Consider the following 57,671-nt stretch of genomic DNA (forward strand, 5'->3'; position numbering starts at 1 on the left):
CCATTTTTCTTCGTCTGAAAATAGCCAAACCTAAGAGCATTGTTCGCTAAGTCTAATGGCTCAACCATGTTGACCGCTTGGTCAAAACCTGAGGCTGGAAGGTTGCCAAATTGATTAAGACGATTTGGCCCTAATCAATATTTCCATATTTCTAGAAATAACTTGACGTCGCCTAATGATTCGATGATTCTAGAAATATAGTTATTTTTTTGAGGAGTAATTACGATGTCTGTCGAGTTAGTCACCATGCTGGAGGAGGCACTCAACATGTTTGCCTTCCTCGCAGTCGAGCTGACAGTGTTGTTTCTAGCAATCAGCTACCTTGTGGGGGTGTTGCAGGAGTACATTTCTCCTGACAGGGTTCAAGCGGCACTGAGTTCACGAAGAGGTAAGGGGTACCTTATTGCGGCACTCCTCGGCGTGATCACTCCATTTTGCTCCTGCTCTACGATCCCATTCATTAAAGGCTTGTTAAGGGCTCAAGCCGGATTTGGTCCAGTAGTGGTATTTCTATTCTCCAGCCCACTGCTAAACCCTATAGTTATTGGCCTGCTGGTCGTCACTTTCGGGCTAAATGTAGCCATCCTCTATTTCACGCTTGCAATGGCAGTCTCAGTCTTGGCTGGGTTTCTTTTGGAGAAGCTTGGCTTTGAACGGTTTGTTCGTGATGAAGCTTACCTGGAGTCCAGAGGTTGTAACTCGGGCTCCAAGAACAGTGAGGCCCAGCCTGCGATGGGTAGTGGCTTGCCTGAACGGGAAACTACTTCAAGTTTTGCTGCCCAAGGGGCTCCTCTACTTGCATCAGTAACAGGGCCTGGAATTGAAAAAACGGCGGTAGCTGGCAGTTGCTCGGTAAATCAGTCAGGAAAAAACACTTGCGCAAACAAAACTCAGCCAGAGGCTGCGAAGCCTAGCCGTTGGTTCACTATCTGGCTGTCTACCTGGAAGGACTTTAAGAAAACGCTACCTTACCTGCTGATTGGTATCACGCTCGGGTCCTTTATTTATGGGTTTGTGCCTACCGATCTGATCGTGGCCTACGCCGGTGAAAACAAATGGTATGCGATTCCTATCGCCGCTGTGATTGGTATTCCTCTCTATATTCGCGCCTCGGCCGTCATTCCACTGAGTGCTGGACTGGTACAAAAAGGTATGGCACTGGGCTCAGTGATGGCGCTGATTATTGGTAGTGCCGGTGCCAGCCTGACCGAAGTGATACTGCTGAAGTCGATCTTCAAAACCCAAATGATAGCTGCGTTTTTGACTGTTGTTTTAGGTATGGCGGTAACAGCCGGCTATTTATACAGCTTCCTCTTTTGAGCAATGGTAACTAGAGATTCTTTTAGGAGTAATGACCAATGAAAAACGTCCATGATGTGATTGTCATCGGTGCCGGTCCTATCCGTATTGCCGCCGCGGCTCAATTTTTATCCCGAGGACTACAACCACTAGTACTTGAAAAAGGTACATCTGCAGGTAGTGCTATGTTGGAGTGGGGACATGTACGGGTATTTACCCCCTGGTCTTATATGATCGATGAAGTACTTAAAAAGGTCAATGACAGCACATTTGGATTACAGGCCGGGATCTTCACCCGTGATTTGTATCGAGCCCCAAAAGCTTGGGACACCCTGGAGGTGGGCGGCGTAGTGATTGGCGATGTGCCTAGTTGGCGAGTAGATAATATGCCCTACGGAGGCGTGAAAGATTCAGGTCTGGGCCGAGAGGGGGTGCGTTGGGCGATTCAGGATATGACGGAGGAGCGGTTGATGGTGGTGAGAACTCTAAGATAAGAAGTTAACCTTCAATGAGTATCTGATAAGCACTGATCGTGATAATATTCATCGATAAAAATCGGTTGTCGTGCATTATTTAATAGGTACACTTTATATGTTTTATATCCTTCCTAATCTTATTTTAAATCATCCAGCTGGCTGATGTATTAATTACCATATAACAAACGCAGTTAAAGCCTTGGGCTTAATTGCTCGTTGAAGTTGTTTTAGGTATTTTTCATGGATGACCAGAAAAACAAAAAAGCCAAGATCACACCAGTATCACTGCTATTTTTCATCGCCTATCAAGCTATATTTTGCACCCTTCTATATCAATGGGCTCTCACACCGGTAGTTGATAAGCTTAGGATGTTCAATTGGCTTCCAATGGATGCCCATCTAATTGAAGTGGATCTAGAAATCTATTGGGATGATGAAAGTACTTTCTATCAAGTTGTTGCCAGCTTTGAATTTAATATAGACGGTAAAACCTATTGGGGTAATAGGGTTGATATACACTCAGAACCAGATGATTCTGGAGGAAAGCGTTATCATGAAAATATGCATAGCACTCTTCAGAAATTTAAGAGGCAGGGGCGCACGTTTAATGGATGGTTTAACCCAGATAATCCCTATGATTCAATCCTAGATAAGAAGCTACGTTGGTCAAAAATTATTATTCCCGGCTTGTTATGCTGTCTATTTATTTTAAGTGGTTTAATCGTTTATCGAGCATATATTTTTCGGGAACAAGAAAAGGACCCGGAGCTGGTTAAAAAAACACCATGGATCGCAAAAAGCAAATGGAAACCGGAGGGAGTATCATCTGAAACCAAAGGGGTACTGAAAGGGCAGTTGTGGAGTGGGTTCGTGGCGGCTTTGCTCGGTGCAGTTTTTGCTTATGCAGGATTAACGATCTTGTTAAATGGAGAGTATGCGGGGCTATTTTTCTTAAGCCTAGGTATTATCGCTTGTTTATTGGCCATTGAACCAATTAAGAGCTGGTGGAAATTTAAGGCGCTTGGAAGTGTGTCTGTCGTCATTAATCCATTTCCAGGTAGAGTCGGTGGAAAAGTATCTGGCTATATTCAGTTTCCCCAGTCTCTGTTAGTTAGAGAGCATACTATTCGCATAATACTAAAGCAGTTCACAAGATTGACTGAGCGTGGCGGGGATATTAGGAGTCGAAGGGAGTTTGTAAATTGGGAGGCCGTAACTAATGGAATGCATCAGGCTACTAATTCTGGGATAAGGGTCTACTTCTCTTTCGAAGTTCCAAACAAATTGCCTGAATCAAATACGGATATTTATTGTGGGGATGGGGAGTATTGGTATTTAAATGTTCGTGGTGGTTTTCAAGGTGACCACTTTGAGAGAGAGTATGAGCTGCCAGTATTTAATGTGGATTCTTCTGACCATAATGATGCGGGTCAAGAGTGTGAGGATAAAAGTACAGAAAGCCAAGTTGACAAAACTCCTGGGAATATAAATTTTAAGGCAGATTTTGTTCAAGGAAGTAAAGAATCTCCTACTGATGTTCCTGTGGGTAAGCCGTTGAGGAATTTTTCCGAAGAGCTATCCAGCATAGTACATATGGAAATGCAAGGGGGCACGGTAGTAATTAGGCAAAAGTCATTTTTTTATAAGTTGAGTATGTGGATGATAGGGTTCGCATTTTTCATGCTTTTTCTTGGATGTGTGCTAGTTATATCGGAAATAAAATTTTCTTTTTTAGTGTTTGGGATAAGTATTTTTTTATTTATTTTGTCGGTCCCGTCGGTGTTATCAGTTAAAGAGGTTCAAATTACCCAGAACCATTTAATACGCAAGAACCTTTGGTTTGGCATGGCGAGAGAATATGATCAAATTAATCGTGAATCTATTAGAGAGGTAGTGTTGAAAAAAGTTGGATACCTCACTAGCTCTAAAAAACAAACCCGTGAATGCTTCAATATATTTGCTAGAGGTAAGTGCGGAACAGATGTTTTAGTTGCAAGCTTTATCCCGGGTCGTGGAGCTGCTGAGCAATTGCGGAAGAGGATAAGTCTTTTGATTGGACGCAGAGTGCGCCAGGCACAGAAGAGATCACCTGGCCGTGTGTTGCGGGGGGGCGGGCAGTAGTGGCTCTTATAATGAGCAAGCTTGGAAAATTCAGTTTTTCATTCAATCCTTATTTGTTTGGTATAGCGGGTATATTCTTTGTTTTTTCATTTGCTGCATTCCTATATGAGGTAGTTGGTCCTGTCCGAGATGCGATAAAGATGCGAGATTGGTTGCCAATGACTGCAGAGGTTCTTGAGGTTGAACTGGCAGAAAGCTGGGGAGATGGGGGGTCGGTCAGTTATCAAACTTTTGCTGCATACGAATTTGTTGTGGATGGTAAGGCTTATTGGAATGACCGGGTAAGTGTCAATTCTGGTTTTGATAATCTTGGACAATATCAAATAAATATTTTCCATCGATTGAATAATGCCAGGGAAAGAGGGTTGCGGATAAGTGGGTGGTATAATCCTGATAATCCTGCTGAAGCAGTGATTGACCGGGGATTGAGGTGGATACAAGTAGTACCTTTAACCCTCTTTTGCTTGCCTGTGATGTTTTTCGCATTCATTGTTATGTGTGCATCTGTAGTAAGAAAAAGAGATGATGAACCTAGCTCAGAAACTGCCTCCTATCTGTTTAAAAAAGAGTGGAAGGTAAATGGAATTTTATCGGAAGAGCATCGCGGGCAGCTATCTGGATGGCTATTTATCATGCTTCTGTGTTCTGTTGTTATTCCTTGTCTATATATTGCGGTTGATAAGTTAACTAGAGGGGTGCATGATCTTGATGTGGTAATATATTTACTTTTTGCTGTTTCTCTATTGTATGTACTTTACCGGCCTCTTAAGAGCAATATTCAACAAGTTCGATATGGAAAGGTTCCTTTGGTGGTGACTCCATTTCCAGGTATATTAGGTCGTATTTTTTCTGGATATTTGCAGTTCCCTAAAATAATTAATGTTAGTCAACAGGCTTTTCATTTTTCACTTCAGCAGGTGCGAACATACAGAAACAACCAGGGAGAAGGTTCTGGGTTGCAACATGTCGTAAATTGGGAGACTCAAGGGCAGGGTCATTTAGAGGTAGTCAATGGCTATTCAAGGGTCTATTTCGCCATTCAAGTCGAGGGTAATTTACCTGAATCGAAGATTGAGGGAGATGAGGGGGATTGGTGGCGACTGAATGTCGAGGGCAGGATGCAGGGAATTACCTTTACTCGTACCTACGAAGTTCCAATCTTTTGCGAGGGCTATGAATTTCAAGAAGCTGATACTTTAAATGATGAAATTATAGCTAAAGTGCCGGTAGGGCGATTAAGAACAGACTATTCTGAAGAGCTAAAAAAACTTGTGTCGATAGAGGAACTAGGTACCGCTATTCAGTTTCGACAGAAGATACTTATTAGCATACCAACCGTAATGCAACTAGTTGGAGGCGTGATTGCTAGCGCTATTGGCATTGCATTATTCTTCACGAAAGCTCCATTTTTTTTCGCTGTTGTCTTTGCAATAGCGGGATTACTCCCCCTTGGCTCTGCGTTGAGTCGTGCTGTCAGATGTTACCAAACCTATATAGGGGCAGATAAGGTTACTTGTCGCTACTCTTGGATGTGGGTGAAGCATGGGCAGAAAGTTCTGGATAAGTCCAATGTACATGGTGTTTACATGACAAAATATGCGGGCTATGAGGGTTTAGATGATCGAAAAAAAGAATACTTTGATTTTTATTTGGTAGGGAATGACGGTTATAAAGTAAAAATCATTTCAGACTTATTGGGGAGGGAGGCGGCTAAGCTATTTCTCGAAAAGTTGGAGGTTTTATGTAAGCTAAAATCAATCAGCGCTCTTGAGTTAAAATCTCTTCAAGAAAGGCAAAAAAATGTTGCCTGAATTTTATTTGCGGAGAATGGTGGGGCTGCCATTTATTTTGTGTAATTATGTTGGTGTTAAATCATTTCTGATGTTAGCTTGGTAAATTTTATCCTGAGTGCCACTGCTACTAGTTGTTTATCTGAGTTGCTGAAACATCCAGTTGCTACAAAATTCTGTAACCCGATCCCATTCAGGTTCCGGCATTAAGTAGTGGCCGTAACCTTCGGCAGTATAAAAAGTGGTTTTTGTACTTTGTTGCTTTGCAATAAAACGTGCTGTGGAGGGGGGGGTGCAAAATCGTCGGTGCCGGAAATCATCAAAACAGGGCAGTCAATCTTTTTATAATCAATTTTTGTGGTCCTGTTGTCGTCAAAGATCCAGAAGAAAAGTTCGAAAAGTACTCGTCCAGATTCAGGACCTAAACGATTGAATACTTGGTGTTGATCTTCCTTATTGAGCTTGTTGAGCCCAAATTTTGCCATTGCCTCAAAGTCTGGTAAAAGTACGTCTTCCCAGAAATTACCGGCTGCCATAAACATTTTGCCGAGTTCGCGTTCTTGCTTCGTTGTAGGCAGTATCCCCCAGTTGACGCTTCCGTTCAGCAGCACTATTGCGTCCGTCAAGCCCATGGAGGCTATTTTTTGTGCGATGACACCTCCCAGAGAATGGCCAATTAAGATAGGTTTGCAGCTTAAGCCGTTAACGAATGATGCAATGTCCACAACATAGTCGGCGATGCTGATTCCCTTTAGGCGCTTTTGCGATTGTTGAGTTTCAAGATTTTCGTGGTAGCGATAGCTTGGGCTATAACAGCGGAAACCTTTTTCTTCAAAGTACTGATGGAAGTTCTCCATTGTCCAGGGGCCGGCGTTAGTGCCATGAATAAAGACGATAGTAGGCTCCATTATTGTCAACCTGCTTAGCCAAAGTCTCTTATCTGCTTGGGTTCTTCCGTATTTGCATTGATCATTTTTGCTATTGGTAGACTTACCTGAACCATATGACGACTTCCATAAAAACTTGCCCCAACCACATAGCAATAAGTAAGCGGAGAGGTATATCAATCCAGTATAGCCTGAGACGGTTTATTGAGAGTTATTGTTGCGGATTAAATGTTTCTATCTTCACTGACAAATGGACTATGAAAATTGGCATAGCTATTAAAATCCAAAGTTCAATATGCCTCTGTAATCTGCCTGATAACCCTGACAAGGGTGCACAGCGTGTTGTAACTGTCCTTGATTGTCGATCTGATAAATGGTTGCCCCACATTGATTACAGAAAGCATGCTTTTTTATAGGGCCGTATTTAAAGGTATAAGTGTTTAGCTGTCTTGATGGGTCTTCGATAAGGACCGGGTTTGAAGCCTCAACAAAGTTAACTGATCTATTTGACTGTGGTACGGCTGAACTGTTGAAAAGTTTGTAGTGAATAGCTCCGCAGTGGCAAGTTAAGTGATTCATTGGTTAATCTCCAGAGTGGATTAGTATGGGGTTAAAGTTTACTATTTGGCCGATCTCAATAAAGATCATCAGCGGAAAGTCATAATTAGCTTTAAGGAAATAGTCGGTGCGGCGGGAATATGATAAGTACCACTTGATCAGTGTCTTTTGTGCGGTAGTGGATCATGGCTCCTTGAGTAAAGCCGGTAGCCATTTGGGCTTATCGACGCCAACTGTGAGCAAGACACTGGCACAGCTGGAGCAGGTGCTGGGCCAGGTACTCTTGACCCGAACTACCAGGGCTGTGTCGATAACAGATGCCGGGAGGCTTGTTTATCAGCAGGGGCAACAGATACTCAATGCCTTTACTGAACTGGAGGACCGGGTTGCTGAGCTTGGGACTCTCGATCGCGGTAAATTGCGAATTACCTTCCCTGAGACATTGGGGGAGAATGTATTTAGCCAGATTTGTAATGACTTTCAAAAGGCTTATCCTGATTACAGTCTTGAGTTGATATTTACCCCACATCTTCTGGATATGATTGAAGATGATATTGATATCGCCGTACGTGTATGGGCGACAATGCCGGATAGCCAGTTTTATGGCTTACCACTGTTCAATATTTCCCCAATTTTTGTGGCATCACCAGAGTATCTTGATAAGAATGGTTATCCGGCGTCTATTGAGGCACTGAGTCAGCAAAATATTTTACTGGCCAGGCTCAATGGATTGAAAGATGGATGGATTTTTGATGGTAAGTACTACCATTTTAAAGGAAATCTCATTTCTAACAAAACTTCTCATACTCGTGCCGCAGCAATAAACGGTAATGGCATTGCTATATTGCCATCCTACTTCTGCAGGCAAGCCATACAAAGTGGAGAGCTGATTGAGCTTTTTCCAGAAATCAAAAGAGAGGACAATATGGTAGGTGCTCTTTATAAAGTAAAACGTAAAAACTCCAAGAAAATTGATGTGTTTTTAAGTTATTTGGAAGCAAGATTACGGGAATCGGATTTTATGTGTTGACATTTGGTGGAGTGGTTCTAAATATCCGCTAAGATGAATAGGGTTTATTGCTGTTTGGTGCGCAAAATCAAATATATATTTCGGCAATAAATAAAGATGCCAGTAAATTGCCCAATAATAATAACCGGATCGGCTCGGTGAATACCATAGATCACCATCATCGCTCCACCCACTAAGCTGATATACCAAAAGGCTTCTGGCACAATGGATTTATGGGCGCGCTCACTAGCAATCCATTGCACTACAAATCGTAAGAAAAATATAATCTGTGCGCCTAGGCCAAATACTAGCCAGCCTTTTTCAATGGTCTGAACCTGGCCCCACCATTCAGCCAGAGTTGCGCTCAACTGGAGAAGCCCCCTGGTTCCCTGTTGTTTTTGTTAGAGTCTTTTTGAGGCGAGCTATCTTTCTTAACCGTCTCGGTTGTGGTTGGAATGATGAGCCTTTTGCTTAACCAATAAACACCAAAAAGATTAAAGATCCCGAAGAGTGCTCGATAAGTGTTGGTATACTTTGAGCACCCTGAGAATCTCTCGCGATCAACAATCTCTATTTCAGTTCTTTCGAAGCCATACAGGGTTACGAGGACCGGTATAAAACGGTGCATACCTCTAAAATGTGGTATGGCTAAGAAAACCTCCCGGTTGATAAGCTTTAGACCACAGCCTGAGTCGGTGCAGTCGTCATGTAATACTGAGCGACGTATCCAGTTGGCGCAAAAGGAATAAGCTTTCTTCAACCAGCTGCTTTTGCGTTTAACACGCACACAATTGACTAGCATTAGCTTCTGTTGTTGGTTATGTTGTTGCTTACGTGGAGGTTGTGCCAGCTGTGCAAACATTTTGGGGATATATCTGGGGTCATTCTGGCCATCGCCATCAGAAAATACGATCCATTTTCCTCTGGCCGCTGTGGCTCCGGTAACGATACCTGCGGACTGGCCCAAACGATGGGGATGACAAAGCAATTCAAGAGTAGGGTACTGGGTCATCATGGCTGATACCTCTGCCACTGTATCATCTGTCGACCCATCGTCCACAATAATCACTTCACGGGGAGGTAAATCTTTTAAGGTTTGGTAGATCTCTTTGATCAGAAGGGCAATACACCCGCTTTCATTATGAACGGATATAACAATACTGAAATTATTGCTGGGTACTAGAGCATTGTTGCTCAGTTTATTTGCCTCCGCTATCCAATTGAAATAAGTGTTCGCCAGATGAGTTTAACTAAAGCCTAGTAGATCACCTTATAAGGTGATCGGTAATAAACAACCCGATAATAGTCAGGTCTGGTTTGAAGTATTACTTTTTGTAATAACCCACACCGCATACATGGTCGCCAACTTTAGTAATAAATGCCGTTTTTTGTACGGGCTTTGTTTCACCAGGACGCGGCCACATATAGGTTACCTTGCTGATTTGCCCCTCTTTTGCATTCTTAATCATCTCCTCTCCAAAAGCTTTTCCCATTATATCTCTTTCCGCTTTTAGGTTTCTTTCATCAAGATTCGGATGGAATACAGGATGTGCTGTAAGGCTGCCATCTGCCTTGACACAGAATGGGTAGAGATCTCGATCTTTGAACCCTCCCTCACCTTTATTAATTTTATCGATGGTCGCTGACTCATCCGTCTTTAGCGAGGTGACTACTTTTTCCAGAAGGGCCTTGGCTTCTTCAGCAGTCCCATAATTGTCAGCAAACACTGAATATGATGCGAGGGGTGCAAGTAGCATTACAGAGCGGATAAAATTTTTCATCATTGAACTGACTCAGTAGAGAGTGTTGCCCGTCATCCTTACATAATAGACACTGTCTGGGATAAGACTTAAAGGGATAAGCTCAATAGACTTTGCAGTGTAGCGAGTATAATTGACGATTGATAAAAAGGTACTGCTCGGGATCTTCTAGTCTGTTTACTCGGGACGGTGGGGCGCAAAAGTCTAGCTAAGCGCCCCGCAGAGGGTTTTTACCAAACTACCAATCTTTTTCTGAGATTGGCTGAGTGTAAATTATTCTTTGATAGCAAGGTGCGGTTGTGGTGAATGGAGATTACACAACTTACCCGCGGATACGTCGCACCCGGAATTTACGACCTTTCAGTTTACCGTTTTCAATTTTTTTCAGTGCTTCTGTTGCGACGTTTCGCTTTACCGCAACATAAGCCGTCAAGTCCAAGACATTGATCTTGCCAACATCTTTGCCATTGATCGGACGATCACCACCGGTCAGTGCACCGAGAATATCCCCCGGGCGGACTTTCTGTTTCTTGCCGCCATCAATCTGTAAGGTAGCCATAGGTGCCTGAAAGGGCGTTTCAGTTAAGATACTGGCAGGTGGTGGTGTATCTGGGTCGGACAGCGGGTCCTGAGTAAGATCCATACGCAGCAGTTTGTGACCCTCTTTCTCCGAAAACAGGGAGTAGGCGCAACCGCGTTCACCGGCGCGGCCGGTCCGTCCGATGCGATGGGTGTGTACTTCCGGATCTTTGGCGATATGAAAATTGATTACCGCATCCAGCTTGTCGATATCCAGACCCCGTGCCGCCACATCGGTGGCCACTAGAATAGAGGCGCTGCCATTGGCAAAGCGAATCAGCGTTTCGTTGCGCTGGCGCTGTTCCATATCCCCATGCAGGGCCAGCACATTGAATCCAGCTTGCTTCAGGTCATTGGCGACGTCATCGGTTTCACGCTTGGTGTTACAGAAAATCAGGGTATTGACCGGTCTGTCACTGAGTAGAATACGGCGGGTCATCTCCAGACGATCGTCGAAGCTCTCAGTTTTGTAAAAACGTTGTTCGATCACCTCCTCACTGTGTGAGGATTCAATACGTACCATCACCGGCTTTTGCATCACTCGTGCACTGAGTCGCTCGATTTGATCTGGGTAAGTCGCGCTGAACAGTAAGGACTGTCGACGAGCTGGCAACTGCGCCAGAATCGTATCAATAACGTCCTGAAAGCCCATATCGAGCATCCGGTCGGCTTCGTCAAAAACGAGTGTGTCGACATGCTCTAGGGACAGGGTTCCCTTGCGCAGATGTTCCTCGATACGCCCTGGTGTGCCAACAATAATGTGTGCCCCATGCGCCAGGGAGCCAATCTGTGGGCCAAAAGGCATGCCGCCACACAGGGTCAGAATCTTAATATTGTGAATTGCCCTGGCCAGCCGGCGCAGTTCCTGGGCAACCTGGTCGGCCAGTTCCCGTGTGGGACACAGAATCAGCGATTGAATCCGAAACCGATCAACATTGAGCCTGTGCAGTACTCCCAAACCAAAGGCCGCCGTTTTACCGGAGCCGGTTTTTGCCTGTGCGATGACATCTTTGCCGTCGAGTATGACCGGGAGTGTCTTTGCCTGAACCTCGGTCATCGATGTGTAGTTGAGTGACGCCAGGTTTTTTAACAGGGCGGGCTTTAGGGGGAGGTCGGAAAAGGGGGCAGTCAAGGTGAATCCTGGAGTCGTTAAATATCAAATACGCGTATTACGCAACTGCATTTTTGCAGTCTGGCTAATACAAATTTTGCAGGGCACTTTAACAGTTAATCCCGCTGAAACCTATGTACTAGTGGTCTCTACCAAGTGTGACGCTCTCGTCTTGGCCATCACCAATCCGAGCCTGCGTCCAATATGATCGATAGAAAGAAGAGGGGGCACGGGACCAAGTTGATCCAATGCCCTCGCTTTATTAGTTTTCCTTATCTTTTCTGGCCTTCCACTGATAAAACACTCCGGGCATCACCAGCAATACAAACAACAATGTGGTGATGGTGCCGCCGACCATGGGTGCGGCAATGCGTTTCATGACATCTGCACCGGTGCCGTCTGAAACCATCACTGGGATCAATGAAATTAAGAGCGTAAGGCTGGTCATCATCATTGGCCGTATGCGGCCTGCTGCAGCCTGTGCGACTGCGGCGGTATTGCCTTGCTGCGACTTATTATCGCCAGCTGCCGATAAATAGTGCAGCATCAAAAGACCCATCTCGGCGGCAAGGCCGGCCATAGCGATCATGCCCACCCATACGGCGACACTCAGTTTGTAGTCGAGCAGGTATAACAACCAGAAGGCCCCGACGAGTGCCATCGGCATGGCCGTAAGTACAAACAGGGTGTCAGATAACCGGCCGCGGTGCAGGTAGAGCAGGAAACAAACTGCTAGTAAGGTCAAGGGCACCAGCCATTGCAGGCGGGACTTGGCCCGCTCCAGATATTGATACTGGCCAGCCCAGGCGATGCGTTGGCCGGGCACCAAGTTGACCTGTTCGGCGACCACCTGTTTCGCTCGATTTACATAGTCTGCAACACCGGCATTGCCTTTCAGGTCGACAAATACCAAACCCACCAACTGCCCGTCTTCATTGCGAATCATGGGCGGGCCGGTGCGGAAGTCCATATCTGCCAACTGGTTGAGAGGCACCTGGGAACCATCGGAAGCGGGAACCAGAATCTGCTCCAGCTGTTCCGGGGTATCCCGGTAGTCGCGGGCATAGCGCACCAGTACGTCGTAACGTTCGCGCCCCTCGACTGTCTGGGTAGCAGCCAAGCCACCGGCAGCCGCGGCAATCACATCTTCGATATCCTGCACATTTAAACCGTGGCGGGAGGCCCGTGCGCGATCGATATCAAAGTCCAAAAAGTAGCCACCGGTGAGGCGCTCGGCAAAGACGCTGCGGGTTTCATCGGCGGTGCGCTGATCGCTGCGCAGAGCTTCCTCGATGGCCAAAGCGGTCTGTTCGATTTCCTCCAGGTTGTCGCCAAACACCTTGATACCTAACTGGCTGCGAATACCAGTGGCGAGCATTTCGGTACGGGTTTGGATGGGCATCCACCAGATATTCGGCATACCGGGATACTGTAGTTTTTCATCCATCTCCGCTAGCAGGTCGTCCCAGGTCATGCCGGGCCGCCATGCATACTTGGGTTTCAAGGTAATCACGGTTTCTACCATGGAGAGTGGTGCAGGGTCAGTTGCACTGTTGGAGCGCCCGATTTTACCGAACACATGCTCAACTTCGGGGAAGGCTTTTAGCTCTTCATCCATCTGTTGTAGCACCTTGCCCGCTTCGGTCACCGACATGCCGGGTAGGGCGGTGGGCATATAGAGGATACTGCCTTCATTGAGCGGCGGCATAAATTCGCCGCCGAGCTTGCTGATGGGGTAGGCCACGGAAACCAGGGCGATTACCGCGAGGGCCGCCACCATTTTGCGCTGGCGCACACAAAAGTGGATCACCGGCTGCAGTATAAAAACCAGGGCACGGGTGACCGGGTTTTCCTTGGTGCGGATTTTGCCGCGCATCAACAATACGGCGAGAGCGGGGATCAGGGTGATCGCCAGTAGTGCGGCAAAGGCCATACTGTAGGTTTTGGTATAGGCAAGGGGTTTGAACAAACGGCCCTCGGTGGCTTCCAGTGCGAACACCGGCAGGAAGGAAACCGTAATAATAATCAGGGAGAAGAAGATGCTCGGCCCCACTTCCTGCATTGCCCGAACAACCAACCTTCTTCGCTCAGCAGTGGACAATGCCTTATCGCCACTGGCTGCCAGCTTTTTATGGATGTTATCCACCATCACCACGGCGGCATCCACCATGGCGCCAATGGCGACAGCAATCCCCCCCAACGACATAATATTGGCGGTCAGCCCTTGCAGGGAAAGTGGAATAAAAGCCAATAACACAGCAATGGGCAGGGTGATTACCGCGATCAAAGCCGACCGTGCGTGCAATAGGAAAATGGCGATCACAGCGGCGACCACTAACATCTCTTCAATCAGAGTGTTTTTAAGGTTGTCGATCGCGCTGTTAATCAGTTTTGAGCGATCATAAGTCACTACCAGCTCGACGCCTTCCGGTAAACCGGCGCGAACCTGTTCGATACGCTCTTTAACCCTTTCAATCACCTTTAGGGCATTTTCACCGTAGCGCATTACCACAATACCGCCGACAGTTTGCCCCTCACCATCCAGCTCGGCAATGCCGCGCTGCATGGCCGGTCCCAAGGTGATATCGGCAACCTGATCCAGGGTTACGGGAATTTTTGCCGCGTTTACTCCAATGACTACTTCTTCGAGGTCAGAAACACTGCGGATATAACCGCGGCCGCGCACCATATGCTCGTGGCCGGCAATCTCCAGCACCCGCCCGCCGGTGTCGTTGTTACTGCGGCGAATGGCCTCGACCACTTTGCCTAAAGGAACCTTAAACATCTGCAAGCGGTGGGGGTCGATCTGGACTTGATATTCCTTCTCATAGCCACCGATGGAGGCCACTTCGGCCACACCTTCCACAGAGGTGAGCCAATAGCGCAATTTAAAATCCTGTAGCGCGCGCAGTTCTTGTAGATCGTGCTTACCGCTGCGATCTACCAGCGCATACTGAAATACCCAGCCGACTCCGGTGGCATCTGGCCCCAGGGTGGGCTGAACATCCTCAGGGAGTTGGTCTGCCACTTGGTTGAGGTATTCGAGCACCCGTGAACGGGCCCAGTAAATATCGGTGCCGTCTTCAAATATGGCATAGACAAAACTGAGCCCAAAGAAGCTCTGGCCACGCACATATTTGACCTTGGGCAGCCCCAACATGGCGGTGGAAAGCGGGTAGGTGATTTGGTCTTCCACCAGGTCCGGGCTGCGGCCGGGCCAGTCTGTCATGACGATCACCTGGGCATCGGAGAGATCCGGGATAGCATCCAGGGGAACATTGATAAGGGCCCGGTATCCCGCCAGGGCGGCAATGGCCACCAGGATCAGAGTGATCCCCGGCTTGCCAGCACAGGCCCCGATAATACGGGCGATCAGCCCTTTGGGTTCGGTATTTACCACTGCTGTACCCCCGATTTCAGGCGGCTCTCTGCCGCGATCAGGAACACACCCGAGGTGACGATTTTGTCGCCCTCCTGCAATCCAGAGCGAATCACAATGCGATCGCTATCCCCGTAACCGGTCCACACCTGCACAGGCTCCAGGCGGCCCTGGCCCAGATCGCGGAATACGATGCGTTTCTTTCCGGAAATCAGCACAGAATCCCTGGGAACCACCAAAAGATTACCCAGTTCGGCACTCAACATAATGTCTGCAAACAACCCTGGGCGAAGCTCGCCATCGGTATTGGGCAGGGTTACGCGCAGCCGCGCGCTGCGGTTGCTGTGATTGAGGAACGGGTCGATCTGGGTGAGGGTGGCTGGGATTTCCTCGTGGTAGACGTTGGTTAAACGCACCTTGGCCGGCATACCTTTTTCTAGCAGTGGCAGCTGGTCCTCATAGGCGTGGGCCTCGATCCAGACCTGGCTGAGATCGGCAATACGCAGTAGGTTGTCCCCCTTCTGAAAGGCCGAACCGGCGACAATATTCTTCTCAATAATCACGCCACTGGCCGGAGCGAAAATCGGCACATAGTCTTGTGCCTTCTGCTGCTCTACCAGCCAATCGATCTGCTCTTCTGAGAGTCCCCAGAGCAGGAGGCGCCGGCGTGCGGCTTTTTCCAGGGAGTCGCCGCGGCGGCGAGCTTTCAGGTATTCGTCCTGAATGGCCAGAAGCTCCGGGCTGTAAACGGAAAATAATACTTCTCCGCGTTTGACTTCCTTGCCCTCAAAGTCGGCATCCAGGTCACCGATCCAGCCATCAAAGCGCAGGCTGATATCGCGCAAGCGGGTCTCGTCGTAAGTCACCTGGCCGTGCAGGTGAATGGGCAGGGCGAATGGCTGTCTTTCAACTGTGCCAGTTTTAATACCAATGGCCTGGCGGCGGCCGCTTTCAACCACAATACTGCCGCTTTGCAGTTCATCGTGGCTGACCGGCTGCAAGTCCATACCGCAGATAGGGCAGGTACCGGGCTTTGCAGCGCGTACTGACGGGTGCATGGCACAGGTGTAGTAAGCGGTATCCGAGGCTTCGGGTGCTGATTTTAAGCGCAGCCCTTTGCGGTTGGTGCTCATATCAAAGGCCAGGTCCACATGGCGATCGTGGCCGTTAGCCACATCTACCACCATGGGCCATGAACCCACCATGGCGAGTTCGATCTCACCCTGGAAAACCCCGGGACTGGTCTCGATAATATCCGCCTGGGCGCGCATAGCCGGCATGGCACCCATCGCAGGCATTTCCGCTATTGCGCGAACTTCGGCACCTTTGACCGGCTGGTTTTCTCTGTCCCTAACTTCGATGCGAATCTGGTTCTTACCAGCGCGTGGCTGCTGTGGATCTACGGTTACTGCGATCTGGAAGGGGCCGGCAGGAATAAACTCAATATGGTCGGTGGCAGCCAAGCCAGCTGTTTTCTTCCAATAGAAAGCAGCGCCCGCTGCCGCCAGCAAAATTACGAAAGAAACCAGGCTCAGCGTTTTCGCGCGGCTCATTTCGCACCTCCAGAGATAGAGGGGATGAGGTTTTGGGTGCCGAGCTTGGTGCTACGTGGGGTGCCAAGTTGACTATCAAAGGCACTGCCCATTTTTTTGCTGCTACGGGCAGCAACGGCTTGTAGGGAAATCAAAGGGTTCACTCCTAGAACAATCTTTCTGAAGCCCAACAGCAGCAATGACAAAAATCGAAAAACGGATATATGGTGCTGCTGGAAATTTCGTAAATCAGAGAGAGGGAGTGATCAAATACGCAGGCGCAGAGTGGCCAACCAGGTTCGATTGCCGGGGAAGGTAAAGGCTAGGGGAAAGGGTGTAACCGCGTTGGGCACCGGTGGGGCCAATATTTGCGGCCACTGGTAAGTGGGTGGTGGTGCCAGCTGAGGAAGTTCCAGGCCAAGGAAAGCGGTGGTTAAGGTGGCCGCCTGATCATCCAAGGAGATCTTGAGGGAAACCTGGGTATCGTATTCACAGCAGTCGACCTCATCGGGCTCTGAGCTGGTAACCATATGGTCACAACAGCACTCCGCTGCTGGCTCAGGGCTCTCCATCATTTCGCAGGCAAGCACGGTTTGCACCTGGAACATCAGCAGGAGCAGGGCCGCCATAGCAATCAGTTTGGCGCGAAATGTGGAGGAGTAGTGCTTCATTACTGATAAATCATACACCAGAGATTGGCTACCCGACAAAGATTGCCTTCACCGCGTGACTGGCTGGTGTTCTCAAGTTTCTCCAGGCAATGAAAATATAAACGAGGCTCAGCAATTTCCCATGAGCCCTATGGTGGGAATTCCGACATCCATTTTCTCTTCGAGGCAGGCTTCCAAGCGATAATTAAGCTGTGCCCCTCTTAATAATGGGCCAAGTCACATATAGCTATCGAAAGCGACATAAGGTTCCCCAATGCCATTCCTTCCAAATGCCGCCTTATTGTTGATTTCTTTAATGAGCATCATCTTTACTACTTCGGCTTTCGCTAGCTCTACTCAAGATGCCTTACAGATGTTGCATGCTACGGCGAATGATCTCAATAAGAAAATTGATAGCGACTGGATACTGAGTAGGGAACGGAATTTGACAGCATGGCTGCGAATGAAAGCAGTTCGCCAAGCGAGTTATGACGGTGAAGACTTGTCTTTCCTCCAAAAGCACGGCCTTGAAAAAAAGAGTCCGACTTGGTATGAGGTGAATTTAAAAGAACATCCTGAGTGGATGACCGCATACCGGTTGCTAATGCCGTTATCCTCTTGGCGAGGACTGCCTAAACACCAAGCTAAACTTTATGAACTTGGCATGACTGTGGCTGAAGTTAATAAACTCACTGGCTATATCCTGGCTAATGATATTCAGGAAATAACGATCCAGGCAGAGTTGGATTTTTTACGGGAGGAGGAATCCACTTACGTAAGTAGATTTCTTCAAGGAGGTGAAGACTTTTCCTTAATCTATTTAGAATTTGTGGATAAGTTTTACGCGCTCTCACATGTATTGGAAACCGATTGGGCGATAGGCCTATTTAGCCTGTTCGATCGTGATGGTCAAGATATTTTATTGACTTACAGTTTGTCGAAAGTTAACTCCCGGATAGGTCTGGGGAAGAGTAGTTTTAGCCTGGATGAGAAGGTTGACATATTCATGGGGTATTTTCTCTCTGGAGGATTTCATGCATCAACGAAAGAGTCATTGCAGAGACACAAAGAGAGAAGGCGAGCCGATAGAACTCAAATTAATCTGGAATTTAAACCCCCGACCGATAAAGCCGTCAATGAGTGTCGTTGCGCCCCAAAGCAATGTTCGTATACCAATCCTTGAATATACTCATTAATAGCGATAACGCCTTATGACGCTTGTGTGGTCAATTCATGATTTTGAGTGGTAGTAGCAATGGCTGTAACAAGGACCTGTATTTGTTTTGTCGTACTTCTCATTTCATTGCCCCTTGCGGCAGAAGAAAACATCCCCGCCACGGAATCCTACGGTCCTCTCACAAAAATGACCAACTTATGGCTCCGAGGTGAAATTAGTAAAAGGCAGATTCGAGAACTGGCGTTGAGGGGGCGATATGTGAATAGCTCAGACAATGATATTGCTCACGTATCCTTTTTCTTGGATGAGATGCAGGTTGTTGCTCGTGGATCATCGGTGTCCGGGCGCTCTGCCCAAATCAATATCCAGGTCAATGAGTCCAAGTTTGACCTGGATTATGACCTTGTCTCCATGCACCTCTTAATTAACGGGCATGGCAGTGGGCTATCGAATGAGCAAAAGTTTCTTCTGATTGTGATGAGTTATCGATTGGCAGCTGAGGGTTGGAGCAAATCTTTGGGAATAGACCAAATGGAGAAGAGCCTGATCTATAACACTCTAAATTACCTCTCCGAAATGCCGACAGACTATAAGATGTGGGTGATGGCTAAGGAGATTAAATATCCCTTACATTAATAATATAAACAGTCAAATTTAAGTCTGAGGTGATAATCTAATCGTTTATAAATAAGGCTCTAGTACAGTGGCAGTCAGTGCCTACTTTCTTCATTTATAGTAATGCCTGGCTGGCTCATTCTCTCCAAATTACAGCGGGAACTTTATTGGTTCGTGTAACCCTCTGTAGTTTTTGTACCCGTTTTACCAGAAATGAGTTGGGGTATTGATGGACCACTGAAGCTAAATTGTGAATGCCGTTTAATATTTGTTTACTTACCTGCTGCGGTTCTGCGGCGCCAGTGAAAGTAATGGTAAAGACACTGGCCTCCCTGATAGCTGTCTCTTTTTTGCTTCGTGTGAGAAGCAGCTGGACCTCCTCAACACCAGGGACCTGTTCTGCGAGTCTGATCACTTGACCGGTACTGATCAGTGCACTCAGTAAGCTGACGGAGTCATCTGCACGCCCTTCAATAATAAGTGCGTCGCTGCGGCCGCAGCGGCAATGGCTCTTTTCGATTTTATCGCCCAGGCGGTAACGAATTAGCGGTACCGTCCAACCATCGCCGATGCGGGTCAACAAGGCACCGTGATCATTGGGTTCGATCAATTGATCCGGGAGCAGATGGTAGGTATCCCGATCACACTCTGGCCCATTGACGGCAATACTGTTGGTTTCCACCGATCCGTAATCACACCAGAACCCGGCGTTGGGGAAGGCACTACGCACTGCTTTAAACTTGCTCTCGGTCCAGGGTTCTGCCATCCAGATAATGGTATTGATAGCCAGTTTGCCTTTGGCATCCATTAATCCCTGGGCAAAGTCAGCTAATCCTGTTGGCGCTCCTGCAAGGGCATTGATCCCAATTTCATCAAATGTCTCTATCCATGCACTCACTTCTTCCGGGGTAAATGGGCCTGCGGGCACAGAGATGGCTTTACTCTTTTCACAGAGGGTTTGGATAAAGTAGTGGGCACCCCATAAACGGCCCGGATTGAAAAGGTTGAGAAGTACACTACCAGGCCCCAGCGGTTTCCATTGTTGGAGTAGCCTTCCCATTGCCTGGTGAAAGGGCGTATAAGCGAGCTTTGGTTTTCCCGTGGTACCACCACTGGAATTTAAGATAGCGCCGTTTGTATTTGCTATGGCCTTAGTGATGCGCAAGATCTCCTCGGGCCCACTGATTGGGAGGTCTTCAATCCTAGTGGCGTTGGTGGGCACGCTTAGGCCGCCGTGTTCAGATAGTGATTTGGCATGGCAAAGCAACTGATCCCAATTTAGGTGTCCAATAGCCATAGAGATCCCCAGCTTTCCGCTTTCCTTTACGCGTTCTTAGCTATTCATATTAGAAGTAACTTGTGTGGTTAAATTGATGAGTAAAGCTGGATTAAAAATGGGCTAGAAGCCTAGATTTGAAATAAGCTGATAGATTAGCTCGATATTGGGTCGCATCAAGCGACTGAGACAGATTTGCTAAAGTCCCTCAACTAAACTGTTGCCCAGAAATGGGATGACAGGAACCACCTTGGCTTATTGGCGAAAGGGCTCGGTAGAGCACTCAATCCTCGCCTTAACACTGGCGTTGGCAGCCTGCTCACCACTGCCCGTAGAGTTAGCGCGAGACCAGGTTGTCCAGCAGGTGCAACTGCGGGGTCTGCCGGCGCAGATCGTCATCCCGGAGCTTGTGCCCACATTGGTGGCTGAACTCAGTGCCACACCCCTCAACGCCGATAGGGCCATGCAGATCGCATTGATCAATAACCCTGAACTGCGCGGCTATTATGCTCAACTCAATATTGCCGCCGCTGAGATATACCGGGCCGGACGCATCAGTAACCCGATATTTTCCGCTTCATTATTATCAGGCGAACAGACCCAGAATACCTACGGCCTAATGGCTTCCCTTTCCGACCTGATCACACTCCCCACACGTAAACGCCTAGCTGCGATGGAGTTTGCGACGGTCCAGCAAGAAGTCGGTGCGGAACTGTTACACCTTGCCGCTCGTGCGGAGGGAGCCTTTTACCGCTGTATCGCTGCTCAACAAGTCTCCGTTATGCGTGGGCAAATCGCTAAAGCTGCGGATCTCTCCTGGCAACTGGCCCGCCGTTACTTTGAAGCCGGGAATCTGACACCCCGGGATCTGGCATTAGCAGAGGCAGCGGCTGCAGAGGCACAGATTGTTGCGTTACAGGGTGAAGAAACGGCTTTTGCCGCACGTACCGAGTTGGCAACAATTCTAGGACTGTCAGTGGATGGTATCTGGGATGTGCATCCGCAGCTGTCTTTACCGGTACTCCATGAAGACAGCCTGCAAGAGCTTTTGCTTCTTGCACGAGAGAGCCGTCTCGACTTGGCGGCAGCCATAGCGCGCACAGAGAGGCTGGCAGAGGATCTTCACTACAATGATTGGCGGCGTTGGCTGGGAGAGCTGAATTTTGGTATTGGTCGCGAGCGAGAGGACGACGGTGCCAATCTAACCGGGCCGTTATTGGATTGGGAGATTCCGATTTTTACCCAACATGAAGATCGCTTGCTTGAGCTGGATGCTGAGTTACAGGCATCTATAGGTTTGGTGGCGCGCCTGCTGTTGGAAAGTGACAATGGCGTACGTCTTGCTTTCGCTAAAACGCAAAGTGCCAGGGCAAGAGTTGCTGTGTTTAGATCCCGTTTAATTCCGGCACGAATGGAAGCGGTTACACAGGCGCAACTGGAAGAAAATTACATGCTGATCGGCACTTTTGAGCTGCTACTCAGTAAGCAACGGGAGTATGACGCCTACCAGGGCTACCTTGAGGCGTTGGGAGACTATTGGGTAGCGCGCGCCTCACTGGCGGAAGCTGTGGGTCGGCGCCTGCCGAGCAGTAATCAAGTCTCTGCAGGGAAGGTAGATGTAGAGGCCTTTATAAGCCCAAGGTCGACCTGGAAGCATGGGGAGCACGGGAAAGATTCACAGGAGGCTCCTGCAGATGGGCACAAACATCACGGTATGGCGCCATGAGGGGAGTCACGGATGATTTCACGGCGTAGATTCTTGCAGGCTGGAAGCCTGGGGTCACTGGGTGCTGCGCTGGACGCGCGGGCAGTAGCAGGGAAGGAGGCCCAATCACCTAATGCATCGTCAGAGGGCGACAAAACTTCCAGCTATGTTCCGACTCGAACACTGAATGGCTGGACACTTCCCTATAGGTTAAAAGGGGACGTTAAGGAATTCCACTTGGTAGCAGAAGAGGTGGAACATGAGTTTGCCCCCGGCACCCGTGTCAAATGTTGGGGGTATAACGGGACCACCCCCGGTCCAACGATTGAGGCCGTGGAAGGGGATCGGGTGCGCATACTGGTGACTAACCGCCTCAAGGAGCATACCACGGTACATTGGCACGGCATTATCCTACCGAGTGGCATGGATGGAGTCGGGGGTGTATCCCAGCCACATATTCAGCCCGGCGAGACTTTCGCCTACGAATTTACCCTTAACCAACAAGGTACTCACATGTACCACCCTCATGCGGATGAGATGGTACAGATGGCGGAAGGTATGATGGGGATGTTTATTATTCATCCCCGAGAGCCAGAGATTGAACCAGTAGACCGTGATTACAGTTTCTTATTACATAACTGGGCGGTACATCCGGGCACCTATAGACCGGACCCATCGGTGATGGTGGACTTTGATCTCTGGACGATCAACAGCAAAGTATTTCCGGCAATTGATCCTTTGGTTGCCCGTACCGGTGAGCGGGTACGTGTGCGCATGGGGAATCTGTCTATGTGGAATCATCCCATGCATATGCATGGAGTGCAGTTCTACGTTACCGGTTCCGATGGAAGCCGTTGGCCCCGTTCCCAGTGGCGGCAGGAAGCTACGGAGATTGTCGCCGTGGGCCAGACCCGCGATATAGAGTTTATTGCCGTGCCCGGCGACTGGGCCTTCCACTGTCATATGGCCCACCACACCATGAATGCGATGGGGCACAATATTCCCAATCCGATGGGGGTGGATCAAAGCGGCGTAGCGACTGAAATTCAAGAGATGCTGCCGGGCTTCATGCCTATGGGGCGCTATGGTATGGCCGAGCACCAGGTCCATGTAGAGGAGGGGCACCTCCCAGGGCCGCGCAATACAATGCCGATGCTCGTGGGTAAAGGCCCCTACGGCAATATCGAGATGGGCGGCATGTTTACCCTGGTGAAAGTACGCGATGATTTGGCACCAGGAGATTATCGAGATCCCGGCTGGTACAAAGCGCCTCCAGGCACAGTGGCCTGGCTTGTCAGCAGCGATCCCAACTACGGTGAACCGCCACGGCATTCTTAGGGGCTATCGAAGTTAATTGAAATACAGTCAGGCTTTTTGGGCCGATACCACAGAAAAATAGCCAAGCGCTTTGTGGCATAGAGGGTTTTTAAAACCCGTTATAGTGAGGAGTTGGACTAGCTGTTGCTCTGAAAACAACTGCGAGCCATGATTCATAAAAAGGTGGAAGCTAAACAGGCTTGGGGTCAGCTGGCTCTCGTCTAAGAGCATGTCATGGATAAAGATATGGCCTCCTTTAGGTAACAAAGAGAAAGCTTTGCTTAGCAGGTTTTCACAGGTCGCTTCCTGCCAATCGTGCAGTACATTGCTAAAGCAAATACCATCAAAACCTGTGGGCCAATTGGCACTGAACAGGTCTCCCTTCACTACGGTTATCTGCTCTTTTTTGTTGAATTTTTCAACATACTCTTTCGCTGTCTCACAGACAGGCCCCAGATCAAAGAGCAGGGCATTGCGATCTGGATAGGCATCGCAAAAGGCCAGCGCTATGGTTCCAGAGCCGGCACCGGCATCCAGTAAGGTGTTAACGCTTTTGAAAGTACCGTTTGAAGCTGCCTTAACTGCGGAGGCGAAACCTTGCGAATGCATTAAACGGGTAAAGGCTGCAGCAGACTCATTATCCATTTCGTCATTCTGCCACATATCTGTTACCGAGCGACCTTTGCACTCAAGTTCATACTCACATTTCAGGCTGGTTAAAATCTTTTTGTCCAGGTGGTTGATATCGTAGATGGAAAAGGGGTCGAGAAGGACTTCACCCCAATAATAGGGACTGGTCTTATCAAGATAATTTTTTGCAAGTTTAGTGTTCTTTAATTGGTTATTTTCAATACTGATGTAACCCAAATGATTCAGTATCAAAAGGTAGTGATTAATGCCTTTGTGGCTGAGTTGTAATTTTCGGGCTAACTTTTCACTGGTATTGCAGCCTTCTTCAATTAACCCACAAATATTGAGCTGGGCCGCGACCATCAGGCAGGCGAAGGTGTAATTGCCCATTAGGCGGTCCCACAGGGGGGCGTCAGAAATAGTGGGGGGTTGTATCTGCATGGAACTCTTTCCCTTTGCCTAATAGCTCTAGTAGTGGATCACCCCGGACTGATAAAGCTCCTCTACCTCCTTGTCGGTGAGGCCAATACCAAACAGAATTTCACGAGTGTTTTCCCCATAAAGGGGCGCTTGCTGAAATTTCAACGGTGGAGTGTCGCCAATAGAGAAGGGGGTATTTAAGAATTTGATGGACTTGCGGCTCTTGCTACGTGTATAGGGAACGGAAACTATTTTGTTATTCTTGCGTACATAGGGGTTGTTTAAAGCTTGGGGGATATCGTAGACAGGTGCACAGGGAACCCTGCCCTCCATTTGCTCAGCCCATTGAGCACAGGTTTTCTTTTTGAAGATAGAATCAAGGGCTTTTGTTAACTCTTCCCTATGTCGCATTCTGTCCTCATTCGTAGAAAAACGATCATCTTTCTTGAGGGATTCATCGCCTAATTCCGAACAAAGTATTTCCCAGAATTTTTGAGTCAGGCAGGCAACATAAAACCATCCATCAGCAGTTTTCACTAATTGGGAGGGCGCCTGTGACGCGTGAGCGGAGCGAGGTTGCTTTTTGGGTACTATCCCCTCATTGAGGAACCATAAGCCTTGATAGCAGAGGCAGTTCAGGGCAATGTCAAAGAGATTAGTATCAAAATCTCCGCCTTTACCAGTGATTTCGGTACGTAACAGGCCTGAAACGGTGCATAGAGCTGAATAGACGCTGCCCAGCAAATCGACCACTGAGACTCCGACTTTAGTGGGAATGGATCCTGGATCTCCGGTAACTGACATCCATCCTGTCTCGGCCTGCATCAGGAAGTCATAGCCAGGCCAGCTCTTTCTATTGTTATCTCGGCCATATCCAGAGAGATGAGTGCAAACGATTCTAGGATTGACTGTTTTCAGTTCCGTATAAATAACACCCAGCGCTTCAGGTAATGAACCTCGAAAATTATCAATAACGGCATCCGCGTTTTTAACAAGCTCATGAAAGACTTTTTTACCTTCTGGAGTGCGTATATCCAGTGCCAGGCTTTTCTTATTGTGAAGAGTTGTTTCGGCGCTTTCATTATCTGCATGATTTTCATCAAAAAATAATGCGCCCATCCTTCTTAATGGATTACCGTTTTGTTTGGGATCTTCAATATTGATCACCTCTGCGCCTAACATGGCTAACAGTGTGCCATGAAAGGAACCTGCGCCCCAGGTTTCAAATGAAAGGATACGTTTATTTTGAAGAGGTAGCATTGTGAAGGGGTCGCTTAGTGATTTGTTATATCTAACAATAGTCTGGCTAAAATTTTCTATAAGTTTGTTTCGCTTAGGTAGCATATGATTTGTGAATGTTTAAATAGCCAATTTTAATTGGCACTACATTGATGAATGTGGGTGTTGAAAATACATTGGCGATAAGTGTAGAAAGAACGGGCCGTCAGTACACATGGTGAGCATGCCTCACGCCGGAAGATATAAATGACACAATCTATTTTACAACTTGCCGAAAAAATCCGTGCTGGTGAGTTGACGTCAACTACATTGATTGAAGAGTCTTTGGATAAAGCTCGCGCCGATGAGAACCTCAATGCTTTTATTAGCTTAGATAAAGAAAAAGCATTAGCTGCAGCACAGCATATCGATAGGTTGGTGGCTGAAGGAGCACCTTTAGGGCCACTCAGCGGCATTCCTTTGGCAATCAAAGACAATATCAATGTGAAAGGCATGCATACAACGGCTGGTACACCCGGTATAGACTTCATTGCCAGCCACTCAGCGCCTGTTGTCCGTTCTTTAATCGATGCGAATGCCATTATAGTGGGCAAGGCAAATATGCATGAGTTGGCATTTGGTGTGACTTCAAATAATGCGGCTTTTGGTGCAGTAAGGAACCCTATGGGTTTAACCTGCTTTCCAGGTGGTTCTTCGGGAGGCACTGCAGCTGCGATTGCTGCCGGTATAGTACCTGCTGGGCTAGGTACGGACACGGCAGGTTCCGTAAGATTGCCCGCAGCACTGACGGGTATTGTTGGCTTTCGCCCCACCACAAACGCTTTAAGTCAGGCTGGCATTGTCCCTTCGGTTCCAACATTCGACGTTGTAGGCCCCATGGCGCGAACTGTAGAAGATGTGACCTATCTATTTGCAATAATGAACAAAACCTCTTTGCCTAACCGAAAAGAGCTTAAGGGTTTACACTTTGGCGTTGCCTATCCCCACTCAGCTGACCTTTCTCCCCGAGTGAAGTCCGCTTTCCAATTAGCCCAGGAGCGATTGAAAAAAGCAGGCTTGACATTAACGAAGTTAGATTTGACAGAGTTAGTAGACTCTGCCTTCGACATAGGCTACCCAATCGCTTATCACCAAATGAAGTCGGCAATGATCACTTTTTTACAGAAATACCAACCTGATACTACCCTTGAGCAGTTAATTGACAGTATCGCCAGTGCAGATGTGAAAGAGATATACCAGGAATCGGTGATTGGGCGCAGTGCACCAACAGATGAGCAATATAAATACGCTTTGAGTAAACTGCCGAAAGTACAGCAGAAATATCTTGATGCTATAAAACGCAAAGGCGTTGATGCGATAATTTTCCCTACGGCATCCATTGAGGCTCAGCCAATTGCGACCTCATCGCTGTCGATCAATATTAATGGGGTGTCAGTACCAACGCTGCAAGTGTATGAGCGAAATATTGCAGCAACGTCCGTCTGGGGTGCTCCGGGTCTTAGCATTCCCTTGGAGAGCACAACAACTGGTTTACCCATAGGACTCGAACTTGATGGTCTGCCTGGTGAAGATTTAGATTTACTTGCTATTGGTATGGCAGTAGAGGATATTTGCTCTCCTAAAACCGTTTAGCTCCATAGTTATTAAATATCTGGTCAAGTATCTATTGAGACATTTACCACTATAACTATGCCCCCCTGTACTCTTAATATTGATGGGCTGCAATCACTCTTAGAGTATATTGCAAGCCCACTTCTTAGAATGATGTGAACAAAAGTGATGAGAACAAAAAGTTAATGCTCTTTATAGGATGCCATTGTTTGTTTCTCTTTGCGGTTAAGTTTTTGATCAAAAAACTTAAGTATATCCAGGCTCAGGCTCTCATGAACTTGTGATCTATCAAGGGTCTTGTGATCTTCACAAAGCCCTTCTAAGTACTTTTTGCCGAGAGGGGTACAAGTAGATAGGAAAGTGTAGTGGCTCGCCTTTTCTATCTCCTTATATTCAGCACCTGAAATCAAAGATGCAATCCTATGGGCATTGGTCAAACTGGGTGCAACGCTATCGAGAGAACCGACGGCAACGGATACTGGAACAGAGATCTCCATTAGGCTTTCCTGGGTTAGAGCCTGGGAGACAGCTGGGGAGAGAATATAAGCTGCGGAAATTTGATCGATTTTATAGGAACTTCCGTGTTCTGAGAGGGAAACTTTTATATAGGGATTATTCTCCACCTTTTTGAAGGCTTCGTTGATATTTGGGAACTCTGCCTGTCCCTCACAAGTAAAATCTCTCTTCTGGCTATGACAGAAATCCTTGAACAGTGATCTATCTGTGATGCCTCCGATAGCAGAGAGTGCGGTATAACCACCTAAAGAAAAACCCACAACGCCTATCTTGCTGGGGTCAATATGCTGTGACCAATTCTCATCCTTCAGGATAGAATTTAAGGAAAAAGAGAGGTCGCGTGTTCGCTCCCACCATAAAGTGTAACCCGCAGCGTATTTTTTAGGCTCTATTGCGGTATTACCATGATGATTGACGCCAAGCACCAGATACCCGTTTTCGACTAAGCGCTGGGCAATCCAGAGCATTTGTAGGGCAGATCCACCTGTTCCATGGGACATCAGTATTAAAGGCATCTTTTCATTGAAAAGTGGTTTAGCTGCCCAAGCCACCTCTCCAGCATTGAATAGCTCTTTACCTGGCTGCCCCAGTAACAAAGGTTCGCTATGAGCTTCGGCGGTAGGGTAAAACAAGTGAGAAGTGACAGGCCGCTTTCCCTCTCCATCCCAGGATGGCCTGCTGGTATCAATATAATTTAGGGTTGCGACTCCAACATTTGTGGCGCTGTTCGCGGTTGTATAGATCGGTGAAAGCAGTAAGACGATGGTAGAGAGTAACCTCAAGAACATATTTGACCTATTTGTTGGTGGATTATTCCTTTTATCTTAAATAGATATGTTTTATTTAATTGACCGTTAAAGTGAATTACCGATCTCAAACCTTCATGTAGGAAGGCTTGAAGTATGGGAAGTAGCCTATTGGTAAACTAAGAGACAGCCAAGTTAAATCTACGAAAATTCTTACTACTAAGATATAAATGGGATTGTTTTAACAGTATTCCCGAAATTGGGTACCTGAAATAAGAGTAGCCTGTTGGACACTTTTAAATTTGATGACAGACAATCTTCACAAGCCTAAAAAAACAACAAAATCTTTCAAGTCTTTTAATCGCGGATATTCGATTATGGTGTAGATATAGGTAAGCGAAAGAGTCGTATCTGGTACAAATTACAGGTAAATAGCCAAAGACAACTCTCTGTGAAGATGGCAATCTTGAGAACACGTTTTTTAGCCACTCAATTCATTTGACTTTTTCGTAAGGAACACGAATGAGGAATATTGCACTGGTCAAACCAATAAAAACAGGCTGTTGGCTAATCACATTGGCTCTGGGCTCAATGGTTGTGCATGCGGCTGGTCAGGAGCGTGTCATTGTAGAGAAGGCTTTGGAGTGGCAGCAAGCCGTGGAGACCACGCTTTATTGTACAGTTAGCGTACCGTTTTTACATGAAGTTTCCAGCCATAATCAAGCTGAATTGACTACTGTGAAGCCCGTCGGTTCGACGATTAAAGCCGGTGATTTGGTGGCGGAGCAGGATGGTTATTACCTAAACAGTGAGATTGCGGTCATTCGCACCGATCTTGAGCTTGTAGAGGCGCAACTTAAACATGCAAAAGACGAATTGGCGAGGCTTGAGACCTTAAGACAAAGTGAGATGGTGTCTCAATCCCAGCTGAGTGTGCTGCTACTTCAGGTCAATACCTACCGGCTGAATAGGCAGCGATTGAAACAGCAATTACAAACCAGTGAATATCGCCTAGAACATCTGAAACACTATGCGCCGTTTAATGGTCAAGTGATACAAGTGATTGCTAGCCCAGGTGAGAGGTTAAGTCCCGGCCAGAGAATTGCGCAATTGTTACCCCTGGAAAAGAAGCAACTGGAGTGCAAGGTTCCCCAAGATCAAGCGCCTGAAGTCTCCTCAATAGAAAAGTTTGAATTCCATCTTCAGGGTGAGCCGATCTTTTTACGTGATATTGGCGTAACGGTAGAAACTGATACTCAAAATTTAACGCTCTATTTTGAAAGTAATGGAGATCAGTACCAATCGTTATTAGTGGGACAGCGTTTCCAGGTTTCTATGCTCAAAAGAGCTGAAAATGCATTTCAAAACGAGAGTATTACCCGGGTCCCATCAGATGCCGTCAAGCTTGAAGGCAATACACATCAAGTTTGGGCTGTCGATGGGGAGAATAAAGTACATAAGGTACCAGTAAGAATACTCGACACTTTGGACTCCTATTTCGTTGTCCAGTCAGAAATCCAACCCGGTGATTTATTGGTTGTGGTTGGGCATGAAGGCTTGCAGGTAGATCAGGATGTGATACCGGTGAATAAGGCACAGTCATGAAGCTTTTGGAGAAATACAGCGCGGTAATCATAAGCTGCGGTTTCTTATTAGTTATTCTAGGAATTACCGCTGGTCTTAAATTGCCCAATGCACTATTGCCGGCCATTGATCGCCCCCAAATTGCTCTCGCAACATCCTGGCCTGGTAAGACAGCGAGTGAAATAGAACAAGCTCTTGTTGCTCCCTTGGAACAAGAGTTATCTTCAATAGGGCATCTCAAGGAGATTCAGACCAATACGTCCAACGGTTTTGCCTGGACCACCATGACCTTTCACTTAGATGCCGATATGGAGCAGGTGTATATTGATGTGCTCTCGCGCATGAACCAGGTACCAAACTGGCCTTCACACGTACCGCTACCTCGTGTCTTTAACTTCAGTAATGGTGCGGGCGCTACACTAGCCAGCTTCTTCCTTTATTCGAAAACTTCGGCTAGTGAAGCTGAACTCATCCAGGCTTTTAGAGACCATATCCAACCCGCATTTAGTAAAGTCCCTGGTGTCGCCTCGGTGATAGTCGCAGGCACGCCCATGGAGCAGCGTGTCGATATCGAGTTTGAACCGGTCAAGCTCGCCAACCATTCACTGACCATAGATGAAGTGCAATCCCGTCTCAATGATCTGGTAGACCGGTCCGGTGGAAGCCTGAAAATTGGTTCCAAAGAATACGGGCTGCATTTCAATGGCCATGTACCATTGAATGAACTCCGCAATATACCGATTGCCAGCAGGGGGCCACACATTATTCAACTGGGGGATATTGCCTCAGTCCATACTCGATTGGTTTCCGACTGGAATTACTTTGCGCTTCAAGGCAACCGAGCTTTCTATTTCTACTTACAACCGGCAGAGAATATCAACGTTTTAGATTCCATCGATAGCATCAAGCAGGTGATCGATGAGTTGAATCGTGGAGACTTGTCGAATTTAGGAATGGAGGTAGCGTTTAGTCGTGATGACTCAAAGAGTATACGTAACTCTCTAATGCTTGTTTACGGAAGCCTGCTAGTGGGAGCATTACTGGCTTGCCTTGTCCTGTATTGGTTTTTGCGAGATCTAAGGACTCTGTTCCTGATTTTCCTCAGCATACCGGTTTGCGTTGCTCTTGTTACCCTTGGAATGTACATAGCTGGCAAGAGTATGAATGTCATCTCTTTGGCCGGCGTAGCTCTATCCATCGGGTTGTTGGTTGATGCCGCTATCATTGTTGTCGAGAATATCCAGCGGCTACGGCAGCAGGGTTTGGGACTTTTACCAAGTATTCGCAGAGGGACTCAAGAGGTCAGTGGTGCATTGGCGTCTTCGACAATCTCCAGTGTCATCGTGTTTCTGCCAATCCTCGCCATGCAATCGCCCACTGGGCAATTGTTTATGGATCTCGCCTTCACTATCTCCAGTGCACTTTTGGCTTCATTGTTGTTCGCTCTGGTTCTCTTGCCGGCGATAGCACGGTATACCTTGAAAGGCTTATCAGTAAAAGCTTCTCGAGAGAAGGGTAATGAGTCCAATCGACTACTATCGAAATTTATAAATTGGTCGGTATTGCCGGCAACGCGTCGGCAATGGGCTTATGCAGTGTTATTGCTCTGTGTACCTGTAGCACTCTTCGTTGCCTATGTTGCAGCTCCCCCTATTGATGTATTGCCAGAGCCCAAACAGGCAATGGTTTCCACTTATATCAATTTTGAAGAGCCCATGGCTTTGGATGTTATTGAAGAGGAAGCAGCCCAGATTATCCAGAATAGGATTGAACGAAAGATTGGTGCCCGAAGTTCACAGATCTCTACCTATGGAATCATGTGCTATCCAGCTATGTGTAATCTCTATTTTTATACTCATGGGGATTGGGAGTTTGATGAATTCAAGAATTGGGTCGAAACAGAGGTTGTGCATGATTTGGTCGGCACAAGGATATTTACCCGTCAAGGCCAGTTACTGCAATTTGCGATGCCTAATAGTCGGGTTAGCCAGTTAGATGTGAAGGGCGCAGAACTTCCAGTCCTACAGTCTGTGGGAAGAGAATTATTGGCTCACCTAAGGTCTGAGTTTCCAAATGCCCAGATTCAGGAAGGCACAGCGCTAAATGACCGCGGGGTGCGTATTGAATTTCAGCCAAATCAGGAGCAGCTTATACATTTTGGAGTGAGTCTATCGGACTTCAATCGTTATCTCGTAACCTTAACCGATGGGGTATATCTGGGAAATTTCTATACAGGGACTAATACGCTCCCATTCTATTTGAAGTCTAGAGAGCCCAGGGATCTTAAGCAGCTTCTTGATACGGAGATAATGATTGGAGGGCATGGCTTGGTTCCTCTACGTCAACTGACTGAAGCAAAAATTACCCTGGCCCCAGATAACATTCTTCGTGTCGACCAGGATGTTAGTGTTTCTTTGAACCTAACACCGCCTGCAGAAATCGCCATGAAAGAGTTTGTCGACAGTGTCAGTGGAAGCGTCAAACGCTTTATGAGTACCGGTGAGTATCAGGGGGTGCACGTTCAGTTTCGTGGTAGTGCCAATGAGCTTAAGGTGTTCCTTCAGGAGTTCCTCTATCTATTTTTTGCTGCTTTAGTGATATTAGGAATGATCATGTCCTTTACCTTGGGTTCTATTAAGTTGGCTGCAGCTGTTTTACTCGCGATCCCCTTATCTTTTGCTGGTGGTATGTTGAGCCTTAGCTTCCTTAACCTATTTGTGACGCAGAACCTCGATGTTATTACGATGATAGGTTTTGTAATGCTGATGGGGCTCGTGGTGAATAACTCTATTCTATTGGTTAACCAGTATCAGGTGGCAATGAATGCCGGTGCAAATCAATTTGAGGCGATTAAAAACGCGGTGAACTTGCGTATTCGCCCGATAATGCTGACTACCATAACGTGCATATTAGGCAACTTGCCTCTGGTTCTGAATCCCGGTGATAGCGCAGCGATATATCGAGGCCTTGCAGCGGTCATTACTGGTGGAATGCTTTTTTCCGCTCTCTTGGTATTGGTTTACATGTCAGCCATGTTATCTCTTCCTTTATTCAAACTTCAGCGAAGTGTTGTGAACTCTGAGGAAGAGTCAAGAACGTTGATTGTTGATGCTCTGGTGTAAGATATTTGCCCAGTTAGAGGTGCCCACAATTGATCCAATACGCAAAAAGCCAGGGAGAAAAATCCCCCTGGCTTTTTGCTCTTATTATCTACTAATTTTCTATTAATGGTGCTAGTTAATCACTCTCGAATACCCAGTATTCTCCATCGCTAGCATCACAAGCACCCTGATAAAGGGATTCTCTATTTGTGATTGATGCTGTTTCGATACATAGGTTAGAGTGTGCTGGCCGGATTCGATAAGAGCCATTTCCCTGATGCTCCAGGTAAAACCTCTGGCTGTTATCGTCAATGGCCTCCCACTGATACACATTGGCACCTTCAGCATCGTTGGCAGCCTCCACTGTCATCAGCTTGTTACTATGGAGTACGGTGAGGGTACAAAGGCCATCACTAACTTGTGTAACTTGCCATCGTTGGTTGTTGTTGCCGTGGCAATCCCATTGAATAATATCTGCTCCATTGGAATTACTCGCCCCGGTAACATCTGCGCAACGGTCGCTGGCGGCATTGACGATTACATAGGTCCCATCGTTCACTGTGCCTGAGCTGGAGTCATCGGTTAGGAAAAGCACATTATCGGGTATTGCTACCTTTGTAATTCCCGGGCCTTCGTAACTCATTTCCAGCAGTTCGCCGCCATAGTATTCAAAGAATTCGATGATTATATGATGTCGGCCAACACCGAGATTAATGTCTCCAAAGCGATCGGCGGGCCCGTGAATACCATCATTACTTACCACCTCCTGGTCGTTAATAATGAGGCGTGAGCCATCATCGGACCGGGTGTAAAACCGGTAAGTACCAGCCGTATCAATCTGAATATAACCTTCGTAGCGGAAACCAAATAGATCATCGCGCTGGCGCAATGTCATATCAATGTTGGCAGTAGTACCCGTAGCAACGGGAGTTAGCTGGGTGAAATCCGGTAATTCGTTCCAGCTGCCTTCGTAATAGGCGTAATTGAGGCCGTTGCCGTCACCATTACCTCCGTCTTCCACGTCCGCCAGTTGTGCAACCTCCTGGGTTGTTAGGGCTTTGCGATAGATACGCAGATCGTCCAGGTAACCCTGGAAACCTTGTGAGCTACCGTCACCTCCGCCGGAACCATCCCCTATGACAGATTCATATTGATTGATTTCACCGACCAGGGCACTCAGGTCTCCCTGACCAACTACCTCTCCATCGACATAAAGCGTCAACTGTTCACTGGAAAAATCGGCCACCATGGCGACATGGTGCCAGTTACCATCATCAATAACCCCTTGAGTGGCTTCGACACGTACGGTGTTGTAGCTGTGATTGTCATGATCCTGGGCACTGATTAACGCTTTGATGCTACCGTTGCTGGACGTGGTGAAAGCAAAGCCGCCATTTCGTCCATAGTAATACTTATTGGAGATCAGTATTTGTTCTTCAGTGACTGAGGTATCGGTTTTCACCCAAATGGCAAAGCTGAAATCCTGACTGGTGTGGAGGTTGAGGAAGTCAACAATGGGGTAGGTCTCCCAATAATGTAGAACGCCTTCACCATTGAAATAGGCTGCTGAGCCCTCGTAGCCGGCCTGGCCGAAGCTGACCCCGTCTCCGATGACCCGTGCTTTGATACCAGCTGCATCATCCGTGGTCGAGTCCTCGGAATAATTATCAAAGGTGTAATGCAGGGTGAGAGGGTCGTTTTCATCGCGAACCCAGAGTTTCACTTTAGTAGTATTGCCTGCTAAGCCGTTGGCTTGCACACGATACTCAAATTGATCGGGCCCGAAATAATCCGCATCGGGGGTATAAGTGAAACTACCATCCCCATTGAGAGATAAGTTGCCATGCTGGGTTGTACTGATTAGTTCAGCCGACAAGCCATCTCCTGAATCATTGTGCAAAACACCCTGTGATTGGTCCACATTCAGTGTGTTATCCGGGGCTGCCGTGTACTCGTCACCGACTGCCGCTGCTCTCCCCAGCTGTGGCAATGCCGCTTGGGCTATCCGCTCGCCAATCACCACATAACTGTCATTACCGTAGTGATAGTAAGGCCTTAAATCACTGGATATGACCAAGCTGGCATTCGGGTCCTCTTCAGCAACAACCCGTTGAGCTTCCATGACTACCTCACCGGCTGCACCGCGGTTATCGTTAATTTGTACGATGATAACCGGCAGATCTGATTGGCCAAGATCATTACGAATCGACGTCAGTAGATTGCGAAGATGATTTTCATAATTATCCTCAGTACCAAAAGTATCGTTGTAACCTTGGAACCAAATGAAGCCGGCTAATTCATGATCGATATCCGCTAACTCGTTCGACCGGAAAGCGGCAAAGCCGGTGATCATCTGGTCATACAGGTTGCCTTCGTTGCCGCCATACGCCAGTGGGCGCCAGTGATCGGGGTTGTCCAAAGTGGTGCCACCTTGAGCGGCTTTGAACATGGCTACCTCTTCATCCAGAACATCGCCCAACACATGGCCCATTTTGAGTTCGACTCCAAAATTACCATTGCCGTAACCATAACCAGGCTGAAGCGCTCCCAGGGCCTTGTTGGGGCTGATCATCGCTTTGATAAAGACGTCATCCCTCGCAATGTTCAGAGCGGGGTCAATAATCTCCAGCTCACTGTTGCTGCCATGACCAACCATATTGGATTGTCCGGCCATCAAATACAGTTTGGCCGGGGTTACTGAGCCAACAGGGTTGACCGTTATCGAGACCGTAGCTGGCTCGCTGTCTTCACTGCCATCATTGGCGCTATAGGTAAAGCTGTCATTACCGCTATATCCATTAGCCGGTGAATAAACCAAGTCTGGGGCTTGGCCACTTAGGCCGCCGTGGGAGGGTGGGTTAACCACAGAATATGCGAGCGTATCGTCATCGGCATCTGTAGCCGTAAGGGTGATATTGATCGAGCTATCTTGGTTCACGGTAACCATCAAGTCATCAGCTACCGGGGCCGTGTTGTCGGAACCACCGCCGCCACCATCTTCACCGGTAAAGAGTAGGGTGTTGGGAATGGCCATTTTGTCGATTCCGGGTCCTTCGAGACTGACCCCAAGCACCTCGCCGCCGTGAAGCTCAAAAAACTCCACCACAATTGAGTGACGACCACTGGTCAGATCAACCTGCCCAGAGTTTTCACGCGGCGCATGCACGCCATCATTTTCCACCACGGTTTGGCCATCAATAATGAGACGCGAACCATCATCCGAGTTTGTATAGAATGTGTAACTCCCCGCTGTGTCGATCTGAATCTCACCCTCAAATCGAAAACCGAATTCATCATCGCGATCTCGGGGGCTGATATCGAAATTAGCTGTGGTACCGCTCTTAACGGCGGTCAGTTGTGAAAAGTCAGGCAGAGAATTCCAAGAGCCTTCAAAGTATTCATAAAGAACACCGCTGGTGTCACCAGAACCGCCACCATCAGTGCCGGAATAGACAATATCATCGGGTAGGGGGGTTTTATTGATGTTCGGCCCTTCGATGCTGACTTCAAGCACTTCATTGCCCCCATGCTCGAAGAAATCCACCACTAGTGCATGCCGCCCTGCACTCAGTTCGATTTGTCCAGAGCGCTCTTGAACAGGGTGCTCCCCATCGTTGTCGACTACCATCTGCCCATTGATATAGAGGCGCGAGCCATCATCAGAATTGGTGTAGAAGGTATAGGTTCCGGCAGTATCGATCTGAATCTCACCTTCAAAGCGGAAGCCAAAAAAGTCGTTGCGGTTGCGCTGGCTGATATCGATATTGGTCGAGGTACCTGTGGCAACGGGTGTTAATTGAGTGAAATTCGGCAGTTGATCCCATTGGCCCTCATAATAGGCCCAGTTCAAGCCGTTGTTGTCGTTGCCACCAGTGGCACCGACTTCAATCAGATAGTCGTAGCGGTAGGCATCCCAGTCGGTAAATTTTTGCGAGGGAGTGCTGGCGACCACCAGGTATAGGGTTTCCCCGCTACTGACCGGCACAGTAACAGTGCCTTCCTCGCCAGCGCTAACAACTGGGATTGGGTGATAACGCCGCTCATTAGATTCTTCGTTATAAACCACTGCCTGCGCCCGGAATTCGGCATATTCTGGGTTTGTGACTGAGGGTCGTACACCGATGAGGTAGTTTTCATCACGCGAGACTTCCACTTCATAGGCGTTATATGCCCAGCTGCCAGGGCGATACCGCTCGGGTACTGCAACCCATTGCCCATTGGTCCCCTCAACATCATAGAATTCTGAGATTTTATTATCGACTTCTTCATCGGGTAAATCGTCAGGCTGTTGACTCACCATGCGACCATAGGAATCCACCTCCGCCTGACGCCACTGCTCACCATACTCAGGGTAATCCCAGGTAATCGTACGCGCAGCAAACTCTGAAAATACCTCACGCATATCGTAACCTGCCTGAGCCACCAGATCGTACATGGCGGCTACAGGGGCAGAGTAACGGCGGTCGTCATTATAAATATCACCGATAATTTTTCGGTCGGTAACGTATTCACTTAAATAAAATTCATAGATACCGGCACCATATTGATGGCCACCTTTATAGGCATCTATGATGCCTTCCTCCAATGGTGAACTTTGATCCGTGTGGAGTGGTTGGTGTGGCTGTAAGGTATACATGCCCAGCAGGTTTACTCCGTCATGCCCTGGTTTTTGTGAATAGGCCCCCCAGTTCGCAGTCGACTCCTGTAGCATTTTACTGCCGCCGCCGGCGCGGGTCTGATAAGAATGGAAGTTTTCATGTAGGACAAAATTATTCCAAGGATTGTCTTTGTTGAAATTGTTTACCCAGGAATTTCTATAGGCTTCCGTTAGTTGTAAGTCGCGTGGCTTTTCATATTCACCACAGAGATCCCCGTGCATGTGCATACCAGTGGCCAGTACATTGTGTTCCCAGGTCATATCATGGGCATTCACCTGGTATTGAAGAGATGCATCGGAGGTTTCTACATCATTGGGCCACCAGATACATTGGTACACCGCGCAGAGATAGTTAGGATATCCTTCAAAAGGCGTTTCCCGGCTACCATTATCATCACAATCCTCGCCGAGGTTACTGGCTTCGCCAGGAGAAAGGGCGCGGTTAAAAACCCGCAAATCCCAGATCTTGCCTGTATAAGGGCCAATATTCATTACGCCAGCCAATATATCTACACCACTCGTATCCACATTATGTTGTATTACATTGCCATTGAAATAGGTGGTCACCATATCCGATTCGATTACCGCAGTGACTTGGTTGCAGCTATAGGTTTTTGAAATACTTTCGTTATTGATGACTTCGATATCATCATCGCCATGGAGTTGTGTAGAGATGATTCCCTGTCGTTCGATGACCGTTAAGCTACTGGAGCTAATCAGCGTATTGGTTTGTAACGCTTGAGAGGGTATATATTTAAATGAAACTGTTAAAGGTAGCCCAGTACTGCTATTGCCAAAGTCCAGCGCAATAGCTTTTGTGGTCATATCTGTACGGCTTATGAATGGGAAATCATCGCCGTCATCAGGTTGTATCCCGGTATAGGTGGTTTGAACCGAGTGCCCATTGCCAGATAAATCTGTATTGCTAATTTGGCTCGGGACATAAGCAAAGAGGCCATCAAAAGAACCTTTACCAGTTTGATCGAGAGAGCAGGCTGCCTCGCAGCGATTGGCCATGCAACTCTCACCATTAGAGCAGCTACCGCAATCAATGGTCTCCCCACTTTCTCCACGAATCACTCCACACTCAGCCAAGTGCACACTACAGTAATCGGCTTCGGTAGCCAGGGAAAATCCATAGGCTTTTCCAAAGAGGCAGGCGGTGAATAGTGTTATCAGATGCCATGATTGCAATTTTTTACCGGGTTTTCGACGTTTATTCATAGCGTTTATCCAGCTTATCCTTTTGCTTTAAAACTATTTCTAATGAAATGCGATTTCTTCCAAATATACTGAGAGATTCAACAAAAATTCTTGAGTAAAAAGATCAGAACTGGATGTTAGTCGATCGTTTTGAGGGGCAACATTCAGCCCTAGTGGAATCGGCGACTTATTTTGTTTTTGTTCTATGTGGCAAAAATTAATTTATCGTTTGGCGACAGGGAGGTGTTAAAAAATTTTTAGAAACTAACTCTTATTAATTTTTGTAATTAGTTAAATTGGACATGGAAACGGTCTTGGTAAGTCGTGCGTTGATGATGACTATCAATTTGCGTACGACCCAAAAAGGTCTCCTGCATCACTCTGATCGTGGCAGTCAGTATGCCAGCCATATCTACCAAACGTTATTGAGGTAGTATGGAATGGTGTGTTCAACGAGCCGTAAGGGAGAATTGTTGGGGCAAGGCACCGACTGAAAGTTTCTTCAGCAGTCTGATGTAAAGTGGTTAACGGGAAATCTCTATCCGACAAGAGAGGATGCGATAGCAGATGTGAGAACCTATATTGCTTATTTCAACCCACGCAGAATATATACAACACTGGGGGGGCTAGCACCATCTAATTTGAGAAATGTGTTTAAAGAAGTGTCTGGTTGGAGTTGAACACATCAGAGTGGGGCAAAAGGACTGGAGTAGGCGTTTAAATTTACTTACTAACGGTGGTTTGAGTCAGGCACTCTGATTTATTTGCGCCAAGCCCCTGAGCTATTTTTTTGGAGAGGCTAGGCCACCATAGATTATTGAATTGCAAATAAATATGTCTGATTGCCACTTTATAGGAAATCTATAATCTAAAGTAGCTAATAGACTCGTTGTGGGACTTGCAGGGTCTTCAATAGAAGTAATAGACAGATAGATAGATAGTGAACCACTGGCTCCCTGGTAAACTATTACTTGAAATCTTGACTCTTAACTCATGAGTAAAGAGTCAAGATTTTTCATAGTGTTTTTTCAAAATACGCTGATCTTTCCAAGGAGCAGTTGAAGCTGGTGCTATGTAATGTAACGACAATGTATACAGCGGATAAGATTAAGATGTTCGGTGTCTCTGAAAAGAAGGGAAGAAGCGAAATTGTAGCTTCAGTGAGAGAATCTGCTGTAAAGCAGCATACAGAGTATGAGGATTACGGCATGAGAATTAAAGCTAATAGGCGCGGGGGCTGGGTATGTTGATCGTGGCCGGCGCCATGATCGCCTTCTCGATCTTTGTCCTCCCTTTGACGGGGGAAACGGCCACCACGCCAGACAAGAAACCAGCGGCGCTTCCGCCGCAGCAGAATACCACGCTCCCCGATCGGGTTGAGCTGGGATTCCTTCTTTACAACGACCTGAACATCTCGGCTAGGCGTAACACCGGCTGCGTCACCTGTCACGCGCACTCGGCCGGTTTCGCCGATCCACGCAGTGTCGCCGATCCGGTAAGCATGCCGGTTTCCCCCGGGTCCGAGCCCGGGAAATTTGGCACGCGCAACGCCCTGACCGCCGCCTACGCGACGTTCAGCCCCCCGTTCCACTGGGATGAGCAGAAGCAGACCTATGTCGGCGGGCAGTTCTGGGATGGCCGGGCCAACTCGCTCAAAGACCAGGCAATCGGACCGCCACTCAACCCGCTGGAGATGGCCATGCCGAACAAAGAGGCGGTGCTCGCGCGCCTCGCAGAGAATCCGGTCTATCTCGAGGCCTTCCGGCGGCTCTACGGCGTAGACCTCAAGTGGCCACAGGTCGATATGGTCTACCCCAAGTTCGGCGCTGCAATTGGGTCCTTCGAGCCCACTGACGAGTTCGCCGAGTTTAACTCCAAGTACGACTATTACGTCGCGGGTAAGATCGACCTGACCCCGCAGGAACAGTTGGGGCTCCAACTGTTCAATGGCAAAGCCAAATGCAGCAACTGCCATAGTAGCAAGCCGCCGGCGAACTACCCGCATGCCCTGTTCACCGACTTCACCTACGACAACCTGGGGCTTCCTGTGAATCCGCGAATCGCCGGTCTGCACGGCGTCGACAGCCTGCCACTCGACCTGGGCCTGGGCGGTCGGCCGGAGATCGCCGCCAAGCACCCTGACGGATCGCAGGATGGTAAATTCAAGGTTCCCACTCTCCGTAACATTGAGATCACTCCACCCTACGGGCACAACGGCGTCTTCGCCACGCTTGAGCAAATCGTCCATTTCTATAACACCCGTGATACGCTCGGTGAAGTGCCCGACGCAACTGACCCGAACTTCGGAATCACTGGCTGGCCTAAACCCGAAGTCCCTAAGAACGTCAACCGGGCCGAGCTGGGCAACCTCGGGCTGACTGACGAGGAAGAAGCCGCGATCGTGGCGTTCCTGAAGACGTTGACCGACGACGCGTTCGACGAAAAGGACCTCGAACACCCCGAAGGCGAGGCGCCGCTGCGTCGCTGACGATTAAAAAATTGTCGAGCAGATTTGGGCTGAACTAATCCACTTTACTAGTCAATAGTGACTATGACTTTGCCCATTGCTTTACCGCTTTCCAGGCGCTCATGAGCTTTGCCAATCTCTTCTAGTTTATAGGATGTATCGTCAAGCACAGGCTTGAGCTCACCCTCTTCAACAATAGATTTCAAGGCCTTTAAAATGAGCCCATGTTTTTCGCGGTGAAAGTTATGCAACATCGGAATCAGCATAAATACAACATGTAGAGATAACCCCTTGAAATGTGCCGTTGTTAAGTCAAGTTCAACCAGGGCAACTGTTGACACAACTTGACCATTGAGTGCAGATGCTTCAAATGATTTTGACATGTTTGTACCGCCAACGGAGTCGAACACTATATCGAATCCATCACCATTGGTATGTTTCTGCACATACTCTTCAACCGACTCATTTTTATAATTAATAGGTATTCCACCCAGTTTTTCAATCAGGTTCAATTGTGCCTCACCACCGCCAGTAGAAAATACATTAGCGCCGAAGTGTCTAGCCAATTGAAGAGCTACATGACCAACTCCACCTGAGCCGCCATGGACAAGCACCTTTTGGCCCGTTTTAATGCCGGCCCTTAGCAGGCCCTCGTAGGCAGTGATGCCCACTAATGGCAAGGCTGCAGCCTCACGCATCGTTAAATTGGTTGGTTTTAATGCAATTAAGTTGGCATCTGCAACCATGTATTCAGCCAGTGTTCCCGGTAGGTCTGCCAGACCACCTGCACAGCCATAGACTTCATCGCCAACTTTATATTCGCTCACACCTTCACCAACTTCTTCGATAGTACCGGCGAAGTCCATACCGAGTATTGCGGGGGCAGGAGGGGAGATTGGTAGCCCTTTGCCCATTTGGCGAATCATCGTATCCACTGTATTGACACTGGTCGCTGCCATTTTAACGAGTACATGCCCAGCCTTAATGGTTGGCTTAGTGACTTCTGCCTTTTCAAATACCTCTGGGTCACCAAAGGTGTTTACGATCATTGCTTTCATGTAAAGTTCTCACGGAAATACTTGGGGTGAATGATATGAGTTTGGTTAGTATGATGAGCTAGTCCTATTTCGTAACTAGGCGTCTTTTATTCCCAGTTTATCTGCAATATCTATAATTTCTTCGATGAGTGCTATATTCAGACTTTCATCCAGAGCATCGGGGTGTGGTGGAGACCAATTACCCAGGTCATTGTCAAAGTATTTACCAGAATTACCTGAGAATTCATCGCTTAATGCGGCACGTACCAGTATATTCGCACCAATACTTAAATCTCTCCCTAATGATCCGTAGGCCTCTTTTACCATTTTACTCCCTAGAAATGATGCGGGATTGATTGCGATGAGGTCTGGTGCACTCTCATCAAGCAGTTTGGCCAGTTGAAATGTCCACATGGTGAGAGCCAGCTTACTTTGGGCATAAGCATCGCTATCAGATAGAATCTGCTCGCCTTTGAGTGCTTGCAGGCTCACAGGCGCTTGTGCTGCAGAAGACAAATTGATAATACGGCCTTCAGTATTGAACAAAGGTAAAAGACGCTTCGTTAGCAGGTAAGGAGCGATGACATTAACTATAAAACGAATATCGTAACCCGCATCAGTTGTTGGGTTATCCGTTTTGAATACGCCCGCATTATTAATAAGTATGTCAATACTCGAATAGCGGCTTTTAACTTGCGACGCCAGCGCTTCAACGTCTGACAGGTCAGAAAGATCTGCAAGAAATATCTCTAAATGGGTATCTGGATAGTCTTGGGAAATACTCTCCTGGATGTTCTTTAGTTTCGATTTACTTCTTCCATGCAGCAGTAAAGTGTGCCCTTTTGATGCTAATAGCTTTGCTGTTTCTAAACCGATGCCGTCCGTTGCCCCTGTTAGCAGAATTGTCTTTGCCATTTTTAGTCCTACCCTTTGAATTCTGGAAGAATCATAGTTGCTATTTTTTTTAGCGTTTCTTCCACATTTCGACTGTTGAAGCGGAGATTAAGGGCAATGTGGTTGATGCCAATAGTCTCTCTTGATCTCAAATACCTACCTAACTGGTTAATGCCGAGTCGATACCCCAAGTGTAATGGTTGTGGCAGGTAATTGGGGTCGTCCATAATGTCTATATAAAGAGGTTCCATGATTGGTTTACTCGATACATATTCTTCTCTGCTTTCTCTTAGCTGCTCGATAAAGTCCTTTTGTTGCGTAAGTGGTCGTGGGTATGTAATCCACCCGTCCCCGTTGTTTGCCAACCAATCAGGAGATTGCTGGGAAGATCCGGTTATTAGTAGTGGTAACTGGTTACCTTGAGGCTTTGGCAGTAGGTCCATTTCACCAGATACTGTTCCAAAGGCATTCTCAAACTTAGGGTAGGGCACAGTAACTTTGCGAATGTATTCATAACTATCCCGGAATAACTCTCCTCTGTCTGAATATGAAACATTCATCGCTGGATATTCCTCAGGGCGATCACCACTGGCAACACCCAGAATAAGGCGCCCTCCGGAAAGTAGGTCAACCGATGCGGCAGCTTTTGCAACATGTGCGGGGTGACGCAGTGGCAGAATAAGGCTGGCCACACCTAGGGCAATCTTTGAAGTAGACCCTGCAAGTAATCCAAGATAGACGAAAGGATCAAAAACTTGACCAGCATCACCAAATGAAGGCACGTTGAATGGCACATCTCTGAGCCAAATGGCGCTAAATCCCAGCGCCTCAGCGAGTCGTACTCTCTCAATATGTGCTTCCATTGTTGGCATCGAGTTTGTCGAGTAGTTTTCAATAGGTACGACTAAGCCAATAGATAGCTTTCCGGGCTTAAATACGCTATCGAAGCCAATATTTATGCTAGGAAAACACTCAACTTTGTCTTTATGGCTTGTAGTCACTAAACATCCCCTTCATCAAAGTTGACACTACGGATTTGGCCATTGCCATCAACCACCCATGACTGAGGTTTTTGAGGTCAGGTTTCCTCACAACCTCGGTGGAAATGCGCAATTGGCTCACTGATATTCGCTAACCCCTTCCTAATCACTAAGCTCTTGGTGACAAAATCTCACCGACGGGACACAGCCTAATGCATTGGAAATGCCGTATAAATGGTGTATATAGGTATTCAGAATTCTGATTTTGGATATAATGGATGGATACGAAAGGTATCAGGCTTTTTGTACTGGCTGCAGATATGCTCAATATAAGCTCTGCTGGCCGTAAACTCGGGCTAGCCCCCTCTGTAGCCAGCGCACGTCTGTCAAAGCTTGAGCACCAATTAGGGGCGGATCTTTTTCATAGATCTACGAGGAAGGTTGCTTTATCCATTGAGGGTGAGGAATTCCTTCCCTTCGCCAGGGAGATTCTTGCGCAAGAGGACGCAGCTCTGGCAGCGCTTGGTAAAGGCAGTTCAAATGTAAGTGGAACATTGAGATTCGCCGCTTCTAGCACCTTTGTGCAGCGCTTTGTAGCACCCATCCTCCCCAAATTTCTTGAGCGCTATCCTGATGTGAATGTGGAGCTTAAACTATCGGATACGCAAGTTAATCTAATCGAGGGTGGCTTTGACTTAGCCCTGCGCAATTATGCGGTTGAAGATAGTAGTTTAATTGGCCGAAAGCTTGCGGATGATAAAAGAATTTTATGTGCTTCCCCTAACTACCTAAAGAAATATGGTGTTCCAAAAACTCCTGAAGATCTCGTTAGGCATCAGCTTCTAGTCTTTATGAATTCAAAACCCAGAAGGCTGATCTCTGAAACCGATAAGCAAGCCGGCTCCTTTCCACCACCGCATGGTAAATCTCGGGTTATTTGCGATGACGGTGCCAGCATGCGCATAGCGGCTAAGGCTGGTGTTGGTATTTGTATGAGCTCTCTGTGGAATATTCACTCAGAGATAGAAGAGGGCACATTGATTCGTGTGTTACCGGATTACAGAATTGATGACCAGGCAGCTATTTGGCTTGTTTACCCTAAATCTAATGTACTGACGTCAAAAGTTAGGGTGTTTATTGATTTTTTGGTTGAAGAAATTGAAGAGGGTGTTTTCTCAGAAACTCTGTAAGTTTCTTCAATTCTTTTTGCTCAGCAGAAAGCTCCATCTGAATAACTAAATTGTTAATTCCTAGATTGCCAACATAAGTGACACACGTTTACCCGCCAAAAATTCCAGCGGGCTCAAGTAATTTAGTACTTTCCTAGGTCGAGTATTGATTCGAAACACTGCGTCATCAATACGGCTTTTTGGTATCTTGCCAATTTCCACTCCTTTTGGGAAGAAGCGCCTCAAAAGGCCATTAGTGTTTTCGTTCAGCCCGCGTTCCCAAGAGTGGTAAGGTTTCGCAAAATATATTCTGCATCCTAGCTTCTGCGCAATCGATTGATGACCTGCAAATTCTCCTCCATTATCGAAGGTGATGGTTTTACAGATGGCCTGATATGGCTTCAACATCTGCTTGATCGCCCGGCTCACTGTTTTCTTGCTCTTATTTGGGACTCTGCGAGTGAGCAATAATTTGGAAACTCGTTCAACCAGTGTCACCAGATAGCCATCTTGACCATAAACTGTATCGCCTTCCCAGTGACCGATCTCAGTGTTTTCATCGACAATCGCAGGTCTTTGATCAATATCTATGCGCTCTGGAATAAGCTTTACGCCTGCCTCGGAACCTGCCCGTTTCTGATAAGGTTTGGCTTTCCTTGGCAGACGTGACCTCCAGTTAAGTCGACTGACCCAGCGGTAAATTGTTGAACAACTAACCGTTTTCGCACACCTCTCAAGCTGCATTCGCCCAGCGACGACCAAGCTCACGAGAGATGGTCTTATTGGATCTATTGAGGCGTAGTCCAATGGCTCGGGCTGAATAGTTCTGCCCATTAAGGACCTCAATCTGGTATCGTTCTTTCAAGGTCAGCTGGTTGGTACGGGTTCCCATGAGGTTCCTGGCTTGTTTGTGTGGAAGCTTACTAGCCTACAACCAGCTGGCCTCCTTCGCTATCGCCAAGTGTGTCGGTTATTGTGAGAATCTAGGATTTAACCGAAATTGTATAGGCACTGCTATTGAGTAGTATTGAGCCATTTAATAATCGCTTCATGCTCGACATCTCCTATTGTGTTCATACTTGGGTGATATCTGCCATTAACTTTGAATATTTTGATATTGTTTTTCTTCAATTGTTTGTAATTTGCATATGGAGAAACTTGGTCTGAATTTGAGAGTATTAGTAGTGTTGGGGTCTGGGAGGTTTTTAAGAGGGGTTGTATGTTGGTATCTTTCAAATCAATATTAGCTCTTTTTAGAGCTATAACCGCTCCCTTACGTATGTCTCTCTCAGGGATGATCCTGCTAAGCACGGGGTAGTCGATCTTCATATAATTGTATACGGCCTCATCAAATTGCGGCATCGGAGCTAAGAGAATGATTCCGTTAATGTCTGATCTTAAAGAAGAAATATGTGTGGCCGTTAAGGCGCCCAAAGAGCTTCCTACAATATATATGTTTTCGTCTTTGATGACTCCCTCTTCAACTAGGTTGTCAATAAGGGAGTTGATATATTTGCTATCATCTACCCCATATTTCTTCTTACCACCAGTATCACCATGACCGAGAAGGTCTGGAACAATAACCTGAAACCCTAGAAAGCGAAAATAAAGAGCAGAATTCAGCATGAATTCTTTAGAAGTACGAAATCCATGCAGTAAGACTACTGTGCCATGGTAACTTCGATCTAGGGAGTCTCTATTTAAGTTAATTTTAACAATATTCTCTCTGTCACCCCGACCTAATGTTGCAGAGTAGTTAAGGTTGTTGTCGACTAAAGGTGAGCCGTAATAATAGCTAATACATTTCTTATTATCAGGTAAGCAATATTCGGTTCTCTTGAAGCCAAGCTCTTCAATGCGCTCGGTAGTTATTCTGTCAACAAAAGAAAAATTTTCAGCTTTTTCTATTGAGCTAGCTATTCTTTGAGAGCAGGCAGAGATAACTATACATATTGAGATAACAGTTAGCACTCTGATTAAAATTGAGCTGGCTTTATATTGCTTGAATTCATTATGTAACTGTAGTTTATTCATATGGCGCACAGGTAAATTTTCTGTTTCACAAATAGTTTGCTTGGTTAAAGTTGCTATCTATTATATTATTTAGTGATATACTTTTACAAAGTAAAGGTAAGGCTTGGAAAGTTAGTATCTAGGCCCAATTTCATTGGTGTCATTTAATATCTTGCAGGTTCAAGCTCATTAGAGAACCTTAATCTTTTTAACTTAGAATAGTGTATAATTGCCAGTAGAGTAGACGGATAGTTTTACCATTCCTTTTTATTACCACGTTTTCTGCGTCTACACTCATGCCGCTCTAGTAACTTCACGGACATTCTCGTGGGGATGCCGCTTAACATCTTCAGAAATATCGGTATGCTTAACCTGTAGGCTGTAACGATCATGAGATCTTGAATATCTCTTACTAGATCTTCTTTAACATAAGTTAATGCATGGTGCTTCAAGCGATCAGCTGATCTAGGAGGAAGTATCCATCGTCTATATAGTAGTGATGAAGTACAGTTGTACTATATCCAAGACAGCTAGATGTGCTATGAAAACTCAAAAAGTTAAGTCTGAATTCATCTCACTTTTGAAGATAGGAAATTTTGACACTTTTGCTGCCTCTCGTTCAATGGGCAGCAGCACGTAATGGATGCACAATCTGGTACTCAATGGATGCTTTTGTCAGATATGCTTGCTACTCAAATAAAAAGGAAGCCTTTGACTTTTAGAAGTTGCCTTAAAGTTTAGGATTTATTTGTTAGGAGGTACTGTAGGGTGCTCACTCTCGGAAGATTCCACTCTAATGCCCACTATTATGTATCACAGTTATGATTTTGGTAATCATAATGGGAGGAGTGTATACTGTGTCGCAGTTATATTAGTAGTGTATGAAAGGATTTTTTGGGGGGGGAAGACTATTAATCTTTCATGGTTGTTGTAAATTTAAAATTTTTAAAAATTAATCCGTATTTGTAGAAGGGCCGCAAATGATTAGGAATGTATTCGTATTATTTTCAATGTCGATTATTTGTACGGTGAAGTCAGTAAGTGTAAATGCCGAGACTTATACTGTTGATTCTGGTGCTACCCTCAGCAATAGGTTAGCTATTACAAAACCTGGAGATACTATTTATCTCGAATCCGGTGAATATCCTGGCAGATATAAATTAAAGGCAAATGCTTCGCGGGAGAACCCTATATTAATCATACCAAAAGAACGTGATAAGGTTTACTTTACGGGTGAGTACACCCTTACTGGTGATGGTATGGTCTTTGATGGTATACACTTTCAGGATAATGGGAAGTTGGTCGTTGGTGATGACAGAAATCACATTGATACAAAAGATATTGTAATTCGTAATTGTACATTTGATGGTCTCAATTCTGGAACCTGGTTGCAGATTAGAGAAAGCGCTAAAGATATTATAGTTGAGCATAACTTGTTTGCGAATAAAAAAACTAAAGGACAGTTACTGCAGCTAAAGCCGCCTTATAACGACCCCATGAACCATATAATTAGGAGAAACTATTTTTTCAATATTGAGCGGGGTGATGGTAATGGATATGAGACAATTCAGGTGGGACAAGAGGTTGAAGGTAAAGACCGTGAAACGAATGTTTTAATTGAGTTTAATTTGTTTGAGGAGGCTAGTGGTGAGGAAGAAATAATTAGCGTAAAGACCTCTAGGAATATTGTACAATTTAATACATTTCTTCGTTCCATGGGATCGCTAACTTTTAGGCATGGTGACAACAATTTGGCGAAAGGAAATATCTTTTTGGGGGAGGGAGTCGTAAATACAAAGGGGATTAGATTTCAGGGAGAGGATCACACGATAACGGGTAATTACATGGAGGGAATTGATAAGGCGCCTCTTTCTATTATGGATGGTGAATCGAACCCCAAAGATCCAAAATATCCTTTTTATGGTCCGGTAGTTAATGCTAAAATAGACCTTAATGTTATTATAAATAGTGGATATTTGCTCATTGGCCAGGGTCTTGGAGGTTATAATACGGATATCCCTGCTGAAAATGTAATGTTTACAAATAATGTGATTTATCGAACAAGAGGCTCTGAATCTTTTACTAAATTGGTTGATACTGGTAGTAAGGGTTTGTCCGATGATTATTTGAAAAATACAGTCGCAAAGGGGAATAAATATTTTGGCGCGACGCTTGGCGATGGGTTTGGAGGAGTTCATGGATTTAATGAAGTCTTTAGCATTGATGAAATTTTAGATTTAATTGACTTTTCTGCGTATCGACCATTAAGTGTAAGCGATGTTGGCCCATATACCGAGGGTTCTGAGGTAGATTCAAATATGTCATGGTTAGTGCCAGTTAGAAGATTATTGTTGTGATCCATATCATTTGGTGAAGTTAGCGATATCAGGTTTCTTATATAGAAATACTGTACATGGTGAGAAAAGTTTAAATATAGTGATTCAGATCCATTTAACATACTGCTTTCTGAAAAATTGATGCTTTTGGTCAGGTCTGGATCATTATTCCGTGTAAAAACTCAATAACTTTGAGGCGAAAATGAATTCTAGGTACATCAATGCCACTCTTTGTCTTCCTGTCTTCCTGTCTTCCTGTCTTCCTGTCTTCCTGTCTTCCTGTCTTCCTGTCTTCCTGTCTTCCTGTCTTCCTGGTTACAGATTGAGGTGTTTAAAAAAGCTATATAGACATTCCCACTAACTCCTGAGGGCGTAATCGCTCTACCAGAACGTACAATTTCTCTTTTGAGTATTAAGTGGGAAACAGCCTCTATTAGTGTCTATTTCTTCCAGCCAACGGTGAATATTAGTTCTACCAATATCCAAAAAACTAGGCCGCTTCAACTATCGGATAGTGATAATCTACTAACAGTTAATCAGTATCCAATTTAAATTAAGGAGAAAAGAGAATGAATTAGTTGACTCTTTCTCGGTCTTCAATTACATGTAGCAAAATCCAAATGCTACTTTCCTGAAGGTTACCTATTGCTTAAAGAATCAAGTTTTGTGTATTATCTCGAAGTTATTATATAGATGTTTGGTTAGATAGTTTGCTAGGAATATGAAAAATGGTAGTAACTAAATCCCACCGAAAAAATTCTTTATTTGGAATCCTTGCTGCTCTATGTGTATTCAGTAGTGCATATACTTGGTCTGCAGCACCAGCATGTGAGGGAAGTTTTTGTCGTTACACAGGAAAAGTTGATAGATGTTATGTCAATGAGGATGGTTTTATTTTATTGTATTTTGATACTCCCGCAGATATAAGTGATGCTCAAGGAGTTGGTTTCACTATTACCGAAACGGCTGGTGCTATTTATAAATACAAGGATGGCTTGAATGACAAGTTTGGAGATTACTTTTACTCAACTTGCCTTACAGCTCTCTCATCTAATAAAACTGTCACTGTATTTATGGATGGTACTGAAAAAAATTATTTAAAGGCAGACAGAATTTGGATCTTGGACTAAAAAATAGCCTATAAAGTACTAGGAAAAACTTTTGCCTACATCAGCCTGATTTTCTGGCTAGCTAATATTGTCTCATGCTTTAGCAAGTCCGATTTATTGGACTTGCCAAATCTAAAATATAGAGCAGGGTAGTAGTTTCACAGCACCTCCTTAACCCGCTTACTACGCCCGCTCTCATGTCGTTCACGCATATCAGAATCGATATACCGATCTGTCGTTGCCATACTTGCGTGACCTGCATCATCACGGACGTGTTCTCGCGGGCGGTACTTCACATCTTCGGAGATACCAGTATGCCGCAGCCAGTGCACCGTTGCTGCCTTTAGGTCTTCTGCATCTTCACCTAGACCTTCCTCAACCATACGCTGGTAAGCAGCATCGAAACAGTTCTGTACGATTAGCCGCACTTGGCGTGTACTGGTAACAGGTCCCTTACCGCGAGATTTCTGCACCAGCGGTGTCTGCTCATTAATACTGGGTAGGGCAGGGAGCTGCAAATGACTTCTGTAGCGCTTCAGAGCGCTCAACATCTGATCACAAACAGTAATGGCACGGCCTTTGTTACCTTTACCAGTGACGTGAAACCACCAGTTCCCGTCGCGATCCTTCTTGAAATCCCCCATTACAGGCGCAGATCGTTCATCCGCAACCAGCTCAGAGATGCGCAGGTACATGGCATATAGGGCGTTCATAATGAATAGTGTACGCTCGTGCTCAAGTGGCGACATTTCAGCCATAATCTCGGCAGTTTCCAGCACATAGTCCCACTGCAGGTTACTGATGCGTCGAACCACCTGGCTTTGTTGCTCACGCCGCACGAACTTACTTTTTTGCCGAATCAATGCTACAGGGTTAGCTGGAACCAAGCCTTCTTGAAAGAGAAAATCGAAGAAAGAAGACAGCGCTGTAAAGATACACTTGATGGCAGCCTGAGATGGCCGGAAATCCTTGGGTGATGGCGTCTTACCAGAACGAAACTCAACTTTAGACACGCTGACTACGAATGGCCGCCAATCGGCATTAACAACACGCTCGCCATTTACAGTCTTAAAACGGGCAACATTTTTGGTGCCGATCCAGGCAATCGGCGGTTCAATACAAAACTGAACGAAATCCTCAATATGCTCACGCTTGAGCGACAAGATAGAAACTTCCTCAACACGCCAAGTCCATTGCAGCAGTCGCTCAAGTTCTCGCCGATAACTATTAAAGGTTGCCTGGCTACCGTTATAGCTGTAAAGAAATTTAAGCGTGAACTCCAGATCGGTATCAGCATCTGGAATCTGCTTGTTGAGATAACGGCTGGCAGAAAAACTACTGCAGCGGAACGGATTCTCAAGATTGCTTAGATTGTCGATGATTGGTGCTGGTGGCTGGTTGGAGGCAGACATAGAAATATGAAGTTGTTGTTGGAATTCAGAAAATTATACGGGAAATAGCTCATTTATAAAATATCCGATATTCACAAATATCGGATATAGTGGGAGCCCTTACAGGGCCTAGGTTTGAAGTTTTTTCTTGACGGCTATTTCCGATAACCACGTCTCTCCCTCCTGTGGGAACGATTTGTTGCGATGCTCTGGCCGAACTCGTATCAAGTCCAGCTCGCCGATGATTTCTTGTAGTGCTCCCACCTAAAGAAAACATGAATTGAATCTATCAGACTTCGCCCCATCCCCTCATTACTACTGAACCGGAGTAGTCGGTGTGGTCGGTGCATACCGATACAACTCCCAACCCCCTTCGGGATTTAGATGGAAGGGGTTTACGGTGCCCAGCCACATAAAAGTTGGGTGGTTGATCATCGTACGGAAACCGAAATTGCCCGAATTACCTACACCATTTAAAGTGGCTGGGATTGCCTGTAGATCTGGAGAGAAAAAACGATAGAGTTTTGCACCAGAGATTGTTGGGTTGGATAGCGCATCCTCAAGGAGAATCAGCAATTCCGCGGGAAGCTCACCCGCAAGATCAATTACACTCGGTATAAGTGAGCTGACGTCCAGTGTAGCCAGATACAGACTGTCTCCAGTCACTCCCAAGCGCCAAGTGTATACATTAAACAGCCAGCCCAATCCGGCTCCTCCTAGCTTTGGAGGCCCGGCCAAGGTTTGCGTTTCCACAAACTTGTTGAGATCTGGGTCCCAAGCCTGAACCGTTTCATACCCATAGAGAACTTCAATATTTGGCTGCCCTTCCCCTTCAAAGTTGTTCCCGCGGAATACTGTTGTTGCTCTATGGGTTGCCGTAATGGTGTCCAGCTCTCCAATAGGAGTACCCCACGTCTCACCATAGGCAAGAACATGGCTTCTGAATCCAGCGAACGGAAAGTTGATCGTACCCCAGTAGAGATTCCCACGCCATGAAGTAATATCTCCACCGGCATAGGCCCGAGCGTTGACAGGGTCTGGTTCGTACTCGGTAATATTCCAGACTTCCTCCCACTCTTCGACATCACCGGGCATGAACCCACCTAAAGGTATTTGGGGGCTCATCACTATCCCGGCGTAGGCTTGCACCTCTCCTGTTTCAATATCACCGTTCGGCCAGGTAGACGAAAATATACGTCCGTCGTGTATCGTCATGTCGGCCGGAGTACTTTCCATAGTGCCGATGACTTCAAAATTGAATGGATCATCGAGATCGCCCATCCAACGCAGAACCCGGCCCGATCCGCCAAGATCCTCTTGTAATCGCACACCGGTATATAAAACGCCCTCATGGTTGAGAAACTCACGGATATTAGAATATTCAGCAAATTTCTTTGAACCCAAATACCGTCCGGTACTTGCCTGCCAAGCCAACATGATAATGCTGTTACCACCGCCCACGCCGGCAATTCCCTCCTGTATACCACCCGGCCCTGCAAGAAAAATCACGTCGCCCGCGTAGCCACCCGAGCGTAATCCAAGGATGTCCTGTAGAAGTGGATCGTAAGTGGGAGTAACTTCTGTGACTTCAAGTGTGCAAGTATCCATGCGGTAGGCAGAGGGTGCCCGCCAGTCACCAAGGTTTTTAAGGTTTGGGTTTTCCTGAGCGAGTATTCCATCGGCAAACTCGCACACCCAACCCTGGGTTGGGGCTAATAGCGGAGTTAATACTGCGGTTGGAGAAGCTTGTGCGGTACAGAGAAAATTACTGCCGGTTCCCCAATATAAAAATTGGGGAGATTCAGCCATTCCCCAAATCCGCGTACCGTTGCGTTTAGGTTCTCCCGCCGAACAGGCGCCGTTCACTAACTCTGGATAGGGTTGACCAATGCCATTAAAGCATTCATCGACTGGTGCTTTATATAGCCTGTCGAAATGGGGCTTGGCCTGTTTGCATAGTGTATCGGGATAAGCTGGAGGCCCTATTTCTGGAATAGCCCACTGGGCGTTGGCAGAAATTGGAACTGTGAAAGTTAAAAGTAACGAAAGTGCAATATATGTCGTGGTTCTCACAGGTGCCCCTGCCTTACTCATGACCGCTACTGCGGAAGATTCAACGTTTTTGGCCTTAATTATTGCTAGCTTGATGCGCTAACAAAATTCAAAACTAAGTAGAGAGTAGGATGCAGGGGGATAAAGGAAATAATTTTTACTAGGAACCACCCGCCAACTATTGTTTGATCACAAAGGCTTGATGATGTCTTGGGAGTCGCTGAGGAGAGTTGATGCGAATGCTGCCGGACTGACATATGGATCTGGGAGCAGTAGTGGTCTATGACTCCGGCCATAAAATGCTGCTATCCAATACCCGCGTATTGATTGACTTCCTTGTCGAGTATTTTCAGACACAGTTGGCACCGCATTTTCGCGTGGTGTGGAATCAGTACCACGGCACGTCATTGAGAGATGAGACATTGTACGACTGCTTAGAATATTAATGCTTTCAGATTTGGACATTGGTTTAAATCCCGGTGCTGTCCACTGAATAGTGGTAAGCGCCCTTCCCCTCTATGAATTAGCCAGAGCAGTTTCCCGATTCAGGTTGATAACCACGCAGCTTTTTCACAACAGGCCGAGCGCTCATGATGTTTGGTCAACTGGATGTAAGTTCAGCTGTAACGGCCTCGCTTTTAAAATCGTTGCTGGTCGGATCGTTCTCGGTTGGGTCAAAGCTTTCTGCACGAGCCATACGCCAGGCTCGGGCATAGAAGCCCCCCTCGTCATGCTCCCTGAGTAATTCGCCGGGCTTAAGGAAGACGTGGATTTGCGAAAACAGCTGCACTTCTGTGCCACCGGTGCGGCGCACCAGATGTTTCCCCTCCAGCTGTTGCGGATGCTCCAATCCAGCGGCGGCTAGCATCTCGGCCAGAGTTTGAAGGGTGTTGTGGTGGAAATTATGCACCCGGCTGGCTTTATCCGGTACCACCAGGGCTCGTTGTCGTAACTTGTCTTGGGTGGCCACCCCCGTGGGGCACTTATTGGTGTGGCAGGATTGGGATTGGATGCAGCCGATCGCAAACATGAAGCCGCGCGCCGAGTTAGCCCAGTCGGCCCCTATGGCCAGCACGCTGGCAATATCGAAAGCCGAGATTATCTTGCCGCTGGCCCCTATCTTGATCTTGTCTCGCAGATTCATTCCAACCAAGGTGTTGTGGATGAACAGCAGTCCTTCTCGCAGGGGTACGCCGATATGATTGGAGAACTCCAGCGGTGCTGCGCCCGTGCCCCCTTCCTTGCCGTCCACCACGATGAAGTCAGGCAATATGCCGGTCTGGAGCATGGCCTTTGCGATGCCCATGAACTCCCAGGGGTGGCCGAGAGCCAGCTTGAAACCCACCGGTTTACCGCCACTAAGTTCTCTCAGTTGCTGAATAAAATCCAGTAACCCGAGGGGGGTGGAAAAGCTGCTGTGGCAGGATGGTGAAATGCAGTCTTCTCCTTCAGGCACGCCGCGGGTGGCCGCTATCTCAGCAGTAACTTTGTGTCCGGGAAGGATACCGCCATGGCCGGGCTTGGCCCCCTGGCTGAGTTTTAGCTCAATCATCTTAATTTGCGGGTTGTGGGCCTGCGCCTTAAACCGGTCTGGATCGAAGCTGCCGTCCGGGGTTCGACAACCAAAGTAACCCGAGCCTATTTCCCAAATCAGATCGCCACCGAACTCGCGATGATAGGGGCTGATGCTGCCCTCCCCCGTATCGTGGGCAAAGTCACCCAGCTTGGCGCCTTTGTTCAGGGCCCTGATGGCGTTGGCACTGAGCGACCCAAAGCTCATAGCGGAGATATTAAAGATCGAGGCCGAATAGGGCTGGCTGCATTGTGGCCCCCCTATGAGCACCCTGAAGTCCTGGTGTTCTCTGACCTCCTTGGGTTGGATGGAGTGATTGATAAACTCAAAACCCGGTTCGTAGACGTCAATCAGGGTGCCGAAGGGTTTGGAGGCATTCTCATTCTTGGCCCGGGCATAGACCAGGGAGCGCTGGGCCCGGGAAAAAGGCAGCTCGTCTTCTTCTCCTTCTAATAGGTACTGGCGTAGCTCCGGACGAATACGCTCCACCAGATAACGAATATTACCCAATATGGGATAGTTGCGACGCACTGCGTGGTATCTCTGGGTTAAATCGTAAGTTCCGAGGAGGCTTAGAAGGCCGCTGATTGTGACCACAGGCCAGAGCCAGGAGTAAGAGTAAAGCAAAGGCAGGCTGATGAGAGTCGTGAGTAAACAACAGCCAAAAAATGTATAGCGATTGAATAGGGATAGTTTCATCATCGTATTTCGTACAGGCTATTGCTGTATGCTCTCCTTGAAAAATGTGTTTTCTACCGGCTCGGAGTCAATCGCATGTACGTGGATATTCTATGCAGTTACTTTAATAGCCCACGACTTGATCAATCTTGCCACAAAAAGCTAGTGTATCAATTAATACACAACCATCAATAAACTACATATCAAATACAAAAAGCCCCACAACAAGTTCCAGTTTTAAGGCTCATATATAATCTGCTACATCAAAAGTCTGTCCAGTTTCTTTGGTTAAAACAGCATGACGATAAGCTTTTGCAGTGTCCGATGCGGAGATACCACTGGTGCTATCCATATCCATCATATCCATGGTCTCTTTCACAAAATGTGGACTAACAGCATTCAAACGGAGCTTATGGTCGAGTTCGAACGCAGTGGCTTTTACAAAGGATTCAATAGCGCCATTAACTAGGCTCAGCGCAGAACCGCCCCGCATAGGATGTTGAGCTAAAACACCTGAAGTTAGGGTGATACTGCCACCCTCTCGAACATAGGCGCGGCCAATCTGGAAAATATTAATTTGCCCTAACAGCTTACTGTTGATAGCTGCCTTAATTTGATCAAAGGTTAGCTCCTCAATTGACGCAAAAACGCCATTTCCTGTGGCTGAAACAACAGCGTCAACTTGGCCGACTTTCTCAAGCATGGCCTTGATAGATCCCCTGTCCTCAATGTCAACTCTGTAGTTACCTTTGCTGTGACCCACTTTCACAACTTCATGCTCTTTAAGTTCAGCCACAATCGATTGACCAATGATGCCGTTAGCGCCTATGACGACAATCTTCATACTGTAACCCCCTTAGTTTGTTGGTTAAAACCTTCAGTTATTCGCGGCCAAATTGGAAACAATTTCGTCAGCAAACGAACACCCTAATGAAGGTATTAGCTTAGCTCGTTTGTGGCCCTTGTCCTCCTAGGAACTCAACTAATACCGGGCAGCTTACACAGTACTGTGAAACCCTTGACG

The 57,671-nt window shown here is 46.9% G+C and carries 37 protein-coding genes and 2 pseudogenes; 17 read left to right on the forward strand and 22 right to left on the reverse strand.

The window, feature by feature from the left end:
* Positions 1-225: 225 nt before the first annotated feature.
* The 4 genes from FIU95_RS09325 to FIU95_RS09340 all read left to right on the forward strand — a co-directional run bounded on the left by FIU95_RS09325 (position 226) and on the right by FIU95_RS09340 (position 5,707).
* Positions 226-1,320: a permease gene (locus FIU95_RS09325; RefSeq protein ID WP_152453520.1), complete on the forward strand. Its 1,095-nt coding sequence runs from the start codon at positions 226-228 to the stop codon at positions 1,318-1,320.
* 38 nt (positions 1,321-1,358) lie between these two features.
* Complete coding sequence (locus tag FIU95_RS21455; protein WP_253869018.1) at positions 1,359-1,793, forward strand: aldehyde dehydrogenase family protein; 435 nt, start codon at positions 1,359-1,361, stop codon at positions 1,791-1,793.
* Positions 1,794-2,015: 222 nt separating this feature from the next.
* Complete coding sequence (locus FIU95_RS09335; RefSeq protein ID WP_152453521.1) at positions 2,016-3,896, forward strand: DUF3592 domain-containing protein; 1,881 nt, start codon at positions 2,016-2,018, stop codon at positions 3,894-3,896.
* A gap of 11 nt (positions 3,897-3,907) precedes the next feature.
* A complete protein-coding gene (locus FIU95_RS09340; RefSeq protein WP_152453522.1) occupies positions 3,908-5,707 on the forward strand; it encodes a DUF3592 domain-containing protein in 1,800 nt (599 codons plus the stop codon).
* Positions 5,708-5,892: 185 nt separating this feature from the next.
* Here FIU95_RS09340 and FIU95_RS09345 read toward each other — a convergent pair whose 3' ends face one another.
* Positions 5,893-6,594, reverse strand: coding sequence for a carboxylesterase (locus FIU95_RS09345; RefSeq protein ID WP_152453523.1), 702 nt, complete (start codon positions 6,592-6,594; stop codon positions 5,893-5,895).
* 664 nt (positions 6,595-7,258) lie between these two features.
* Here FIU95_RS09345 and FIU95_RS09350 point away from each other — a divergent pair.
* A complete protein-coding gene (locus tag FIU95_RS09350; protein WP_152453524.1) occupies positions 7,259-8,161 on the forward strand; it encodes a LysR family transcriptional regulator in 903 nt (300 codons plus the stop codon).
* Between the two features lie 44 nt (positions 8,162-8,205).
* Here FIU95_RS09350 and FIU95_RS09355 read toward each other — a convergent pair whose 3' ends face one another.
* The 7 genes from FIU95_RS09355 to FIU95_RS09385 form a co-directional block, all read right to left on the reverse strand.
* Positions 8,206-8,508: a lipid-A-disaccharide synthase N-terminal domain-containing protein gene (locus tag FIU95_RS09355; protein WP_216646328.1), complete on the reverse strand. Its 303-nt coding sequence runs from the start codon at positions 8,506-8,508 to the stop codon at positions 8,206-8,208.
* Entirely contained in the window at positions 8,505-9,380 is an 876-nt protein-coding gene (locus FIU95_RS09360; RefSeq protein ID WP_152453525.1) for a glycosyltransferase family 2 protein, read from the reverse strand. The genes FIU95_RS09355 and FIU95_RS09360 overlap by 4 nt, the downstream gene beginning before the upstream one ends.
* 85 nt (positions 9,381-9,465) lie before the next feature.
* Positions 9,466-9,924 carry a cache domain-containing protein gene (locus FIU95_RS09365; RefSeq protein ID WP_216646329.1) on the reverse strand — a complete coding sequence of 153 codons (459 nt, stop codon included), beginning with the start codon at positions 9,922-9,924 and terminating at the stop codon, positions 9,466-9,468.
* A gap of 298 nt (positions 9,925-10,222) precedes the next feature.
* Complete coding sequence (gene dbpA, locus FIU95_RS09370; RefSeq protein WP_152453526.1) at positions 10,223-11,611, reverse strand: ATP-dependent RNA helicase DbpA; 1,389 nt, start codon at positions 11,609-11,611, stop codon at positions 10,223-10,225.
* Between the two features lie 241 nt (positions 11,612-11,852).
* Entirely contained in the window at positions 11,853-14,990 is a 3,138-nt protein-coding gene (locus FIU95_RS09375) for an efflux RND transporter permease subunit (protein ID WP_152453527.1), read from the reverse strand.
* A complete protein-coding gene (locus FIU95_RS09380; protein WP_152453528.1) occupies positions 14,984-16,522 on the reverse strand; it encodes an efflux RND transporter periplasmic adaptor subunit in 1,539 nt (512 codons plus the stop codon). Before FIU95_RS09380 ends, FIU95_RS09375 begins: the two co-directional genes overlap by 7 nt.
* A gap of 245 nt (positions 16,523-16,767) precedes the next feature.
* Complete coding sequence (locus FIU95_RS09385) at positions 16,768-17,172, reverse strand: hypothetical protein (RefSeq protein ID WP_152453529.1); 405 nt, start codon at positions 17,170-17,172, stop codon at positions 16,768-16,770.
* A 253-nt stretch (positions 17,173-17,425) separates the two neighbouring features.
* Here FIU95_RS09385 and FIU95_RS09390 point away from each other — a divergent pair, with 253 nt between their 5' ends.
* Together FIU95_RS09390 and FIU95_RS09395 are read left to right on the forward strand one after the other, a co-directional pair.
* Positions 17,426-18,334 carry a hypothetical protein gene (locus FIU95_RS09390; RefSeq protein WP_152453530.1) on the forward strand — a complete coding sequence of 303 codons (909 nt, stop codon included), beginning with the start codon at positions 17,426-17,428 and terminating at the stop codon, positions 18,332-18,334.
* Between the two features lie 252 nt (positions 18,335-18,586).
* On the forward strand, positions 18,587-18,964 hold the full coding sequence (locus tag FIU95_RS09395) for a hypothetical protein (protein WP_152453531.1): 378 nt from the start codon (positions 18,587-18,589) through the stop codon (positions 18,962-18,964).
* A gap of 115 nt (positions 18,965-19,079) precedes the next feature.
* Here the strand turns inward: FIU95_RS09395 and FIU95_RS09400 are convergent, their stop codons facing one another.
* Positions 19,080-20,240 carry an AMP-binding protein gene (locus FIU95_RS09400; protein ID WP_152453532.1) on the reverse strand — a complete coding sequence of 387 codons (1,161 nt, stop codon included), beginning with the start codon at positions 20,238-20,240 and terminating at the stop codon, positions 19,080-19,082.
* Between the two features lie 214 nt (positions 20,241-20,454).
* Here FIU95_RS09400 and FIU95_RS09405 point away from each other — a divergent pair, with 214 nt between their 5' ends.
* Positions 20,455-21,945: a TolC family protein gene (locus FIU95_RS09405; protein WP_152453533.1), complete on the forward strand. Its 1,491-nt coding sequence runs from the start codon at positions 20,455-20,457 to the stop codon at positions 21,943-21,945.
* 12 nt (positions 21,946-21,957) lie between these two features.
* The gene (locus tag FIU95_RS09410) at positions 21,958-23,262 is read left to right on the forward strand and encodes a multicopper oxidase family protein (protein WP_152453534.1); all 1,305 of its coding nucleotides are present in this window, start codon (positions 21,958-21,960) and stop codon (positions 23,260-23,262) included.
* 27 nt (positions 23,263-23,289) lie between these two features.
* Here FIU95_RS09410 and FIU95_RS09415 read toward each other — a convergent pair whose 3' ends face one another.
* Together FIU95_RS09415 and FIU95_RS09420 are read right to left on the reverse strand one after the other, a co-directional pair.
* Positions 23,290-24,312 carry a methyltransferase gene (locus tag FIU95_RS09415; RefSeq protein WP_152453535.1) on the reverse strand — a complete coding sequence of 341 codons (1,023 nt, stop codon included), beginning with the start codon at positions 24,310-24,312 and terminating at the stop codon, positions 23,290-23,292.
* 27 nt (positions 24,313-24,339) lie between these two features.
* Positions 24,340-25,551, reverse strand: a complete 1,212-nt coding sequence (locus FIU95_RS09420) for a CaiB/BaiF CoA-transferase family protein (protein WP_172975363.1) — start codon at positions 25,549-25,551, stop codon at positions 24,340-24,342.
* 225 nt (positions 25,552-25,776) lie between these two features.
* On the opposite strand from FIU95_RS09420, the gene FIU95_RS09425 reads away from it, so the two are divergent.
* Positions 25,777-27,162 (forward strand): amidase family protein, encoded by a 1,386-nt coding sequence (locus FIU95_RS09425; protein WP_152453537.1) that lies wholly within the window; start codon positions 25,777-25,779, stop codon positions 27,160-27,162.
* Positions 27,163-27,323: 161 nt separating this feature from the next.
* Here the strand turns inward: FIU95_RS09425 and FIU95_RS09430 are convergent, their stop codons facing one another.
* Positions 27,324-28,253 carry a dienelactone hydrolase family protein gene (locus FIU95_RS09430; RefSeq protein WP_172975364.1) on the reverse strand — a complete coding sequence of 310 codons (930 nt, stop codon included), beginning with the start codon at positions 28,251-28,253 and terminating at the stop codon, positions 27,324-27,326.
* Between the two features lie 672 nt (positions 28,254-28,925).
* Here FIU95_RS09430 and FIU95_RS09435 point away from each other — a divergent pair.
* On the forward strand, positions 28,926-30,008 hold the full coding sequence (locus FIU95_RS09435) for an efflux RND transporter periplasmic adaptor subunit (RefSeq protein ID WP_152453539.1): 1,083 nt from the start codon (positions 28,926-28,928) through the stop codon (positions 30,006-30,008).
* Positions 30,005-33,109: an efflux RND transporter permease subunit gene (locus tag FIU95_RS09440; protein ID WP_152453540.1), complete on the forward strand. Its 3,105-nt coding sequence runs from the start codon at positions 30,005-30,007 to the stop codon at positions 33,107-33,109. The genes FIU95_RS09435 and FIU95_RS09440 overlap by 4 nt, the downstream gene beginning before the upstream one ends.
* Before the next feature lie 115 nt (positions 33,110-33,224).
* Here the strand turns inward: FIU95_RS09440 and FIU95_RS09445 are convergent, their stop codons facing one another.
* Positions 33,225-38,969: a PA14 domain-containing protein gene (locus FIU95_RS09445; RefSeq protein WP_152453541.1), complete on the reverse strand. Its 5,745-nt coding sequence runs from the start codon at positions 38,967-38,969 to the stop codon at positions 33,225-33,227.
* A 515-nt stretch (positions 38,970-39,484) separates the two neighbouring features.
* Here FIU95_RS09445 and FIU95_RS21715 point away from each other — a divergent pair.
* A pseudogene (locus FIU95_RS21715) lies at positions 39,485-39,628 on the forward strand (IS3 family transposase); the annotation flags it as partial.
* Positions 39,629-40,191: 563 nt separating this feature from the next.
* Positions 40,192-41,436, forward strand: coding sequence for a cytochrome-c peroxidase (locus FIU95_RS09450; RefSeq protein WP_152453542.1), 1,245 nt, complete (start codon positions 40,192-40,194; stop codon positions 41,434-41,436).
* Positions 41,437-41,483: 47 nt separating this feature from the next.
* Here FIU95_RS09450 and FIU95_RS09455 read toward each other — a convergent pair whose 3' ends face one another.
* The 3 genes from FIU95_RS09455 to FIU95_RS09465 form a co-directional block, all read right to left on the reverse strand.
* Complete coding sequence (locus FIU95_RS09455; protein WP_152453543.1) at positions 41,484-42,473, reverse strand: zinc-dependent alcohol dehydrogenase family protein; 990 nt, start codon at positions 42,471-42,473, stop codon at positions 41,484-41,486.
* A 75-nt stretch (positions 42,474-42,548) separates the two neighbouring features.
* Positions 42,549-43,367 (reverse strand): SDR family NAD(P)-dependent oxidoreductase, encoded by an 819-nt coding sequence (locus FIU95_RS09460; RefSeq protein WP_152453544.1) that lies wholly within the window; start codon positions 43,365-43,367, stop codon positions 42,549-42,551.
* A gap of 8 nt (positions 43,368-43,375) precedes the next feature.
* On the reverse strand, positions 43,376-44,347 hold the full coding sequence (locus tag FIU95_RS09465; protein WP_152453545.1) for an LLM class oxidoreductase: 972 nt from the start codon (positions 44,345-44,347) through the stop codon (positions 43,376-43,378).
* 257 nt (positions 44,348-44,604) lie between these two features.
* Here FIU95_RS09465 and FIU95_RS09470 point away from each other — a divergent pair, with 257 nt between their 5' ends.
* The gene (locus FIU95_RS09470) at positions 44,605-45,516 is read left to right on the forward strand and encodes a LysR family transcriptional regulator (protein WP_152453546.1); all 912 of its coding nucleotides are present in this window, start codon (positions 44,605-44,607) and stop codon (positions 45,514-45,516) included.
* 60 nt (positions 45,517-45,576) lie between these two features.
* Here FIU95_RS09470 and FIU95_RS09475 read toward each other — a convergent pair.
* Both FIU95_RS09475 and FIU95_RS09480 read right to left on the reverse strand, forming a co-directional pair.
* A pseudogene (locus FIU95_RS09475) lies at positions 45,577-46,387 on the reverse strand (IS30 family transposase).
* A gap of 122 nt (positions 46,388-46,509) precedes the next feature.
* Positions 46,510-47,529 carry an alpha/beta hydrolase gene (locus tag FIU95_RS09480; protein WP_152453547.1) on the reverse strand — a complete coding sequence of 340 codons (1,020 nt, stop codon included), beginning with the start codon at positions 47,527-47,529 and terminating at the stop codon, positions 46,510-46,512.
* 959 nt (positions 47,530-48,488) lie between these two features.
* On the opposite strand from FIU95_RS09480, the gene FIU95_RS09485 reads away from it, so the two are divergent.
* Positions 48,489-49,865, forward strand: coding sequence for a polysaccharide lyase 6 family protein (locus FIU95_RS09485; RefSeq protein WP_152453548.1), 1,377 nt, complete (start codon positions 48,489-48,491; stop codon positions 49,863-49,865).
* A gap of 707 nt (positions 49,866-50,572) precedes the next feature.
* A complete protein-coding gene (locus FIU95_RS09490; RefSeq protein ID WP_152453549.1) occupies positions 50,573-50,974 on the forward strand; it encodes a hypothetical protein in 402 nt (133 codons plus the stop codon).
* 137 nt (positions 50,975-51,111) lie between these two features.
* Here FIU95_RS09490 and FIU95_RS09495 read toward each other — a convergent pair whose 3' ends face one another.
* From FIU95_RS09495 to FIU95_RS09510, 4 genes are all read right to left on the reverse strand, one after another.
* Positions 51,112-52,365: a site-specific integrase gene (locus FIU95_RS09495; RefSeq protein WP_152453550.1), complete on the reverse strand. Its 1,254-nt coding sequence runs from the start codon at positions 52,363-52,365 to the stop codon at positions 51,112-51,114.
* Positions 52,366-52,659: 294 nt separating this feature from the next.
* Positions 52,660-54,417 (reverse strand): hypothetical protein, encoded by a 1,758-nt coding sequence (locus FIU95_RS09500; protein ID WP_152453551.1) that lies wholly within the window; start codon positions 54,415-54,417, stop codon positions 52,660-52,662.
* A 580-nt stretch (positions 54,418-54,997) separates the two neighbouring features.
* A complete protein-coding gene (locus tag FIU95_RS09505; RefSeq protein ID WP_216646330.1) occupies positions 54,998-56,500 on the reverse strand; it encodes an FMN-binding glutamate synthase family protein in 1,503 nt (500 codons plus the stop codon).
* 391 nt (positions 56,501-56,891) lie between these two features.
* Entirely contained in the window at positions 56,892-57,491 is a 600-nt protein-coding gene (locus tag FIU95_RS09510; protein WP_152453552.1) for a short chain dehydrogenase, read from the reverse strand.
* Between the last annotated feature and the right edge of the window lie 180 nt (positions 57,492-57,671).

The sequence above is a fragment of the Microbulbifer sp. THAF38 genome (assembly GCF_009363535.1).
Lineage (GTDB): Bacteria > Pseudomonadota > Gammaproteobacteria > Pseudomonadales > Cellvibrionaceae > Microbulbifer.

Excerpts from the sequence above, each read along its gene's own strand:
- FIU95_RS09420 (WP_172975363.1), bottom strand. The coding sequence starts at position 25,551 with ATGCTACCTCTTCAAAATAAACGTATCCTTTCATTTGAAACCTGGGGC.
- FIU95_RS09415 (WP_152453535.1), bottom strand. The coding sequence starts at position 24,312 with ATGCAGATACAACCCCCCACTATTTCTGACGCCCCCCTGTGGGACCGC.
- FIU95_RS09470 (WP_152453546.1), top strand. The coding sequence starts at position 44,605 with ATGGATACGAAAGGTATCAGGCTTTTTGTACTGGCTGCAGATATGCTC.
- FIU95_RS09325 (WP_152453520.1), top strand. The coding sequence starts at position 226 with ATGTCTGTCGAGTTAGTCACCATGCTGGAGGAGGCACTCAACATGTTT.
- FIU95_RS09340 (WP_152453522.1), top strand. The coding sequence starts at position 3,908 with ATGAGCAAGCTTGGAAAATTCAGTTTTTCATTCAATCCTTATTTGTTT.
- FIU95_RS09455 (WP_152453543.1), bottom strand. The coding sequence starts at position 42,473 with ATGAAAGCAATGATCGTAAACACCTTTGGTGACCCAGAGGTATTTGAA.
- FIU95_RS09410 (WP_152453534.1), top strand. The coding sequence starts at position 21,958 with ATGATTTCACGGCGTAGATTCTTGCAGGCTGGAAGCCTGGGGTCACTG.
- FIU95_RS21455 (WP_253869018.1), top strand. The coding sequence starts at position 1,359 with ATGAAAAACGTCCATGATGTGATTGTCATCGGTGCCGGTCCTATCCGT.
- FIU95_RS09385 (WP_152453529.1), bottom strand. The coding sequence starts at position 17,172 with ATGAAGCACTACTCCTCCACATTTCGCGCCAAACTGATTGCTATGGCG.
- FIU95_RS09480 (WP_152453547.1), bottom strand. The coding sequence starts at position 47,529 with ATGAATAAACTACAGTTACATAATGAATTCAAGCAATATAAAGCCAGC.
- FIU95_RS09460 (WP_152453544.1), bottom strand. The coding sequence starts at position 43,367 with ATGGCAAAGACAATTCTGCTAACAGGGGCAACGGACGGCATCGGTTTA.
- FIU95_RS09440 (WP_152453540.1), top strand. The coding sequence starts at position 30,005 with ATGAAGCTTTTGGAGAAATACAGCGCGGTAATCATAAGCTGCGGTTTC.
- FIU95_RS09400 (WP_152453532.1), bottom strand. The coding sequence starts at position 20,240 with ATGGCTATTGGACACCTAAATTGGGATCAGTTGCTTTGCCATGCCAAA.
- FIU95_RS09435 (WP_152453539.1), top strand. The coding sequence starts at position 28,926 with ATGAGGAATATTGCACTGGTCAAACCAATAAAAACAGGCTGTTGGCTA.
- FIU95_RS09335 (WP_152453521.1), top strand. The coding sequence starts at position 2,016 with ATGGATGACCAGAAAAACAAAAAAGCCAAGATCACACCAGTATCACTG.
- FIU95_RS09485 (WP_152453548.1), top strand. The coding sequence starts at position 48,489 with ATGATTAGGAATGTATTCGTATTATTTTCAATGTCGATTATTTGTACG.
- FIU95_RS09365 (WP_216646329.1), bottom strand. The coding sequence starts at position 9,924 with ATGATGAAAAATTTTATCCGCTCTGTAATGCTACTTGCACCCCTCGCA.
- FIU95_RS09510 (WP_152453552.1), bottom strand. The coding sequence starts at position 57,491 with ATGAAGATTGTCGTCATAGGCGCTAACGGCATCATTGGTCAATCGATT.
- FIU95_RS09345 (WP_152453523.1), bottom strand. The coding sequence starts at position 6,594 with ATGGAGCCTACTATCGTCTTTATTCATGGCACTAACGCCGGCCCCTGG.
- FIU95_RS09390 (WP_152453530.1), top strand. The coding sequence starts at position 17,426 with ATGCCATTCCTTCCAAATGCCGCCTTATTGTTGATTTCTTTAATGAGC.
- FIU95_RS09450 (WP_152453542.1), top strand. The coding sequence starts at position 40,192 with ATGTTGATCGTGGCCGGCGCCATGATCGCCTTCTCGATCTTTGTCCTC.
- FIU95_RS09380 (WP_152453528.1), bottom strand. The coding sequence starts at position 16,522 with ATGAGCCGCGCGAAAACGCTGAGCCTGGTTTCTTTCGTAATTTTGCTG.
- FIU95_RS09490 (WP_152453549.1), top strand. The coding sequence starts at position 50,573 with ATGGTAGTAACTAAATCCCACCGAAAAAATTCTTTATTTGGAATCCTT.
- FIU95_RS09405 (WP_152453533.1), top strand. The coding sequence starts at position 20,455 with ATGACAGGAACCACCTTGGCTTATTGGCGAAAGGGCTCGGTAGAGCAC.
- FIU95_RS09425 (WP_152453537.1), top strand. The coding sequence starts at position 25,777 with ATGACACAATCTATTTTACAACTTGCCGAAAAAATCCGTGCTGGTGAG.
- FIU95_RS09445 (WP_152453541.1), bottom strand. The coding sequence starts at position 38,969 with ATGAATAAACGTCGAAAACCCGGTAAAAAATTGCAATCATGGCATCTG.
- FIU95_RS09495 (WP_152453550.1), bottom strand. The coding sequence starts at position 52,365 with ATGTCTGCCTCCAACCAGCCACCAGCACCAATCATCGACAATCTAAGC.